Here is a 52,739-nt window from a genome sequence, read left to right as displayed (position 1 = left end):
GAATACATTACACACACCCGACCCAAAGACACAAAACCCCAGGTAGATAGATCTGATCTAGGGTTTTCCTGTGCAGTAGAGCGACTTGCCAGAAGCTGCCAGTCCTCTCCTTTGATGAAACCCAAGAAGAGCTACAGCTACTGTCCACGAAGTCTTCGGTGATAATCCTCGAAGGCTTCTCTGGAAGAATGTATTCGCTCCTTTCGCTGACTGTCCGTGGTTTTCCTGACAATGACTTCACGGTCGTAAAAATTCCGCTGGAATTCATCCTCCAGTCCGACCATGTCGGAAAGGCCACCGATGAAGGCATCATATTCACGGATAACGATTTCGTTTTGCCTATCTTCAACGGTGTAGAACACATTTGGGTTTTCAACCGTCAATCGGCCTGGCGTGCTCTGCGGGCTCACCCGCCGAGAAGCAACCTCACCCTGAAAATCGTGGGCTTGTTCGGAGCCCGTTTCTGACGCACGCTGAGACTTCTTCGAGAAACGCGCGATAATCCGACCCATCAACGAGCCTCCCCGTCCAGCACGGTTTTCATGTCTTGGACTCATCGCTACCACCTTTGCTTCGGCTTCTACGCTCCCTTTAAAACAACTAAGGCTCCAAGCTGACCAGGAGCAGATGATTCTGAAATCATCAATCCCCTAGCCTGCCCGGAGCCCTAGCCCAGCTACCTAAAAGGAATCAAGCTGCATAAACACCAATTAATCGAGAGATTAGCAGCGCGCCTACACAAAGACCAACCAGCACCTACACGAACTTCACACCAGCGAAGTTCTTCTTACCGCGGCGCAGCACGATCCACTTGCCGTGCAGCAGGTCCTCGGCAGCTGGCTCCCACGCTTCGTCCTCGATGCGCTGGTTATTAGCGTACGCGCCACCTTCCTTAATGGTGCGGCGTGCCTCGCCCTTCGACTTGGCAAGACCCGCAGCGACGAGAAGGTCGACAACAGTACGCGGCTCGCCCTCAGCGATCTCCGCAACCTCAGTCTCAGAGACGGCACCTGCCAGGGTGGCCTCGTCCAGCTCGGTCAGCTCAGCACGCCCAAACAGGGCCTGCGCTGCCAGCTCAACTGCCTTGGTGGCCTCTTCGCCGTGGACCAGGTTGGTCATCTCCTGCGCCAGACGACGCTGCGCCTCACGCTTGAATGGACGCTCCGCAACAGCGACCTCGTACTCCGCAATCTCCTCCTGAGACAGGAAGGTGAACCAACGCAGGTAGTCAATAACAACCGAATCACCGGCATTGAGGAAGTACTGGTACCAGGAGTACGGCGAGGTCTTCTCAGCGTCCAGCCACAACTTGCCGCCACCGGTGGACTTACCGAACTTTTGACCCTGCGCATCGGTCACCAGCGGCACCGTCAGGCCGTGCACCTTGGCACCGTCGATACGCCTGTTCAAATCGACGCCAGAGACGATGTTGCCCCACTGATCGCCGCCGCCAATCTGCAGCACGCAATCGTAGTTGCGGCGCAGCTGCACGTAGTCGTTGGACTGCAGCAGCATGTAGGAAAACTCGGTGTAGGAGATACCGTCAGACTCGAGGCGACGCTTCACAGTGTCGCGATCGAGCATGGTGTTGAGGGAGAAGTTCTTGCCGACATCGCGAAGGAAGTCAATGACGGACATGTTCATAGTCCAGTCCGCATTATTGACCATTGTCGCCGGGGCATCGCCCTCAAAGTCAATGAAACGACGCAGCTGGCCCTTGATGGCCTCCAGGTTGTGCTCAATGGCGTCTTGGCTGAGCATCGAACGCTCACCGACATCACGCGGATCGCCGATGAAGCCCGTGGCGCCACCGGCCAGCGCAATTGGGTGGTGACCGGCCAGCTGGAAACGACGCAGCATAATCATCGGAACCAGGTGGCCCGCGTGCAGCGAATCGCCAGTTGGGTCAAAACCGCAATACAGAGTAATGGGGTTTTCGCACGCCTCGCGCAGCGCTTCAACATCGGTGGACTGATTAATCAGGCCACGCCACTGTAGTTCGTCGATAATGTTCTGTTCAGTCACGTCCCCTATCGTAACGTCTCGCTTGCCGACGTTCACCGCGAGGGTGACCTAGAACTCCTCAACGGCCTTCTTGTGGCGACGATAGGCTGAGACGGAATCGTCCGGAAGCCACAGCCGCCACGGCCGATTCGCCGCTCGCCGAACGCCCACACGCGGGCCTGCGTGGACATCTTTATCCGGGTTGATGCTCTCTGGCTGCGCCACGAACACGCGTGACGACGGATCCAGCGCATCTACCCCATAGTCATTTAAGTCAAGGCCAAGCGCCTGACCAACATTGCCCGGACCACGTCCGAGACCCGCAACCGCAGGTTTTTCACCGCGGCGACGGCGCACCGCATCCAGGCCCTGCTCAATGCGTACGGAACGGACCAATACTCCCCCGCCCGTGCCGTCCGTAGCGCTGGTGATATTGGCACAAAAGTGGATGCCGTAGGAGCGGTAGATATACCAATGTCCCGCCGGGCCAAACATGGCGCGATTGCGTGCGGTTGGCCCCATGAAGCAGTGCGCGGCCGGGTCGGGATAGCGCTGGTCAACTGGGCCACCATAGGCCTCGACCTCCGTGATGGTGGCGATAACATGCTCAGTGGGGATGACAATTACGCAGCCGAGCAGTGTCTTCGCAGCCTCGATGGGAGCTCCCGACAGCACAGTGCGGTCGAGGGCGCTGTAGCCGTCGGGAAGCGGGAAAGGCAATTACTTGTCCCAGGCGATAGCTTCGTCGGAAAGCATGACCGGAATGCCTTCGTCGATGCGGTAGGCGATCTTTAGGCGAGGATTGACCAGCACCTGCTCGTCTTCGAGGTATTCAAGCGGCCCCTTGTCACGCGGGCAAGCGAGGATTTCAAGGAGTTTCGGATCAAGGCTCATAGTCCACTACCTTACCGAACTGAATTGCCAGGGTGTCACGCTGACCTTCCAAAGCAATCAGGTTGTCCTGGCCGATAGCATCCTGGATCTTCTGCACCGCGGAATGCAGCAGGTCGATGGATTCCCGAGCCGGATTCTCGGCTTTGTGACGCAATCGCTCCGGGACCGCGAGGTAGGAGTTGACTGTCTGCGGCAAGTACTCCTGGATAATGCCGCCGATGACCACCTTCTGCTCGGGATAATCTTTGAGGTACTTCCACTCGCTCAAGACGGATTCCAGCGTCGCACCCAGGTCATTTGCGGCGTTGCCAAGATCTTCGCCAGGCTGGGCATCGAAAAGCCTGCCCAATGCCCGGTGGAGATTCCTACGCAGCTCAGATGGATTGAGCGGGCGACGCTGTGGGACCTCAGGCTTCGGCGCCGAGCTAACGGACTTCTGAGCCCCTTTGCTCTGCCTCGGCAACAAAGCAACCGACGCGCCCCAGGCGGCAATCGCAACAACCGGCCACAGGAAACCAAGCCCCACGGTCAGGTGCAGCAGCACGACGGCGATGGCAAGGATGAGCCCGACAATGTTGGCGGGACTGTTGAGAAAGCCACCGCCAGAAGAAGTGCCGGAGGATTTACTGGTAGCCACGAATCTCCTTGAACACATCAGCAAGCTCGGTCTCACGGGATTCAAAGACCTTACCACCAGTCAGGTTCGCAAGTTCCTGCATTTCTCCCGGATCCGCCTCTCCATAGCGGATGACGAATACCGGCGGCAGATTCCCGCCCTTGGACTGGTAGAAATCACGGAATTCCGCAAAGCTCTTGCCCGACGTCACCTGACCATCGGTCAACACCACGATAGACGGGATGGAGTTCTTATCCGAGCTGCCGAGAAGGTCGAAGGCCTGAATCAGTGCGTCGTAAAGCGCCGTCTCGCCCTCTGCGTACAGACCATCGACGGCGGCGGTGAGCTGCGCGCGCGATTCCGGGCCGTCAATTGTCGTGGTCGTGGGCTCGCCGACGCTCGTACTGAACGGCAGGATCGTCGCGATCTCACGGTTTCGCAATCCCACGCTTCCCGTTTCGGTGCGTGCACTGCCGTCGACGATTGCGCGCATTGTCGCCTGTAGATCAGCGATGCGCTCACCGAACATTGAACCGGAGGTGTCGAGAACAAAGACTGACTCTCCGGGCACGCGCAGGTCATTGTCGTAGGCCTCGATGAGACGATCCGTGACTGCGCGATCACCCGGGAACGGCAGCTCGATGATCACGCTGTTGGTCATGCTTTCCGGCAGGTTGGCATCATCGGAGACCGGGCGAAGGAAGTGATCGGCGAGAACCTGCGAATTCGCTTCCAGCCACTGCCCGAGTGCCTCCGTCTGCCGCGCGGCAAGGTCGTTAGCCGGCTGAGCTAGTGGCGTCAGCGGGTAATCCGCACTAATGACGCCGTCGCTCGGAACAACAACTTCCAGGTCAGCGCCCTCTTTGTTCATCTGCTGCAACACAGCTTCATAGTTGATCAGCGCGTCGACGGAGTCCGGCTCATCCAGGAACTTGTCACGCAGCCACCCCGACGAACCCGAGGTCATCTTCTGCCCCTCGAAGAACTTCTGCAGTTCAGGCGTGATGCGATTGATATCCCCCGTAGTCAGCGCCGATCCGGTGTCGGCGAACGCGGTCGCAACCGACACCACGCCCGAGAAGCCCGAGTTCGATTCCGCGGGGTTGGTCATGCCGTAGGTCAATTTGCCTGACGACGCAGCCTCCGCGATCTCAGCCCACGTCGGCTGCTTGGTATCCCAACCGAGCTCCCGAGCCTTCGCCGAATGGATACCGAACGCTACGGGTGAGGTGGCAACTTTCTTGGCTTCGCCCAGCTTGTCAGCCCCACCGAGCAGATCAACGTACCGGTTGGTAGCAAACCAAGTGGCGTCAAATTGGTTGTCGAATTCGTCTGCGACAAGGGCGTGGCTGTTCTTCACGGTGCCGTCGACAAGCTCGAGGTTAATCGTAAAACCGAGGTCGCCGGAGGCCTTTTGCATCAGTGGCTGGAGCTCTGCAAGCTCCGTGGCCCCGGCGATACGCATGGTCGAGCCCTTGAGGTCAGAATCGACGTTAATCTTATTCGTCTTGTCATCGTCGGAGCCCAGCGGCAGATTCAGGCCACCGTCGGAACAGGCCACGACAGCGAAGATGCCGAGCACACCGACGAGGCCAAGAAGCATTTTGCGGAGGGCAGTTAGTGCCTTATCCATGTTCATTCGATCCATGTTCATTCGGCTTTACCCCTCTTCTGTTTCCGGTCTCGGAGGGCTCTGGTATCCACGGGAAACACCCTCAATAAGCTGCTCGAGGATGTCGAAACTCGGCGGATCAATGGAGTCCACAAAATCGGTGGAAACCTCCTGGCCCGTCTTCAACTGCGTCTGGAATTCCTCCATCGCCTCAGGATGGCTGGATCGGTAACCGTGCTTGGCCGCCAGCTTCTGAAGCTCAGGGTCTTCCGCGAGGAGCCGCGCGACCGCAGCGCCATTGTCGTTAAAGCCCAGCGCCACGTGAGTACTCAGAATCGTCGGCGATGGATACGCCAGGCGCATTTCCGGCTTCAACCGGCTGTTCGGGGCACTGTTCTCCCCCAGGAACTGCGACTCGTAGACCATCACCATTGGCTTTGAGCCGACACCCTGCGAGAGGTAGTCCGAAAATGGTCCAGCAGATGAGGACTCCGTGTATCCCTGGCCGGTGAACAGCGGGGTGAGCTCTGGCAAGACCGCATTGACCTGCCCATTGTCAGACACAATCCGGCCTTCATTGGTAATCCAAGACATGAGCGACAAGTACATTGCGGCCGAGTTCGACGAACGAATGTCCGTCGTGGACATCTGCACCGTGCGCGGCGACGGATAATCGTTCTCCGCGAAGTCACGCCAGCGGACATTGTCGTGCTGCATCGTGGCCAGCGCTGCCATATCTACCTGCCACGTAGTGCCCTGTTGGCGAGCAACATTTTCCCGCGCCAATGCCTGCAAGATGTTGTCGAAAGTAGCGATCGCCATCGGTGTGTAGAAGACGTCGTACCGCTCAGCGCCGCTCATTTTCTCGGCAATTTTCTCCGCTGCCGGTGCTGACGACGGAAATGCCAAGTCGAAGGAATCCAGATCCACATCCGTGGCCATCCGACGCGAACCCGCCGTCTTTACTTCTACCGTATAGCCGTGAGAGGCAAGAGCCTTCTGGACCTCTTTGTCTTCGAAGAAGGGCTTCTTCTCAGAGCCAACGATCGCCTTGACGACGGTCTTTTCACCACCGAAGAAATCACGGTTTCCTCCGGAGCTGCCACCAGAAAAACCTGGGATACTACCGCCGCGACCGACATAGACTGCAACAGCCGCGATGACAATCAAAATGACTGCAAGAATTGCCCCCGGGCCCATGCACCCTTTCTTGCTACCACTCTGATTTTTATTTTTATCTCGTGAGCTGCGATTTCCACCGCTCGACCGCGTACTTTCCGCCATGAAATTATGGTAAGAGACCCGGCCAAACCTGGCAACAGATATAGAAATAATCAGTAATCTGCGTCACTTCGGGGGCACCCTGGCATTACGGGGTTGCTGGCGGCGGCGGGTCGATTCGAGTTACTGACTACGTTTATGACTGGCGGCGGCGGGTCGATCCGAGTTACTGACTACGTTTATGACAGAAATGGCCCGAAAAATGGCCTGAAAGTGTCATAAACTTACACAGTTTCACATTTGCAGCCCGTATTCGCACGTGGAGCCCGCAATTTTTCGGGTTGCCAGTTGTCGGGTCATCAGTTGTCGGGTTGCTGGTTTTTCTACTTTCTCCCCGGGCTGTAAAAAATCGGCGTGAGGTCGATTGACCGCACACCGATTAATTAGCCGCGTTAGCTGAGCTAGCAGGTTGCCAGCTTTGCCAGTTTTAGCCGCGAACCGGCTTTTCAGCCCACTGCTTTAGCTCAGTGTTCTTCTCGTCGACACGAGCGAGCTGCTCTGCAACACGGACACCCGCAGTGCCGCCGCGAGTATCGCGGGAAGCGACAGCGCCGTCGATAGTAAGCACTTCACGGACCTTTGGAGTCAGTGCCGGGTGGACACCGGCGAGGTCCTCGTCGGAAAGCTCGTCCAGACCGATACCGCCCTTGGACTCCGCGATGCGGACGCACTGGCCGGATGCCTCGTGAGCGTCGCGGAACGGTACGCCCTCGCGGACCAGCCACTCGGCCAAGTCCGTGGCCAGGGTGTAGCCCGCCGGAGCGAGCTCGCGCAGACGGTCTTCATGGAAGGTCAGCGTTGCCACCAGGCCGGTCAGGGCCGGCAGCAGCAAGGTTAGCTGCTCAACCGAGTCCACCAAAGGCTCCTTGTCCTCCTGGAGGTCACGGTTGTAGGCCAGCGGCTGCGCTTTCAGCGTGGCCATAAGACCAGCGAGGTTACCGATCAGGCGACCGGTCTTACCGCGGGTCAGTTCTGCCACGTCCGGGTTCTTCTTCTGCGGCATGATGGAGGATCCAGTCGACCAGGCATCAGCCAGAGTGACGTAACCGTACTCCGGGGTGGCCCAGTAGATGATTTCCTCTGCCAGGCGAGACATGTCCACGGCAATCTGGGCGAAGACGAATGCCGCCTCAGAGGCGAAGTCACGCGAAGAAGTGCCGTCAATGGAGTTGTCCGTGGCAGAGTCGAAGCCGAGCTCTTCAGCAATGGCTTCCGGATCCAAGTGCAGCGAGGACCCTGCGAGCGCACCAGAACCGTACGGGGACACAGCCAGTCGACGGTCGAGATCGCGGATGCGGTCCAGATCGCGCAGCAGCGGATGCGCGTGAGCCAGCAACTGGTGTGCCAGCAATACCGGCTGCGCTGCCTGGGAGTGGGTCTTGCCCGGCATGATGGCATCCGGATGTGCCTTGGACTGAGCCACCAGGGCGGCAACCAGGTCAGTGACATCCAGTGCAACGCCGCGCACGGCATCGCGCAGCCACATGCGGAACAGAGTTGCCACCTGGTCATTACGGGAACGACCAGCGCGCAGGCGACCGCCGACCTCCGGGCCGACGCGATCAATCAGACCGCGCTCCATAGCACCGTGGACGTCCTCATCTGTCGGCTCTGGACCAAATTCGCCGGAGGCAACGTCGCGACCGAGCTGATCAAGGCCTTCGATCATGGTGTCAAAGTCGGCATCGCTGAGCAGCCCACGGGCATGCAGCACTCGGGCGTGGGCCTTGGACGCAAGAACGTCGTAAGGCGCGAGCACCCAGTCAAAATGGGTGGACTTGCTCAATGCGGCCATCGCCTCGGACGGGCCACCGGCAAAGCGGCCGCCCCACAGGGAGCCTTCGTTGGTACCGTGCTTTTCGACCATTGTCTTTTCCAATAGGCCTTTCGCTCTAGTCGCTCTGGAGAATCTTTACAGTTTGAAGTCGCGCTTTGCGGCCATCTTCGAGGACAGGCCGTGCAGCTCGACAAAACCGCGAGCCAGGGTCTGGTCGAAGGTGTCGCCCTCGTCGTAGGTAGCCAGGTTGAAGTCGTACAGCGAGGTGTTCGAACGACGACCGTTGACGTTGCAGTGACCTGCGTGCATGACCATGCGGATGTCACCGGAAACGCCCTTCTGGGACTCCTCGATGAAGGCATCCAGCGCGCGCTTCAGCGGCGAGAACCACAGGCCGTCGTAGACCAGGTTGGCCCACTCGCCCTCGACCTGACGCTTGTAACGGGCCAGCTCACGCTCAACGGTGACGTCCTCGAGCGCTGCGTGTGCGGTCATGATGGCAACTGCGCCCGGAGCCTCGTAAATCTCGCGGGACTTAATGCCGACCAGGCGGTCTTCAACCATGTCCAGACGACCGATGCCCTGAGCACCAGCGCGGCGGTTCATCTCTTCGATGGCCTCAAGCACGGAAACCTTCTTGCCGTCGATGGCAGTCGGCTTACCGTCCTCGAAGGAGATGATGACCTCGTCCGGGGAGCTGAAGTTCAGGGTCGGATCCTCGGTGTACGCGTAGACATCCTTGGTTGGTGCGTTCCACAGGTCCTCCAGGTAGCCGGTCTCAATGGCACGACCGAAGAGGTTCTGGTCAATGGAGAACGGAGAGGACTTGGACTGCTCAATTGGCAGACCCTTCTCCTCAGCGAAGGCAATAGCCTTGTCGCGGGTCCAAGCGAAGTCACGAGCCGGTGCAATAATCTTCAGATCCGGGGCGGTGTTGGCGAAACCGACCTCGAAACGGACCTGGTCATTGCCCTTACCGGTGCAACCGTGAGCAACGTGGGTGCCACCGAACTCCTCTGCAGCCTTCGCCATGTGCTTAACAATCAGCGGGCGCGACAGTGCAGAAACCAGCGGGTACTGCTTCATGTAAAGACCATTGGCCTTAATGGTCGGCAGGCAGTACTCCTCGGCGAACTCGTCCTTGGCGTCGACAACGACAGCTTCGACAGCGCCGGCGTCCAGAGCGCGCTGACGCACGGACTCCATGTCCTCGCCGCCCTGTCCGACATCGATAGAAACTGCGACGACCTCGCCGTCCGTCATTTCCTTGAGGTACGGAATAGCAACGGTGGTATCGAGGCCACCAGAGTAAGCAAGAATAACCCGGTTGGTCATAGGGTAAGCGCTCCTTTAATCGGTGCTTTAAAGCATTTCGTGAAATAGTTTACTGGTTCGTTCCGGCGGCTAGACGCTGGGCTAGGTCAGCGCCGGAAAGTGGTTCTCTAGCCAGGCACATTACGGTGTCATCTCCCGCAATTGTGCCAACGATTTCTTTGAGTCCCGCACGGTCAATCACACTGGCTAGATACTGTGCGGCTCCCGGTGGTGTACGCACAACCGCGATGGTGCCCGAATGATCAATGGAGACCAGCAGCTCGTCTAAAACGCGCCGCATCCTGGCCACTGCCCCGCTGGAGACAGCGAGTGCATCTTCGACGATGGAATAACGCGAACCGTTGGCTCCATCGCGAATCTTTCGGGCGCCCAGCTCATCGAGGTCTCTGGACAACGTCGCCTGCGCAATCTCAATGCCTTCGTCGGCAAGCAGCTCGACGAGCTGAACCTGACTGGACACGTGATGCTGCGCCAACAGGTCAGCGATGCGCGTCTGCCGAGCTGTGCGAGAACCTGGTTGTGCTGCGGTCATGACCTTACTGCCTCTCCACCAGCCAGGTCAGCAACGCCTTCTGAGCGTGCATGCGGTTTTCCGCCTCGTCAAAGACTACCGACTGCGGGCCATCGATGACCTCGGCAGTAACTTCGTTGCCGCGGTATGCCGGCAGGCAGTGCAGGAAGATGGCATCCTCATTTGCCTTCGCCATCAGCTCAGCGTTGATCTGGTACGGCAGAAACGGAGTGCGACGATCCAGGCCGTCGTTCTCCTGCCCCATGCTGACCCAGGTATCGGTGATGACAACGTCGGCACCGGCAATGGCCTCATCGACGTCTGCGGTCACGGCCACGGCCGCACCGGTCTGCTCCGCGACCTTCTTGGCGCGGTCGACGTAGACCTGCTCCGGCTGGAAGGTCTCCGGTGCACAGATGGTGACGTCCAGCCCTGCGGTGGCGAAGCCTACTAGGTAGGAGTTGGCCATGTTGTTGGCACCATCGCCGAAGTAGACAGCCTTCTTGCCACGCAGTCCCGCCTGGCCTTCTTCCGGGCACTTGTGCTCGATGATGGTCTGCAGGTCAGCGAGAATCTGGCACGGGTGGAACTCGTCGGAAAGTGCGTTGACAATCGGCACCGTCGCAGTTTCAGACATGGCCTCCAGCCCTGACTGTGCGTAGGTACGCCACACGATTGCCGAGACAAAACGGCTGAGCACAGCAGCGGTGTCCTGGTAGGTTTCGCCCTTGCCCATCTGCGAGTTTCCGGTTTCGACCACAATCGCGTTGCCGCCCAGAGCCGCAATACCAGCGTCGAAGGAGAAACGGGTACGAGTCGACGTCTTGTCGAACAGCACCGCAACCGACTGCGGCCCCTCAAACGGCCGGCGGGAGTACGGTGCTGCCTTTAGCTCTGCAGCCAACTGCAGCACCTCAGCCTGCTCCTGCGGAGTCAGGTCATCATCGGCGAGAAAATGACGGAGCATCAGTTCCTAATTCCTTCCATTGTTTGCGACAGCCTCAGCGGCGTCGTTCAGGCAGGTATCAATCAACTCGACGGCACGGTTGATTTCCTCATCGCTAAGATTCAGCGGCGGCACGATGCGCAGCACATTCGCCTGTGGTGCATTCAAAATGACTCCGTGCTCATAGCCGGCGTTAACCGCTTCCTTAGCCAGGTTCTCGCACAGCACCAGCCCAAGCATGAAGCCTCGACCACGCACGTGATCGACATGGCTTAACGACGCAAGCTTGCGAGCCAGAACCTTGCCCTTCTCGGTGACTCGATCGAGCAGCTTTTCTTCTTCCAGCGTCTCGATAACGGACAAACCAGCGGCGGCACAGACCGGGTTGCCACCGAAGGTGGTGCCGTGCGCACCTGGGGTGAACAGTTCTGCTGCGCGGCCGTTAGCGATGACAGCGCCCAACGGCAGTCCGCCGCCGAGCCCCTTAGCCAGGGTCATAACATCCGGCACGATGCCATCGTGCTGATGGGCAAACCACTGGCCGGTACGGCCAATGCCGGTCTGCACTTCGTCGACAATCATGAGGACGTCGAAGCGCTTGGTCAGTTCGCGGACGTCGGCGAGGTATCCCTCTGGCGGTGCGACCACGCCGGTCTCACCCTGAATTGGTTCCAGAATCACCGCTGCGACACCCAACGGATCGGATTCGATGGTCTTGGTAAGGAAGTCAATGTCACCGTAGGGCACGAACTCGACTCCACCCGGCATCGGTTCGAACGGGGTGCGCTTGTCCGGCTGACCGGTCATGGCAAGTGCTCCCATGGTGCGGCCGTGGAACCCGTGGTGGGTCGCGATAATACGGTTGCGCCCCGTCAAACGCGCCAGCTTGAATGCAGCCTCGTTGGCCTCGGTGCCGGAATTGCAGAACATAACCCGGGTGTCATCGGTGTCCCAGCCAGTGAGCTCAATGAGCTTCTCACCCAGTGCCAGTGGCGGCTCAGAGGCGAAGATGTTGGACACGTGCCCCAGCGTGGAAATCTGCTTGGACACGGCTTCCACGATCGCCGGATGCGCGTGACCCAACGCGTTGACTGCAATACCGGCGAGCAGGTCCAGGTATTCCTTGCCCTCGGAATCCGAGACAATAGCGCCCTTACCCTGCACAAGCTCAATGCGCGGCGTGCCGTAATTGTTCATCATCGTGTGTTGCCACTGCTGCTTGAAGTCGCTCATGTCGTCTTTCGACCTGCCTAACGTGTGTGTAGGTAAATTCTTGTCCGTCTTTTTCTGCCTTATCCGGGCTCTACCATTGTGCCGATACCGCCGGAAGTCATCAGCTCCAGCAGCACCGAGTGTGGCTGGCGGCCATCGATAACGTGGGCCGCAGGCACTCCCTGATCCACTGCGTTCAGGCAGGACTCCATCTTCGGAATCATGCCCGAGTCCAGCGTCGGAAGGATTTCTCGCAGGTGCGAAGTGGAAATCTTGGACACCAGCGAATCGCGGTTCGGCCAATCCGTGTAGAGACCCTCGACATTAGTCAGAATCACCAAACGGTTCGCGTTAATTGCCGATGCCAGTGCACCTGCTGCCGTGTCGGCGTTGATGTTGTAGACCTCTTTGCCATCAGCGGACGGCGCAATCGTAGAGACCACCGGAATACGTCCGGCATCAATCAGGTCCAATAGCGTTTCCGAGTGCACCTCGGTGATATTGCCGACCAGCCCGATATCTGTTTCCTTGCCGCCGACGTTTACCGTTCGTCGAGTACCAGTGAACAGGCCACCGTCCTCACCAGAGGTACCCACTGCATAGGGGCCGTAGGCGTTGATGAGGTTCACCAGTTCGCGGCCGACCTGCCCGAAGAGCACCATGCGGACAATTTCCATGACCTCCGGAGTCGTGACACGGAAACCGCCTCGGAACTCTCCCTCCAGCCCCAGGCGCTTGAGCATCGACGAAATCTGAGGGCCGCCACCGTGGACAACCACCGGCTTCACCCCCACGGTGCGCAGAAAAACCATGTCCTGCGCGAAGGCCTTCTTCAGTTTCAGGTCGGTCATCGCGTTACCGCCGTACTTGACCACCACAATCTTGTCGCGGTGGTGCTGCAGCCACGGCAGTGCTTCCGCCAGCACATGTGCCCGCTGTTCGAAGGACAGCCCTTCGGTCAACTGGTGAACCATTGCAGAGTCTCCTCAAAACCTTTACGACGAATATGCCGAGTTGATGTGAACGTAGTCGTGGGAAAGGTCAGTCGTACGAATCGTGGCCTCTTCCGGATTACCAGTACCGAGGTCAACCTCCACGGCAATGTCCTTGCCGGAGAGATCCACTTCACGAGCATCAGGCGTGCCACCGGTATCGCGACAGACTACATGACCGTTGAAGGAAACAGTGATGTGCTCCGGATCCATATCCACCGGTGCAGTGCCGACAGCCGCCAGCACACGACCCCAGTTCGGGTCCGAACCGAACATCGCACACTTGAAGAGGTTGTCGCGGCCGATGATTCGAGCAGCTACCAGGGCATCTTCCGCGCCACCGGTGCCACGCACGGTCACGGACACACGCTTGGTCACGCCTTCGGCGTCCGACTGCATCTGGCGTGCGATGGAATCACACACACTGAGCACTGCCTGGTCGAGCTCCTCCTGCGAGGGCTTCACACCAGAGGCACCGTTGGCCAAAATGATGACGGTGTCATTGGTGGATGTGGAGCCATCAATATCTAGGCGGTTAAACGTAACCTCGCTAGCTTTGACAATAGCCTCGTGCGCCATTTCTGCGCTTACCGACGCATCCGTCGTAATCACACCGAGCATCGTGGCCATCGACGGGCTAATCATGCCAACACCCTTGCCCATGGCACCGACAGTGAATCCGTCACCATGCGCAACGGCCTGCTTTGCCACCAAGTCAGTGGTCAAGATGGCTTCTGCTGCAGCCGTACCTGCGGCGGCATCGCTGCCCAGATTCTCACAAAGCTTCGGCACACCTGCCAGAACAATGTCCATCGGAAGCCGGTCACCAATCAAGCCGGTGGAGCAGGTACCAATCTCGGTAACATCGACGCCGAGCTCATCTGCGACCTTCTGGCAGACTTCGAGGGCGTCGGCAATACCCGGCTGACCATTGCAGGCATTGGCGTTGCCCGAGTTCAGCACCACAGCGGACAGCTTGCCGTCAGCGATGTGCTTCTTGGATACCGTCACCGGCGCAGCCTGGACACGGTTGGTAGTAAAGACAGCCGCGGCAGTCTTCTCCGGCCCCTGGTTTACGATGAGCGCCATGTCCGGGTTTCCGCTGACCTTGATGCCTGCAATGACACCACTGGCCACGAACCCCTGAGGTGCACATACGCCGCCTTCGTCACCAGCGACGTTGACGAGACCTTCTTTTTCTTCCTTCATCATGGGGCAACTCCTACCAATGGAAGTCCTGCAGTTTCATTCTGTCCAGTAACCAAATTCATGCACTGAACTGCGGCACCACCGGTGCCCTTTGTCAGATTGTCGATCGCCGAGGTCAGCACCAGACGCTTGGCGCGTTCATCTACCTCAACCTGAATCTGAACCAAGTTAGAGCCAATTACCGACTGCGTCTGCGGCTGCAGCCCTTCGGCCAACACCTGCACAAACGGCTCATCCTTGTAGAACTCGAGGTAGGCCTCCCGTGCGGCTGCCTCCGTCACCCCGTCGACAAGCGGGGCGGTAATGGTGGTGAGAATGCCGCGTGACGTTGGGGCGAGCACCGGCGTGAAGCTGACGGTGAGATCCTCTGCGTACGGCTTGAGGTTTTGTAGGAATTCTGCGGTGTGGCGGTGCTTGCCCGCAGTGTTGTAGGCACGGAGATTGCCCATAACCTCGGACCCGAGCAGGGACACAGCTGCCTTCTTGCCCGCACCGGAGGTACCGGTGACGGAAACAACGGACAGATCCGGCTTGACCAGACCCTTTGCAACTGCCGGCAGTGCCGTAATGGTACCGCCAGTGGGGAAACAACCCGGCACAGCAATACGCTTGGAAGCAGCCACTACTTCCCTGTTGCCCGGCAGCTCTGGAATACCGTAAGTCCAGGTACCGGCGTGCTCCGAGCCGTAGTAGTGCTCCCACTCATCGGCATCCTGCAGGCGGAAATCCGCGCCGCAGTCAATAATCACCGTGTCATCGCCCAACTGCTCTGCAATCGCAGCCGAATGACCGTGGGGCAGGCCGAGGAACACCACGTCATGCCCGGCAAGTGTGTCACCATTAGTCGGCTCAATACGACGGTCAGCCAAAGGTGCCACATGAGGCATAATGTCGCCCACACGGGCACCCGCGTTGGATGCTCCCGTTAGTGCGCCGATGGTCAGTTCGCCGGAAAGATACGCCGGGTGCGACAACAGGAGGCGGAGGATCTCTCCTCCTGCGTAACCGGTCGCACCAGCAATGGCAACGGAAATACTCATGCCAAACATTCAACACTTTTATTCACTGCGTTGCAAGATATTCATAGAATTCGTTGTCAAAGTGCTGGAATTATACCTATGTGACGTGAGTGAATTATGAATATAACTCCGTCGTCGGTACATACATCTCGTTCGCCGAGCCGGTCATTCAATCAGCACGCCGGATTACTCAACGCCGGACTATTCAACTACGACGCTTGGCTCCTGCCTCATCACGCCATCTGCCCACTGCGCCACCGATGACGTCGTGGTGTAGAGATAGTAACCCGACTCCTCCGGTGCCACGCTGCCATCAAAAGCCACCGCGCCCGAGAACACCGCCGCTAGCTGGCCGTCGATAAAGAGCGGTCCGCCCGAATCGCCTACCTGCAACGCCGCGGGTCGCTCCATGCGCGCCAACACCGAGTCTTCCCGCACGCACTGTTGATACTTCACCGGACACATCGAAGCGGTGACGGTCGCCGACGGCAGCGAGCCATCCGCAACATCGCCGAGCAGCGATCGCCCATAGACCGTGCCTGTCGTTTCTTGCTCCGAAAACGCTTGACGACGTTCCATTGCGGGATACCCCGGAAGAGCTGCGTCGCCCGCAAGGTGAACAAGCGCTACGTCACCGGTATGTGCAATTTCCCAGCTATCGATAGGAACACGGTGGGAATCCTGACCGAAACCGACCTCTACTTCCCCAGCCTGCTGCGGGACATCACGCACGCAGTGGGCGGCGGTCATTACCCACTGCGGGGCGATTGCAGTTCCCGTGCAAAAGTTTCCGGTATGGGGACTGGTCTGGACCATGATTGACACCACGGAGTCCGCCGCCACACTCGGCGCAGCAGCCTCCCCGCCAACCAGCGCAGCCGCACTCGGCACGCCGGTGAGCAACAGACCTGCCGTGACAGCAGCTGCCGCCACAGTCGTCGCAGGCTTCGCGCTGCTCACCGCGCACGCCCCAACGCGCTGCTCTCGCGCCTCTGCGCTATCCAGCCTGTTGTCGCGGTGCCGCAAGTTGCCAATCATGGGTATCTCTCCCTGTGGTCTCCCCTTTTAGCCGCGCAGCTGAGCGCCGTGACGGGTAGTGGCCAGCTCAATGGCCGCCTCGCGAGCCGCGGAAGCTTCCTCTTCCTTCAGCGTACGGTCCGGTGCGCGGAAACGCAGGGAGTACGCCAGTGAGCGAACGCCTTCGCCCATCTGCTCGGAACGGTAAACATCGAAGATACGAATGGATTCGAGGAGCTCACCGGCACCTTCCACCAGAGTCTTCTCCACCTCTGCGGCGGAGACCTCATCGCTGACAACAAGCGCGACGTCCTGGTGGACAGCCGGGAACGGGCTGAGTACCGGCGCCGGCAGGTGCTCCGTCACTGGCAGTGCATCGAGATTAATCTCCATCGCGCAGGTGCGCTCCGGCAGACCAACGTCCTTGCACACCTTCGGGTGCAGCTCACCGGCGTGGCCGACGACCTCGCCGTCGACAAGCAGCTCAGCGCAGCGGCCCGGGTGCCACGGCAGCACCTCAGCGTTACGGATCTCCAGCTCGACGTTGGCGGCGCGGGCAACAATGCGTGCAGCTTCGATGGCATCGGCGACGGTGTACGCGGCCTCATCGCCCCACGGGCTGTCCAGGCGGATCCGCCCACAGGCGACAGTGGCGACGTGCAGTGGCTGCTCCGGCAGCGAGTCCAGAAGCTCAGCGCGCTCGGCCTCGCTCGGCAAGCCAGCAGTCGACGGCATCGGCGAGACACCGTTACCGCGCTCGATGGATACCTGCTCCACACCGTAGAGCGACAGGTCGACCTGGCCGCGAGCAACATTGCGCTTCAGCGACTCCAGCATGGACGGCAGCAGAGTCGTGCCCAGCTGAGCGTGGTCGGACTCCAACGGGTTGATGACCTTGACGGTGTTACGACGCGGGTCATCAGCGTCCAGGCCCCAGACGTCGAAGACATCGTTGGCAATGAACGGTGTCGGCAGAATCTCCAGGTAGCCATTGTGGGCCAACGCGTGACCGACGAAGCGGCGGCGCAGCTGACGCTCGGTCAGACCGCGGCCGGCCGGAGCGATTGGAAGGATAACCGGAATGTCTTCCAGACCCTCCAGTCGCAAGATTTCCTCAACCAGGTCAGCGGACATGGTCAGGTCCGAGCGCCAGGTTGGCGGAGTGACAGCCAGGCGGTCACCGTTGTCAACGACCTCGCAACCGACCTCACGCAGGCGACCAATGACGGTTTCACGCGGGTAATCAACGCCCGCAACTTCGCTGGCGCGGTTGACGGCAAAGTCAATAGTCGGCATGGTGGCAACCTCGCCGAGCAGGGTGCGACCAGTGTCGATAGTGCCGCCGGCGATGTCAGCGAGCAGCTGGCAGGCCAAGTCCAGAGCCGGCTCGACAAGAGCGGTGTCCACGCCGCGCTCGAAACGTCGGGAAGCCTCGGAGCTCAGCTTGTGGCGGCGACCGCTGCGGAAGACGTGCAGCGGCGACCAGTTGGCGGCCTCGAAGACCACATCGGTGGTGTCGTCGGCAATCTCGGAGGTAAGTCCGCCCATGATGCCGGCCAGCGACTGAATACCGTTGTCGTCGCAGATGACGACGTCCGCCGGGTCGAGCTTGCGGTCCACGTGGTCGAGAGTCGTCAGAGTCTCGCCGGCCTTAGCGTTGCGGATGTGCAGGCCACCAGCGATCTTGGAGCCATCGAAGGCGTGCATCGGCTGACCGAGCAGCAGCATCACGTAGTTGGTGACGTCCGTGGCCACGTTGACCGGACGCTGACCAGCCAGCAGCAGGCGGCGGCGCATCCACCATGGGGTCTCGGCGTTCGGATTGATGCCGGTGACACGGCGCAGACCAAAGCGGCGGGTGTCGGTGTCCTCGTCGATGGTGACATCCAGGATCTCACCTTCGACCGGTAGCTCCTTGACCTTGGCTGGATCGGCGAAGTCGAGGTTGAATGCGGAGCAGATCTCGCGGCCAAGACCGCGGGCCGACAGCGCATAACCGCGGTCCGGAGTGATGTTGACCTCGAATTTCTCGTCATCGAGACCGATGAACTCCTTGGCGCACGAACCCAGCTCAGCCGGGGCCGACGGGAGCGTGAGAATACCGGCGGAGGAATCGGTCATGCCCAGCTCAGCTTCGGAGCAGAGCATGCCGTTGGAAACCTTGCCGTAGGTCTTCCGTGCGGAAATCTCGAAACCGCCCGGCAGTACGCAGCCCGGCAGTGCGACGACGACAATCGAGCCCTCTTCGAAGTTGCGGGCACCACAGATAATCTCCTGCAGTTCGCCGGTGCCATTGGCATCGCCGACGTTGACCTGACAGAAGCGAATTGGCTTCTTGAAGCCCTCGAGCTCCTCAATGTGGTCGACACGACCGAAAACCAGCGGACCTTCGATCTTCTCCAGCGGCTCGTGCCCCTCGGTTTCAAAACCAACGCGGACAAAGCCCTCATCCAGCTCGTCCGGGGTGACGGACCAGTCCGGGTTGATGGTGTTCTCTGGGCCGCGAACGATTTCAGTGACCCACGACTGTGGAATGAACATGTAAGTAAAACTCCTATCTGTAGGTCAGTGAATTAGCCGCGGATACCGAACGGCTGCGTGAAGCGAACGTCGCCTTCGACCATGTCGCGCATGTCGGTCAGACCGTTGCGGAACTGCAGGGTGCGCTCCAGGCCCATGCCGAACGCGAAGCCCGAGTACACCTCCGGGTCAATGCCGGAGGCCCGCAGCACGTTCGGGTTCACCATGCCGCAGCCGCCCCACTCGATCCAGCCGGCACCGCCCTTCTTGTTCGGGAACCAGACGTCAACCTCAGCCGACGGCTCGGTGAACGGGAAGTAGTTAGTGCGCATGCGGGTTTTGGTCTCCGGACCGAACAGGGCCTTAGCCATGTGATCCAGCGTGCCGCGCAGGTGCCCCATGGTCAGGCCCTTGTCCACAGCGAGCCCCTCGACCTGGTGGAAGACCGGGGTGTGGGTGGCGTCGAGCTCATCGGTACGGAAAGTACGGCCCGGGCAGATAACGTAAATCGGCAGTTCACGCGACTGCAGAGTACGAACCTGAACCGGCGAGGTGTGCGTACGCAGCACCTGCTTAGATCCTTCCGGCGCAATGTGGAAAGTATCCTGCAGCGTGCGAGCCGGGTGATCCGGCAGGAAGTTCAGTGCGTCAAAGTTGAAGTACTCGGCTTCGACCTCCGGGCCCTCGGCAACTTCCCAGCCCATGCCCACAAAGATGTCACCGATCTGCTCGGACAGAATGGTAATTGGGTGCATGCCGCCGCGCTGGCCCCGCGTGGTGTCCACCGACACGTCGATACGCTCCGCGACCAGGCGACGCGCGTTTTCCTCTTCCTCCAGCACTGCAAGACGCTCAGCATAGTGCTTTTCGACGGCTCCGCGAACAACATTTACGCGACGACCAGCATCCTTGCGCTCAGCCTTCGGAATGGAGCCCAGCGCGCGGCGCGCCTGCGGAATGTAGCCTTCATCCCCCAAGTGCTCACGGCGGGCGGCAGAAAGCTCATCCAGGTTGCCGGCAGCATCAAAGGCATCCGTGGCCTTCTGCGCAGCCGCCTGGAGGGCGTCCTCGGAAAGATCGATAGGATTTGGCGAATCGCTCACGTGTCAACCACTTCTATATAGGACTATCAGTTCTTGTGATGGAACAATCATAGTCGAGGATAACTGCACACGTGCACGCACCTCACCATCGAGGTTTCCTACTTACCCCGAACCGTCTCCCACAGGCACATGGCCGCTGCGGTGGCGAGGTTCAACGACTCCGCCTCGCCCTTAATCGGGATGGACACACTTGCCCCCGCCGAGGCCGTAATCTCCTCCGACAGGCCATGGGCTTCGTTGCCGAAAAGCCAGGCGACGGGACCGTCGGGAAGCGCATCAACGCCGAGCGTGAGAGCGCCATCCATCGCCGTGGCGAGGGTGGTAAAGCCCGCTTCCCTGACTTTCTCCATAACGACATCAATATCGCGCTCGCGTGCGACAGGGGTATGAAAAACAGAACCTGCCGAGGAACGCACAGCCTTAGAATTCAACGGGTCAACCGAATCGCCAGCAAGGATAACCGCACCAGCTCCGAGGGCGTCAGTCATACGCACAATCGTGCCGACATTACCCGGGTCATTGCACTCCACCGGAATCACCAAACAGCCGGACTGCTTTCCAACCTCAATGGTCTCTTCCAACGAAGTGGACACCGCATTAGTGTCACAGACGGCGAAGAGTCCGGTGGTGGTGACAGTTTCGCTCAAAGAGCGGGCGGCGGCGTCGTCGATAAGCGAAACAGACTTGCGCTGCGTCCCAGATTCGAGATACCCCGTGAGCAGCTCTCGGAACTGCTCGGCGGCGGCAGCGGTGACGAAGATTTCCACGACAGCCTCTGCGCGGATAGCTGCATCGACGGAATTGAAGCCTTCGATGAGGAAGCGACCGGCCTTCTTCCGCTTGGCCGCACGGTGGAGCTGAATAGCCGCCGAGACTCGCGGGGTGCGAGGAGTAAACGGCTCGTCGTTGAAGTACAGCGCAGAGTTCATAGTGATTAATCCTAGTGATGCGGCTCGGGATTCATAACCGCCAGCAGGCCAGTGCGAATACGAAAAACCACCGCCGAGGTTATTCATAAACCCAATCGACGGTGGTTTTTCAAAGATGTTGGCAGGCACACTGCCAGTCGCAGGCGCTTGCCGACGCTACGTACGAGTTACCTCGTAACTGCTTTACTTAGCAGCAGGAGCGTTGACGTCCTCCGGCAGAGCATCCTTAGCGACCTTGACCAGAGCAGCGAATGCCTGCGGGTCGTTGACAGCCATCTCAGCCAGGTTCTTACGGTCAACCTCAACGCCAGCCAGGTTCAGGCCCTGGACGAAGCGGTTGTAGGTGATGTCGTTAGCGCGGGCAGCAGCGTTGATGCGCTGAATCCACAGACGACGGAACTGACCCTTACGGTGGCGGCGATCGCGGAACTCGTAGGTCTTGGAGTGGAGCATCTGCTCCTTGGCCTTGCGGTACAGGCGGGAGCGCTGACCACGGTAGCCCTTTGCGGAATCGAGAACTTCGCGACGCTTCTTCTTAGCGTTAACAGACCGCTTCACACGTGCCACGGTGATACTTCCTTTTCGTTGTCTTTAAGAACTAGTGAAATTAAGAGGGCGATTGCCCTGGGACGAGGCTTGAAAAATTAAGCCTTGCCCAGCAGACGCTTGACGCGCTTGACGTCCGACTTAGCAACGTCCGTGGTGCCCTTCAGGCGACGGGTACGAGTGGACGGCTTGCCCTCCAGGAGGTGGCGGCGGTTAGCCTGCTCGCGGCGCAGCTTGCCGGAACCGGTAACCTTGATGCGCTTTGCGGTGCCCTTGTGGGTCTTCTGCTTCATGTTAAAACTCTCCCCTACCGATCTTTGACGCTCGTGGCGCAAAAATCTCGTTTACAACCATTTCTGGTCAGGTCGGTTACTTCTTACCCTTATTCCGAACCGGCCCCAGGACCATAGTCATGTTGCGACCGTCCTGCTTCGGGCGAGACTCGACAATGCCGTACTCTTCGACATCGGCGGCCAGACGCTCCAACAGGCGGAATCCCAGTTCTGGACGAGACTGTTCACGGCCACGGAACATAATCGTGACCTTGACCTTCGAACCCTTCTCCAAGAAACGAACAACGTTGTTCTTCTTGGTTTCGTAGTCGTGGTCATCAATCTTCGGACGGAACTTCTGCTCCTTGACCACAGTCTGCTGCTGGTTCTTTCGAGCCTCGCGTGCCTTCTGGGCTTGTTCGTACTTGAACTTGCCGTAGTCCATAATCTTGGCGACCGGCGGCTTTGCTCGCGGAGCAACCTCAACCAGGTCAAGGTCTGCTTCGTAAGCGAGCTTGAGTGCGTCACCGGTGCGGACAACGCCCACCTGCTCACCATTCGGTCCTACAAGGCGGACTTCCGGTACTCGAATATCCTCGTTAATACGAGCTTCAGCGCTGATGTGGCCTCCTAGGTTGAACCTGAACAATCTTCGTTTCAAACCGCGATAGCAAGCGGGAAAGGAAGAAAAGCCACGCGTCTACAGCGGATTACTACACACTGTATAAGGACGCCTTCCAATCGTGCGATGTGACATCACCGATTAGGGTGGACCCCGGCGCTACCGTAATTCTTTGGCGCACCTAGGGTGGGACTTAAATCCTCTTCGCTGCCGAATGCAACTAAATGCTCCCCGAAGGCAGCAAACATCGCATTCTGGCGGTCGTAGACGAGATGTTAACACAGCTGTTCTCGCACACCAAAACCGACGCTTATGCCAGGTTATTTACCACCAGCTCCCCGGCGCACTACCGAGCGCTTAAAAGTGCAATCCGAATTGTAATCAGATTGGTAGATTCTCTCCATAGTTTTTAGGCCAAACACGATTAAAGTCGTCACCATGAATACTGGCTCCAACGGCTTTGGCCCTAAAGCCGAGAACACCGATCCTAATCAGCATTCCGCCCGATACGACAAGCCTCCGACCGGCGATTTTGTCCTGACCGGCGACTCCGTCTCAGAGCTTTCCCATGCTCTGGCAGATCTCGAAGCTAGCTCGCTTCGGCTGGCTCAGCTGACTCATACTTGGCAGGTGCGCCTTTCTCAGGAAAGCGGGCAAGCGCCGACTGGACCGCACGCGCCTCAAGGTGCGACTCAAGCGCCGCCCCATGCTGCACCTCAAGGGACACCTCAACACAATCCGCAACCGCCGCCAGCGCCCAGTCCGCCACTAGAGCAGGCACCTCGTCCCCGTTGGGAACCGCAGGCTGAGCAGACGCTGGCCACACCGCAGTATCCCCAGCAGTCTCAGCAGATGCAGGTGCCACCACCGCCAACGCAAGCTGACTGGCGGAACCAACCAGCACCCCTGCCACAGAGCGACGCAACTGCGCAGCCGATGTTCGGCTTCCCCTCTGCCCACCAATGGCGGCGGGATTCGAAGTCGCCACAGTCTTCTCCCTCGCCACAGTCTTCTCCCACAGACTCCACCCCGCCACCGAAGCTGCCAGAGGCACCGCGCGAACCTCGCGAGCCCTGGTGGCGCAACGAGAAGGCAATCATCAGAATCATCGCCATCTTCGGTGGTCTCATCACCGCTGCCGGTATCGCGTTTTTCGTCGCGGTCGCAATCCAATCCGGCCTGATTGGACCGGCCGGTCGTGTGGTCCTGGCTTACTTGTTGGCCGCCGTGCTCGCGGTCGCGGCTGTGCGAGCGCACCGTCGTCAAGCACCGCCTGCTGGTGTGACGGCGTTGATTGCGACATCACTAGCCGCTGCGCACCTGACAACGATGTCGATGTCCTACCTCCTCGACTGGATTCCGGTGGCCGCGACGCTGGTCATCATGCTGCCTTTCGCCGCAGTCGGTCTATACGGCGCGCGGTGGACGAAGTCGAGTGCAACCGCGGCGTGGACAATCACAATCAACACCGGATTAATGCTGTGGGCGACGATCGGCCTCAACTTCCACGCCCGCCCGCTGAGCTCCTCGCTCGCGCAAATCACCCTTCAACTGATGGTCATCGCCGCTATCGTCGGCCTCCTGAACGTCCCCTTCCGGAAGTACGTAGTCGCATTCCTGCTCGGCGCAAACGTTCTCATCGGCGTAATCACGACCAACAATGCACTGGTGATGCCCGCAATCGCCGCACTCACCATTGCCCTTTTCGCGTTTGCCCAGTTCGGCCCGCTGGCGTTGGCTCGCCAACTCACTCCCGAGCTTGACGACGAGCCTTCGGAAACCAGCACCTGGGAAGACGATCTGGTCACCATCACGTCAGTAGTTGCCTTCTCGACTCCGGTTGTAGCTGCAGTCCCCACGGTCAACGCCGCACAGTCCACCTCCAGCCTCTGGTTGCTGCTCTACGGCGGATTCGTGCTGTTCATCGCAATTGCTGCAGTATTCCTTTGGAACCGTGCCATCTTCCGCTATCTCGCCCCAATGGCCTTAGCCACGGCAATTCTGCCCTGGCTAGCGCTCGCGGTGGCAGGCCCGGAAAGGAGCTCAGGAGCCGATACTGGACCCCACTCTTGGGGTCTCATCCCAATCTCTATCGGTGCCGCGCTCTTTGTCTGGGCGCTGGCCACAGCACCGAAGCACGGCGCGATTGGCGCACGACTACAGGCTCCTGAACCAACCCGGGATGCCGTCGCACCATATACAAAGATTGCGGCACTGACCTGGCTGCTCGGCGCAACGGTAGTACACCTCTACATCCTGCCCGCAGCATTGAATGCCGGTGCTGCGGACGACTACTCGGCAACGTGGGCAGAAATGCTTTCGCTGTTGTTCCTGCTGTGCGCCGACGTCGGCCTGGCCGTGACGGCAGCGAGGTCGCAGCTACCGCCAGCTTTTGCACTGATTGGCCTGGCTGCACTGGGTATGCCATTTATCATGCTGCTCACGACTATTGGCGTGAGCTTCAACGCTGCACACATGTTGTTGAGTATTTTCTGGGCCACGATTGCCGGCATGCTGGTGCTATCGAAGAGGTTCCACCACATTCCGGCGCGACTGGCAGCGGGTTTAACGATTGCGGCGCTGTCTATCGTCAAGCTGATCTTCTACGACATGGCAACGCTCGATGGCGTTATCCGCGCCTTGGCGTTCCTCGGCTGTGGTCTGATTCTGCTGGCCATGGCGGTCTCCGGGGCAAAGCAGAAGAGTGCCGAGGAGCCGGCGGCACCGGAGCGTGACGGCACCGCCAGCGATACTGACGCTGCCGCCGCTGCCGATGCCGACCCCGTTGCTGACAGACTGGAAGGCTTCACCCGCACCGACGGTCCTGGAATTTCCGACGGAAACGAGCCGACTACCTAAGCTACTTAAGCAGCGGCTTCAGGTACTGCCCGGTGTGGGAGCCGGAACAGTTCGCGACATCCTCCGGCGTGCCCTCTACAACCACGGTGCCACCGCCGGAGCCGCCTTCCGGCCCCATGTCGATGATCCAATCCGCAGACTTGATGACATCCAAATTGTGCTCAATGACAATGACGGTGTTGCCCTTGTCCACCAGGCCCTGCAACACCAACATGAGCTTGCGGATGTCCTCAAAATGCAGCCCCGTGGTCGGCTCATCCAAGATGTAGACCGTCCGGCCATTGGAGCGCTTCTGCAGCTCACTGGCCAGCTTTACACGCTGAGCCTCACCGCCCGAGAGTGTGGTTGCCGCCTGCCCGAGACGGACATAGCCCAGGCCGACGTCGACAAGCGTATTGAGATAACGCGCAATCGACTGAATCGGCTCGAAGAACTCCGCTGCCTCGGAGATGGGCATGTCCAGAACCTCAGCGATGGTCTTGCCCTTGTAACGAACCTCCAGCGTTTCGCGGTTGTAGCGCGCGCCGTGGCAAACCTCGCAAGGCACATAGACATCCGGCAGGAAGTTCATCTCAATCTTGATGGTGCCGTCGCCCTTACACGCCTCACAGCGGCCGCCCTTGACGTTGAAGCTGAATCGACCGGGCTTATAGCCACGAACCTTGGCCTCTTGTGTCTCGGCGAAGAGATTGCGGATCTTGTCGAACACACCGGTGTACGTCGCTGGGTTGGAACGCGGGGTGCGACCAATCGGCGACTGATCAACTTGCACCAGCTTGTCCAGCTGATCCAACCCCTCCACGCGGCTGTGTCGACCCGGCACCTGACGAGCACCGTTGAGCTCGTTGCTCATCACCTTGGCCAGGATTTCGTTGACCAAGGTGGACTTGCCGGACCCGGAAACACCCGTAACGCAGGTCAACACGCCGAGGGGGAACTTCACGTCAATCTTCTTCAGGTTGTTTTCGCGAGCGCCCTTGACCGTCACCATGCGCGACTTATCAATCGCACGACGGTTCTCCGGCACCGCCAATACCCGACGACCCGAGAGATACGCACCTGTCAGTGATTCCTCGCAGTCAACGATGCCAGACGGTTCACCCTGGTAGACGATCTGCCCACCGTATTCACCGGCCTTTGGCCCAATGTCGACCAGCCAATCGGCCTCGCGAATCGTGTCCTCATCATGCTCGACCACAATCAGGGTATTGCCCAGGTCGCGCAGGTTTTTCAGAGTCTTGATTAGACGGTTGTTATCACGCTGGTGAAGACCAATCGAGGGCTCATCCAAGACGTAGAGCACGCCAGCGAGCCCCGAACCAATCTGTGTGGCCAGACGAATTCGCTGCGCTTCACCACCGGACAGCGTGCCTGCCGAACGAGACAGGGACAGATAATCCAGGCCAACGTCAAGCAGGAACTTCAGACGAGCCTGCACCTCACGCAGAACACGCCCGGCAATCATTTCCTCGCGCTTGCCCAGAGTCAGCGAATTCAGGAATGCCGAGCCATCGTGAACCGATAGCTCTGTCAGCTCGGCAATATTCTTCTGCCCGAACTCCGCCGAATCCAACGTCACCGAAAGAATTTCCGGACGCAAACGAGTACCGCTACATGCCGGGCACGGCACCTCACGCATGTACCCCTGGAAACGCTCCTTCTGAGAGTCGCTCTCCGCCTGTGACAGCTTGCGGTGTAGGTATGGCATCACGCCTTCAAACGGTGCGGTGTACTGGCGAGTGCGGCCATACCGATTGCGGTAACGCACCGTGACCTTGTGGCTGGAACCATGCAGCAGGGCCTTGCGCTGCGGCGCTGTAAGTTCCTCAAAAGGCGTGGTCGGGTCGAAGCTCATCTCGGTGGCGAGCCCCTCGACCAGTTTTTCAAAGTACTTCTTGTTCAGCGTCTGCCGCCACGGCGCAATCGCCTCAATCGTCGGCAGCGACGGATCTGGAATCACCAGGTCCGTGTCCACCTCCAGCTTGGTACCGATACCGTCACACTCCGGGCACGCACCATACGGCGAGTTAAAGGAAAACGACCGTGGCTCCAACTCATCGATAGCAATACGGTGCCCATTCGGGCAGGCCATCTTCTCCGAGAACCGCTGAGTTCGACGCGGGTCGTCCGCCTCTAGCCCGACGGCGTCGATGACCACGACGCCGTCGGCAAGCAGAAGCGCCGTTTCGACGGAATCGGTGAGCCTGCGCTGCTGCGACTCCTTCACCTGGAGACGGTCAATGACCACGTCAATATCGTGCTTGACCTGCTTCTTCAGCTTCGGCGGATCCGTCAGACGGTGCATTTCACCATCGACGATGACACGCGCGTAGCCCTCGGATGCGAGGCGTTCAAATAGGTCGACGAATTCACCCTTGCGCGTGCGCACGACGGGTGCGAGGACCTGGAATTTGGTGCCCTCCGGCATTTCCATGACCTGATCGACGATCTGCTGTGGAGTCTGTGAGGAGATCACTTCCCCACAGGTCGGACAGTGTGGAGTACCGGTGCGCGCGTAGAGAAGACGCAGGTAGTCATACACTTCAGTGATGGTTCCGACGGTCGAGCGCGGGTTGCGGTTCGTCGACTTCTGGTCGATCGACACCGCCGGCGAGAGCCCCTCAATCATCTCTACATCGGGCTTTTCCATCTGCCCCAGGAACATGCGCGCATAGGAGCTCAGCGACTCCACGTAACGGCGCTGGCCCTCGGCGAAAATTGTGTCAAATGCCAGTGACGATTTACCCGACCCCGACAGACCGGTGAAAACCACCATCTTGTCTCTGGGCAAATCGATGTCAACACCCTGCAGGTTATGCTCGCGGGCGCCTCTGACCACTAGACGTTCAGCCACAGTGGGAAACCTCAATTCGTCGACGATTCACTGCCGACTAGTCTACAGCCCATAACCAATTTTTCGCACATGTGTTCAGAGACTCGTGGTTACGTTGCGCTCCTAGCGCGCCGACAGACACCTCATTACCCTGGGGCGCATGAACGACGACATTACAATCAGCCCCTACTCCAACTCGCCGAGCACGCGCGGCGTTGAGCGCATTGACTACGGCAATGTCACTATTTATAAGACCTCCGTCGGACCGATGGACAACAACGTCTACCTTTTGGTCGACTCCCGCGAGCCCGACAGTTCTCTACTTATCGACGCCGCCACCGACGCCGAGCACCTAATCCGCCTGGTTGAGCACGTCGGCGCGCAGGTGCGCACGATTGTCACCACGCACTCCCACGGCGATCACGTCCAGGCGCTCGGCGAACTTCTACAGGCATTCCCGGCCCGCCACATCACGTCCAGCCTCGACGCTGCCGACATTCCCGAGCCCGCCGACCAGCAGCTCGACGGCGGCGAGACCATCACGTTCGGCCAGGGCATCACGCTGCCCACGTTCATCCTGCGCGGACACACCAAGGGCGGTCTCTGCCTCGACCTGTCCGCCAAGGAGGCCGGCGCGCTTTCCGACGACACCCCGTCACACCACCTCTTCGTCGGTGACAGCATCTTCCCAGGCGGTGTCGGCAAAACGTACTCGCCCGAGGATTTCACGCAGCTTATCGACGATGTCGAGAGCCGCCTCTTTCACGTCTACCCCGCCGACTCGGTGATTCACCCCGGCCACGGCAAAGACACCACAGTTGGTGTCGAGAGCCCCGAGGTCGAGAACTGGCGCCAGCGTGGTTGGTAGCGCTGGATGAGCGTGGTCGGTAGTGCTGGATGAGTGTGGTTGGCAGCGCTGGATGCAGCCGGAGCTTCTGAAAAACTCGTCATTCCCGCGACATAAATAGGCCGGGCTGCGTAGGATTAATAGTGAATTACAGCGACCAGATGGCCAAAAACACGGTTTCACCTGGACGACAAAGGAGATGGAATTTAGATGATTCGCAAGTTTGCCCGACCAATGCTGGCCTCGGTTTTCGTTGCCGACGGTGTCGACACGCTGATGAACCAAAAGGATCATGAAGAGGGCGCACGCGACCTAATTGCCCGCGTCCGCTCCGTAACCCCGAACCAGTACAACAAGTACGTGCCAAATAGTGAGAAGCTGGTTGTCCAGGTCGTCGCTGGTACCAAGGTTGCTGCGGGTTCCCTCTACGCTCTGGGTAAGGCTCCACGCCTGTCCGCCACCGCTCTGGTCGCTGCACAGGTTCCGACGATGCTGGCTCGCCACGCATTCTGGGAGACCCAGGATTCGAAGGAGAAGGCAGCTCGCCGCACTGGTTTCCTGACCGACATCGGTCTGCTGGGTGGCCTCTTCCTGGCTACCGCTGACACCGACGGCAAGCCGGGTGTCGCTTGGCGCGCTGAGAAGGCAGGCAAGCAGCTGAACAAGAAGGTTCAGGCTGCCCTGCCGACCAAGTCTGAAACCGAGCAGCGCACTGAGGAAATCAGCGCAGCCTTCGCTTCCGCCGGCGAGAACGTCCGCGAAAAGGCTGGCCTGCTCCGTGACCGCGCTTCTGAGGCCACCGATGGGGCTCGTGAATACGTCGAGGACAACAAGGACGGCTGGCGCGAGCAGCTCACCGACGCCTTCGACACCGCTAAGAGCTACGTCGAGGACAACAAGGACGACTGGATTGCCAAGGCTACCGAGCTCGCTGAGGACGCTCGCGACTACGCCGAGGACCTGGGCAAGGATCTCAAGAAGGACACTCGCAAGCAGCGCAAGGAACTGCGCAAGCGCGCAGCCAAGGCTTCCAAGGAGGCCAAGAAGTCCGCAAAGAAGGCGCAGAAGCGCCTGCAGTAAGTTTGCTGCCGCAGTTAAGGCGGTATACTTAAACGCTCCCCACGCCACTACGCGTGCGGGAGCGTTTTCATATTTTTATATTCATTCAGCACATCAGTTAGCACTAATTCAGCGATTCGTTGAGGAGACCAGGTTGGCGTCGCGCGCATCCGAGCCCGGGCAGGACCAGACAGGCCGCATTGGCCACACTGGCCAGGCAGGTCTGCCGGACCAAGCAAGTTCAGCACCACAGCGAGAAGAAGAGAGTACCCTCGCTGCCGAACAGGCCTACGTCGACCGTGCGTTCAGCTTCCTCGACCGGGCACGCGAGCGCGACCAAGAGTACCTGCGCCAGGTCATGCTCATCGACGACCCAGACCCGCAAGCCCGCGTTGAACGCGAGGTGGAATACCACCGACTACAGGCTAATCTGGACCGCTACCGCTCAGCCGAGATTGGCCTGGTCTTTGGTCGAATCGATATCGATGACACAGACCCCGACAATCCTTTGTCAGAGGAAGGGCCGGGGGCGACCGTCGATAAGCGATACATCGGGCGAATCGGCCTGTCCGATGAAGACGACGACTACCGCACGGTCATCATGGATTGGCGTGCCGACGGCGCGCGCCCGTTTTACCTGGCCACGACCGCGCATTCCGAGGGAGTCAGCCTGCGTCGACACCTGCGCACGCACGGCCGGAAGGTCCGCAGCATTGACGACGAATGGCTCTCCGGCGAGGAAGCCGACAGCGCACACGAAACCGAAGTCGAGGCTGGTGTCGGTGGCGAATCGGTGCTGCGCGAGGTCATGAATCAAGCGCGCACCGGCCATATGCGCGGCATTGTGGAGACCATTCAGCGCGAGCAGGACCTCATCATCCGCGACTCCACCCGCGGCACCCTGGTCGTCCAGGGCGGTCCCGGCACGGGCAAGACGGCGGTGGCGCTGCATCGCGTCGCGTGGCTTCTCTACACCTACCGCGATCAGCTGGCGAAAACCGGTGTCCTCATCATCGGCCCGAACACGACCTTCCTCGACTATATCTCGCGCGTGCTGCCGAGCCTCGGCGAAACAGGCGTGGTGCTGACCACCATCGCCGATCTCTACCCCGGCGTGCACGCTTCCGACGCGCTTATCGACGGGCACAACCCCGAACCCCTGGTTGCGCAGGAAGTTAAGGGCTCGATTGAGATGCTCACTATCCTGCGCGAAGCCGTGCGGGCCTACCAGGAGCTCCCCGCGGAGTCGCTTGAAGTCCATAACGACAACATCATCCTGACCATCACGCCAGAGATGGTGAAAGCCGCGCGAACGCGTGCGCGGCGGACTCGTAAACCACACAATCTGGCACGTCCGATTTTCCGGGATCACGTGGTGGAACTCCTGGCCGCACAGATGGCCGAGGTCATTGGCGCCGACCCGCTGGGCGGCGAAAACCTGCTGTCCGTGACCGACGTTGCCGACCTGCGCGACGAAATTGACGAATCCGGAGCAGTCGCTGACATCCTCGACGAGCTGTGGCCCGCACTCACACCCGAGCAGGTGCTGTCGGAACTGCTGAGTTCCCGCGAGGCCATCGACTACGCCGCCAGCGATTACGACGAGCTGACGCGCGAGGCTCTCTACCGGCCGGAAGGCACCGACTGGATGCCTTCCGACGCCCCGCTTCTCGACGAGCTGGCGGAGCTCCTCGGTCCGGTTGGTGAAGCGGAGACCGATGACGAGAATTGGCAGGCCCGCGTCGAGGAGGCGCAGGGCGCGTTGGATACCCTGTCCAGTTCTGCGTCCCAGGATCTTGACGACGGCTTTGAGGCCGAAATTTTGTCAGCGTATGACGTCATCGATGCCGAGGCACTGGCCGAACGCCACCGTGAGCGCGACCTGCGATCCACCGCCGAGCGGGCGGCGGCGGATCGCCTGTGGGCCTACGGCCATGTCATCGTCGACGAGGCTCAGGAACTCTCCGCGATGGCCTGGCGAATGCTGCGCCGCCGCAGCCCCAACGGCTGGATGACTCTCGTCGGTGACGTGGCCCAGACGGGCTCCCCCGCAGGTGCCGCGACCTGGGATGATGTGCTGGAACCCATCATCGGCTCGAGGTGGCATCTCCACGAGCTGACCGTCAACTACCGCACCCCAGCTGAGGTGATGGAGGTCGCCGCCAGCGTCCTGGCCGAGATTGATCCGGAGCTGGAGGCACCGCAGTCGATCCGCGCGACCGGCCGCAAGCCTGTCCAGGCTCGCACCGTGACGGAGGCTCTGGCGCATGTGGAGCAGGTTGCGCAGCCGGACCGCCTGGCCGCTGTAATCGCGCCCGCCGAATTGCTCGAAGCCACGCGCGCGGAGGTGCGGGAGTTCCTCGGTGGTGGAGCTGATGGAGATGGTGACCCTGATGGTGCTGGCGGGGCTAGTGCCGCCGATGACGCACCTGCTACTCGCCCCAGCAAGCTCACCAACTGCGCGGTCTACGACATTACGACCTCAAAAGGCCTGGAATTCGACGAGGTTATCGTCGTTGCGCCCGACCAGATTGTGGCACAGTCTCCGCAGGGGCTACAGGACCTGTATGTTGCACTGACTCGTGCGACCCAGGGGCTAATTGTTGTGGCGCCTCAGCAGTCAGGCGTTTTGCCGGAGCTGCAGTGGTTAGAATGACGAGGATAGTGCCGTACAGAATGAGTGAGACATAATGTCCCAAAACTATCTACCTCAGCTAGCTGAACTTCGCGCACGCCGTCTCATTGCCCAGGGGTTAGCTGCAAGTCAAGCACGCAGCGATTGGAATACAAACCTCAAGTCGCCTGCATTATCAGCAACGCATGGCATGGTTGCTCTGCAAGGACAGAATTATTCGAACGGTGTTGATGCCATCGCCTTGCGCAGTGGCAGCACCACCGACGATGTTTTAGCAGCCATTTCTTCTTACGACATCGTTCGCTGTTGGTCGCAACGAGGCACCCTGCACTTTGTTTCAGCGCAAGACGCGGGAGCAATTATGAGGTTGACGAATCCGCGCATCGAAAAGGCAGCAGCAAGACGTCGTACGACACTCGGGCTTTCTCAAGATGATGTGCAGACCGCAAGGGCAGCATTTCATTCCGAATTGCGCTCACGTGGCCTGTCCGACCCGCTGACTCGGACTGAAGCCTATGAGGTTTTCGCAGATCATGGAATAGACCCCACGGAACAAAGAGGTCCTCACCTACTGCGCACATTCGGCGGCGAAGGCGCTGTCGTCCAAGGGCCACGAAGAGGATCCGAAGATACCTTCGTCCTGCTTGCCGACGTAACGTCCAAAGACGGCCTCTCAGCAAATACCACAGAGGGCTCCAGCACAGAACACTCAGCTGAATCCACGCTGGCCGACATTGCCTGGCGCTATGTTAATTCCCGCGGACCTATCTGTGTAGCTGACTTCGCGTGGTGGCTGGGGCTGACGAAAACTCAAGCGAAAAAGGCCCTTAAGCTTATCGATCACTTAATAGTTCCTTTCTCCCTCGATTCCTCTGCCTCTCCGGACGCGCCAACTGACACAGAATTCATCGGTGAAAATCTCGCGCAAAATGAGTACTTCATGCCGACATGGCAGCAGAACGTAACTGAAGCCGAGCTTGAAGCCGCGCTTTCACTGACGCTTCGACTGCCCGCTTTTGACGAGTACCTCATGGGCTACGGCAGCCGCACCGAAACTCTTCCTGAATCCCTTCGCAACCAGGTCTTAACCAGAAACGGAATTAGCTGGCCTTTTGTAGTTGAAGAAGGGATTATCACCGGCCGGCAATAGAAAAACCGGCACCTCATCTAAGAGGTGCCGGTTTAAAGCGAAGGCTAAATTGTTAGCTGACGGTCTTACTAGCTCACCGTTTTGTTAGCTCACAGTGTGAACGATCATAACGTCACAGTCCGACTGACGAGCAACATCAGCCGGCACGGAGCCCAGCAGACGACCAGTCAGCGAGTTAATGCCGCGGTTACCAACCACCAGCAGGTCAGCGCGACGGTCAGTGACCAGAGACATCAGAGCCTCAACCGGGGAGCCGGAACGAACCTCGGTCTCAACCTTGGTAGCGCCGACGGCCTCTGCGGCCTCCTTAGCAGCAGCCAGGTTCTTCTGAGCCGGATCATCACCGAGGACCTGAACTGAATCCTGGCGCAGGGTCTTGGACGCATCCTCTGCAGTCTCGTAGTAAGCGCAGCCGATAACCAGGGTGGCATCGAAAGCAGCAGCAATCGAGGCAGCGCGCTCTACTGCGAGCAGCGACGACTTAGAACCATCCGTGCCGACAACAATGGTCTTGTAATCACTCATGAAAACTATCCCTCACTGTGGAAGTTGCATTAAAACAGTTCATCGTGCGTAACGCCGTCGTTGCCCCGAACCCACTGGCCAGAGGCACTTTCGCGAATACACTGTTTTACTTCCCACAACAGTAGCAAAAAACTACTCGACACCGGCCTCAATCATCCCCTTAAGTTCCTTCTTGAGGTCGAAAATCTCATCGCGCAAGCGCCCCGCGAGCTCGAACTTCAACTCTCGCGCAGCCGCGGCCATCTGCTCCGACAAATCCGCGATGAGCGCCTCGAGCTCCGCCCTCGGCATCTGCTTACCGCTAGCACCATCGGCCGCGCCCGAGCCGTCGGCACGCGAGAGCAGCGCATCAGCGGCCGCACCGGTCTTGCCTTCGTAATCGGTGTCAGCGTTGTCGTAGACCTGATCCAGAATGTCCGCGATCTTCTTGCGCAGCGGCTGCGGATCGATGCCATGCTCAGTGTTGTAAGCAATCTGCTTTTCGCGGCGGCGCTCCGTCTCGTCGATGGCGAACCGCATGGAATCGGTGATCTTGTCGGCGTACATGTGCACCTCGCCGGAGACGTTTCGCGCGGCACGGCCAATCGTCTGAATCAACGAGCGCTCCGAACGCAGGAACCCCTCCTTGTCGGCGTCGAGAATTGCCACCAGCGAAACCTCGGGCAAGTCCAGCCCCTCGCGCAGCAGGTTAATACCGACCAGCACGTCGTACTCGCCGAGACGCAACTGCCGCAGCAGCTCAACGCGTTTGAGCGTATCCACATCCGAATGCATGTACCGCACCTGCACGCCATTTTCGAGCAGGTAGTCGGTCAGATCCTCCGCCATCTTCTTCGTCAGGGTTGTGACGAGAACGCGCTCGTCACGCTCGGTGCGCTTTCGGATCTCGCCGATCAAATCATCGATCTGCCCCTCAGTAGGCTTAACGACGATCTTGGGGTCCACCAGCCCAGTCGGACGAATAACCTGCTCCACATACTCGCCACCGGTCTTTTCGAGCTCATAGTCACCCGGCGTTGCGGACATGAACACGACCTGGCCCACGCGGGCATCGAATTCGTCGAACGTCAGCGGGCGGTTATCCAACGCCGATGGGAGGCGGAAACCGAAGTCGACGAGGTTGCGCTTACGGGAGGCATCGCCCTCGAACATGCCGCCAATCTGCGGCACGGTGACGTGCGACTCATCGATGATGGTGAGGAAGTCCTCCGGGAAATAGTCAATGAGCGTCGCGGGGGCCGAGCCCGGCGCGCGACCATCGATGTGGCGCGAGTAGTTCTCAATGCCGGAGCAGAAGCCGACCTGTTCAATCATTTCGAGGTCGTACTCCGTGCGCATGCGCAGACGCTGTGCTTCCAGCAACTTGCCCCGGTTTTCCAGATCCGCCAGGCGTTCGGCGAGTTCGGCCTTGATGTCCGCGACGGCCCGTTCCATCCGCTCCGGGCCTGCGACATAGTGCGTAGCTGGGAAGATGCGCAGCTCAGGGACTTGGTCGATGACGTCGCCCGTGACTGGATTGAGGTAGTACAGCGAATCAATCTCGTCGCCGAAGAACTCCACCCGCACGGCCTTTTCTTCGTAGGCCGGGATGATGTCGACCACGTCACCTTTTACTCGGAAGGTGCCGCGGGTAAAGGCAATGTCATTGCGGGCGTACTGAATGTCCACCAAAAGGCGCAGGAACTGGTCGCGGTCGACTTCCTCGCCCTCCTTCAGCCACACCGAACGGTCGAGGTATGACTGCGGGGTACCCAGGCCATAGATGCAAGAAACAGAGCTGACGACGACTACGTCGCGACGCGACAGCAGCGCTGAAGTAGCCGAGTGGCGCAGGCGCTCCACGTCCTCGTTGATGGAGGAATCCTTTTCAATATAGGTATCGGTCTGCGCGATGTAGGCCTCGGGTTGGTAGTAGTCGTAGTACGAAACGAAGTACTCGACCGCGTTGTTTGGCAGCAGGCTGCGGAGCTCATTGGCCAGCTGGGCCGCAAGCGTCTTGTTCGGTGCCATGACGAGGGTTGGCCGCTGCACCTTTTCGATCAACCACGCTGCGGTGGCTGACTTACCGGTGCCCGTGGCACCCATCAGGACTACCTCGCGCTCGCCTCTATCTAGGCGCTCCGACAGTTCCGCGATTGCCTGCGGCTGGTCGCCCGACGGTTCGAATTCACTGATGACCTCGAAGTTTCCCTCAGCGCGCTCGACTTCACCGACGGGCCGGAACTCCGAGTGTGCGAGGACGGGTTGCTCTGCTGCAAATGCCATAGTTCCCAGCGTAGCGAAGGCTGTCTTGAAAGCGGCTGGTTACGTTACTTCCTGGGGCTTTGGGCTATCCAGGGCTGGGGCCCAGGGGCCTAGGGTCGGCTGTCGAGTTCCGAGCCAACATTAAGATCGGCACAGATTTGGACAAGGCTGGCATAAAGTCGGTGCCAGGCCAGCAAAGGCGGGTTCCGCTTCACCAGCTGGCCCTTAGTGCGCAGCGGCTGGCTCGTGGTGAAGCGCAAGCCGTCTTATCGATGGTCCACGGCTGCGAGGCTGCGAGGCTGCAAGGCTGCGAGGCTGCGGGAGGCCTGGGTTATCCACACCCTGAAAGTTGTCCACAGATTGGACACGGAGCCTCTCTCACAGAAAATCCCCTGGGCCGCAAGAGCTTAGAGTCCCGACCATGGGAAGTTTCACCACGGCCGAGTTGCGTGCACTCGGCATCGGAGAGAAAAAGACCAGAGCCCTCCTACAACAAGGCAGGCTAACTAAATTGGTACGAGGCCTCTACATTGACGACCACTCTCCCGCCTCAGTCGCCCGAGCAATCACGGGGCATTACAAAAGCATTGCGCTAAGCGGTAAAAGCGCAGCTCAAATCCACTTGAGACTTCCCCTGACACTTCCTATCCAGGCAGAGGGCGCGGGATCAGTTCAGGCCGAGACCTTCTCCATTAGGCACAGTCGTCTGCCGGCCTACACCGACATCAATGGCCTCCCAGTTGTCGAAGCACTCTGGGCAGCACGAGCTTCAAAAGACTATGCACGCAGAATCCTGGAAACACACTACGCCGGCCGGGGCGGCGAGAAGCGACTCAACCACGACCTCAGCCGGATGCGGAAAGTCCCCGCATGGCTGCGTGAAACCATCACCACCACGCCGATTGGCTCATGCAGCGAACTCGAGCGCAAGCTGGCCCGTCCACTAATCAAGCGCGGGTACCGCATCCGAATGAACCAGTACATCGGCCCCTACTGCTTCGACATCCTGCTTGACCAGTGGAAAATAGCCATCGAAGTTGACTCAGAGAAGTACCACGCCAACGAGGACTCGTTCATCACAGATCGCTGGAAGACCAACTCCGGCACGCTGCACGGCTGGATAATCCTAAGGTTCACAGACTCATGCATCAATTGGAATCTCGACAGCGTCCTCGACGAAATCGAGCAGGCAATCCGATGGGTACAAAAGCGCCGTCCCCGCGTGGACTATAAACCAGGATGGCCTGCCTGCCAGAAAGTCTGGGAGTGGAATCCAACGGTTGGCTACGCCAACAAGCAATGACACCTGTCATGGGCAATTCGTGACACCACCTATACGTCCATACCTCTAATCCGCGCTGAACTTGGAACTATGAATCCGGACGTAATTCTCGAGTTCTCCAATATCACCAAGCAATTCAGCAAAGGCCAGGTAACCGCACTCGATGATGTCAGCGCCACCGTCCGCCGCGGTGAGGTCGTCGCCATCCTCGGTGAAAACGGCGCAGGCAAAACCACACTTATCGATCTCATCCTCGGCCTGACCACACCCACCGCCGGCCGCATCGAAGTCAACGGCCAATCATCCAGGAACGCGGTCAATGCTCAGCAGGTCGGCGCTATCTTGCAGACGGGCGGTTTGCTTCCCGACGTAACGGTCGAGGACACACTCAAGATGATTGCCAGTGGCTATTCGGAGCATGTGGCGTTGGCGGACGTCGTAAAGCAAGCGCGGCTGGAACCCTTGCTGAAGCGGAAAGTCGGTAAGTGCTCGGGCGGTGAGCAGCAGCGATTGAAGTTTGCGTTGGCCCTGCTCGGTGATCCGGAGTTGATTGTGTTGGATGAGCCGACAGCGGGGATGGATCCGAGTGCGCGGCGCAATTTTTGGGCGGATATTCATGCCCGGGCGGAGCGTGGCACGACGGTGTTGTTCACCACGCATTACATGGATGAGGCGGAGGATTTTTCGAAGCGAATCATCATGCTGCACAAAGGGCGTATCATGGCGGACTTGGATACGCCGAGCATGCTTGCGCTGAGTAAATCAGTGCTGGTTGAGGCTAATTTTCCGGGTGCGGCACCGGAGCTTTCAGAGCGCACTGAGGTCGATGAGGTCACCTGGTTGAGTAGCGCTGCTGGGGAACCGGCCGGGACCAGTAGGCGCGTGCGGCTGCGGACACGGGATTCGGACTCACTGCTTCGTCACTTGGTAACGGAGACGGATGCGACCGACTTCACGGTCCAGCGCGCGAAGCTTGATGACATTTTCATTTCTATGCAGCGTGACGCAGATGTTGCAGCTGATGCCACGCCCGATGTCGCCGTGGCTGCTGGGAACTAAAGGAAATAACTGGAAAGGATTGCCATGACGTACACCGCGACTGAAACTTCGTCCGACATACCCGGCGCGACTGCTGGTACCAGCGCAACAAAGCTAACCGAATCCCACGGCCTGTCGACATACATCGCCATTCAGATCAAACGCTATCTGTCCGACTGGTCGAACCTGTTCTTCTCCATCGGCCTGCCCATCTTGTTCTTTCTGGTGTTCGGTGCCTCGCTCGACCGCGGCGGCGATGCCTTCCCTCACGGCAATGTCACCGCCTACGTGATGATTGGCATGGCTATTTACGGCGGCGTCACAGCAGCGGTGGCCAGCGCCGGACAAACGATTATGGAGCAAACCACGGGATGGGGTCGCCAGCTTGCGCTGACACCAATGTCGACGTCGCGTATTGTACTAAGCCAGGCAATTCTGGTGCTCTTCGCCGCAGTGTTGCCGATTGCGGCAATGTATCTTCTCGGCCTCGTCATCGGCACCGAGATGGAGCCACGGGCCTGGATTGTCAGCTTCATTCTCTGTGTTGTAACCTGTCTGCCGTTTGGTTTCTACGGCTATGCCTGGGCACTGCTGCTGCCGAAGCCGTCAGCGCTCAGTATCGCGTCGGGCTCGATTGTCGTGCTGTCTTACCTCGGCAACCTCTTTATCCCGATGCAGGGCGCGTTGCTGGCAATCAGCCGCTTCACGCCGCTGTTCGGTTCTGTGACTCTGTCGAGGTATCCGCTGACCGCAGGTCTTACTCCCAGCACGGATACTGGTGCAGGACTCTACACCGAGCCACTGTGGGTGCCCATTGTCAATGTTGCAGTTTGGAGCATCCTGCTAATCGGCTTCTGCATATATCTGAACAAGCGCGAGAAGTCGCGGCTGTAAATAACGCGGCGAAACACGGCTAGATAGCAAACCCAAGCGATAGCCATCGCCTCCATCTAACCTGTGACTAACGAGACCAACTTCCCTCTGCCACCGACCGAGACCGCCTAGGCATCTATGACAACCACTTTGCGACGCAGCTTCAGCCATCCTTTCCAGGGATTCCATGTCTACTCCGCACTGTCGGCTGGCATCTGGATTGTGGTTTTACCCTTCGTCTTCTTCGGTTTCGGCGCCGAAAAGGTCGCTCAGATAACTGCGCTGATTGTCAGCTTTGCGCTGGTGTACATCTTCATCTGGGGCTCACTTCACTACTATCCTCGCGGCTGGTTGCAACGAGCTCGCAACATACTTGCCCTGTGCATAGTCGCAGCGTTCGGCCTGCTCTCCATCCCGCTTGTGGGAAACGGCGCCAGCGCATTCCTGCCATTTGTCGCAGCATTGCTCAGTTGGATGCTGCCCATCATCCCCGCCATCCTCAGCATTGGCGTGCTCGGCGCAACAATCGTTACCATTAGTCATTTCTTGGCTCCGGAAAGCGGTCTCATCTTACCCATCGATGCCCTGTTTTGGGCCGTCGTTGTCTGCTGCGTTGTTCAACTCAGCAGGTTCTCCCAGGAACGAGCCCAGCTCAACCAGGAAATTGAGCTCAGCCAGCAGCGCGACTCCATCGCCCGCGATGTCCACGACGTGCTGGGCCATTCGCTGACGGTCATCTCGCTCAAATCTGAAGTCGCGCGGCGTTTGGTCCACACCAACCCCGATGCCGCCGCTGCCGAACTCGAGGCCATCACCGCTCTGTCGCGCACATCGCTTGCCGAAGTCCGCTCAACAGTCACACGCATGCGCCAGCCGGATCTCGCAGGCGAGCTCGCCGCCGCCGCGCGGGCATTCCACACCGCACACATTGAGGCTTCACTTCCCGACGATTCCAGCGGTGTAACCACCAATGCGAAACTCTTCTCCTGGGTGATTCGCGAGGCCACCACCAATATCATTCGGCATTCTGAGGCGAAGAATGTCTCAATCGAACTCACACCATCCAGCGTGGAAATCATCGACGATGGCATCGGCTTCGACATTTCCGACCTAGGCTGCGATTCCTCCGCGGCTACCACGGGCGAAGGCCAAACTGTCGCCGCTGGTGGATTGGCTGGGCTGAAGCAGCGTGTCCAGGATGCTGGCGGTGACCTCATTATCGAGTCCGCACCAGGTCGCGGCACTCGCCTTGTGGCCACGATGACGCAGTCACGCTTGCAGCGCTCGCACCGCTCCCACCACGCGGGCCGTTCATCCACCACAAGCTCCAAAAACCACCTCACTGACACAACCGTCACCGAATATGCGCGGGAGAATAGATGATTCGCGTTCTCATAGCTGATGATCAGCACCTAGTTCGAGGGGCTTTAAAGGCTCTACTGGAAACCGAACCGGACTTGGACATCGTGGCTGAAGCCGCCGACGGCATTGAAACAACGCAAAAAGTCACCGAGCAGGACGTCGATGTCGCGCTTATTGACATCGAAATGCCGCGCCTCAACGGCATTGACACCATCGCGAAAATTTCTGACCACTGCCGCTGCCTCGTCGTCACTACTTTTGCTCGCCCCGGCTACCTCAAACGCGCACTTCAGGCCGGTGCCAGCGGATTCCTGGCAAAGGACACGCCTCCTGAGCAGCTCGCAGAAGCTATTCGACGCGTCCACTCCGACCTCCGAGTCATCGATCCGGCCTTGGCCGAGGCCTCACTTTTCACGGCCGACTCTCCCCTGACCGACCGCGAAGTCGAGATCGCTCGACTGATTCTCCAAGGCGCTGATACGGGCACAATCGCCGGCCAGCTCTTCATTGCCAAGGGCACGGTGCGCAATCAGGTGTCGTCAATTATCACGAAGACGAATACCTCAAACCGCGTCGAGGCCGCGAAAACTGCTCGCGACAATGGTTGGCTCTAGAAAACAGGTCGAAATACCGCCCTGATTCTCATCGAATCGTTATTACTTTCATAGTGCGAAAACTCCCTACTGCCCACTGCGTGACGCCTACGAACACCCACCACACCTTTGCTTCACGACGTGCACTCATCGCCGGTATCCTCGCCACAACCGCATTGACCTTCACCGCCTGCTCTCAAAACGACGGCGCAGTAACTAGCCAATCGGCAGCTGACACCGCCACCATGACTCAGACTGACGGCAACGCATCAAACGCAAACTCAGAGAATAGGCCGAACCCAACCGGCTCAAACTCTGATGCTGGCGGCAGCAATAACGGTGGCGCTGCCGGAAACTCCGACGACACCTCCGACGATGCAAATTCTTCCGAGACGGCCCCATCACAAAATGGTGGACAAACCAATGGGGATACCGAAACCACGTCTTCGTCGTCAAGCGAAAATGCAGACATCGGCCAGGCGATGAGGGACATCATTTACAGCAACTCGTCGCCGGGGACCACGTTTACCGGGGGCGAGGAGATGACTGTTTACGTGTATGGCGATGGTTACCGCACGAATCTGGTCGTTGCCGGGCCGAATACCAGCTGTGAGTTTACCACCGAGGTCTTCCATCAGCAGACCGACGGTCTCAACGCCACCGCTGATAACATTCGCGATAATTTGAAGCCGAATATTCAGGCAACGAGCCCTGCGACCGGCCAGACCTACGATGTCAGCTGCGGCACGCAGGGCGATGGTGTCGTGGCGTGCAGCGGCGGAAACGACGCACGGATTTATATCAATTAGCGTTGATTGCCATTTCGGGAGCAGGCATTTCGTCTTCACTCGTTGACAGCGCAATTGCTGAATACTGCCCTGGCCGATTGATCAGTTTCGACAGACTTGCGGTAATGGCAGGCAACGATTTCACATCGGTGTAGGTCAAGTATCGAGACTTCCATACAGGCTTGAACTTTTCCTTGTAATTACGCAGCCCGCGGAAGTTATAAATCCGGCCTCCGTAGTTGTACACCAAATAGATGGTTTTTTCGCTGAGCCTGGAATGCGGCCGCGCACCGGTATTCGACATTGGTGCCATACCAAAGTTGAACTCGGTATATCCACGGTCTTTTGCCCATTCCATCAGATTCACGAAAATGCCATCCATCACTCCATCTGGAGCATCAGGTCGAATGCGCATCAAATCCACTGACGCAACCCTTTGCCCTTGCGGCATTATCGAAGCAAATCCTTCGACACGGTCTGAATCCGCCGATCGAACAACTGCAATCGGTGCACGTGACAGATAATTCTCATCAAAGAAACCGAGCGAGAAGCTCATTTCCGTGCGTTTTCCGAGCCACTCCTGCGATGCGTCTCGCAATTCCATAATGAATTCTGGGCTGTACGGTGCCTCGGCAATTTCAAAAGTACAACCAGAGCTTTCTAACTTGTTGTACATACGTCGGAACGTCTTGCCCTTATTACCGACTCGGGTGAAACCCGAAATATCAACCGTCGCATCTTCACCGAGTTTGACCAGGCTCATGCCCTCATTTACACATCGAGCCAAATGGTCTTCGCCCACTTCATAGAATGCGACCGAGCACTGAAAGGTATCCGCATAGTCAATAAAGTCCGCGAACAGTTGATTGAAGGCATCCGGGTCGCCGAATGGATCACCGAGTGCAATCAAGGTCGTGCCATGGGGGCGGTACAGCAACGCTGCACGGTCCGCACCATTTCGCTTATCGACGGTAAAGAAAACCTGCTTATCGCCTAGGTAATACAGATGCGAAAAAGCATTCCCGCCCCATTTTTCAATCAGGGCCTCGAATCGACGTGTCTGCTCTTCGTTTGGGGCTTCGAACTCCGGAGCGCGACAGCGAGAAAACAATACTGCAATTGCCACAGCACATGCGAGCATTACGTAGAAAAGAACCATTGGCCAGTGAGTATTGGCATGCGGGGATGGTGCGGGTACATTGACCACCTTATTTACCCGAAGCGCATGCCAACTCGAAAGAACGATTGGAATAGCAATCGCCAGAGCTGCCGTTGGTACGAAACTACTCCACTTTAATGGGAGTGGATCTCGATCAAACGCACTGCGAGACGCGAATAGTGCAAGTGCAAAGACCCCAAGATAAATAGCCTCTTCGTAGTCGATTCCGCGCACTAGACACGCAACCGCTGCCACCCCAAGCAGCACTAAAACCAGCTGGTAGCAGCGTCTGACTCGTTGGTTAATTCCGCGAGCCAAGATAAGCAACATGACGGCGATAAACAGCACTGTCAAATGCGATGCACGCCGGACAGTGCTCGGCAAAACTTCTTCGATAATCCGAATACGTGAAGCAATTTCAGGTGTCAGCGCCGAAACAAAGAGCAAAAGACTAGAGAAAACGGTGATAACTGCGAGTATCCGAGCCATGACACGGTGCGGAAAATCGGACTCGAGTTCTTTCACGCTGTCGGAGACCCAAAAGACCGCCGCCAGCAGCCACGGAACGATGTAATAGAAAACGCGGTACAGTACAAGGCCAAGCAGAATATGGTTAGTGTCGAGGCCAACTTTGGCGCACAGCGCAAACACTGTGAGGTCGAAGCTACCAGCTCCTGCAGGCAGGAAAGATAGCAATCCGGCCAGAGTGGCGGTTGCAAAAATAAAGATAGCAATCGGGAGTGAAAACTCCGGTGTGAACACCCGAACGCATACCCAGAAGAACAGCCCAGCTGCTGCCCAATCAACGACTGAGGTGCCGAGAAGATACCACTTTTCCCGCTTTCCTATCTGCGCAAAAGTCGTTTTTCTTAAATCAATTACGCCAAGTTTAAATCTATCCGCTAAGAAAAACAGCGGCAGATAAAAACATGAGATTATGGCGACGACAATTAACCAGCCATCGAAATGCACTGCGTACGGCAACGTTATTGCCAACATTACGAATAACCCGAGTAGGTTGGCAGCCCACACACTTGCCGAAACACCAATGGACTTACCTCGGTCCGCACCCGCCCAGGTATAGTATTTCGCACGGATTGTACCTCCGGTGAGCCCACCGAATCCGGCGAAATTATTAAAGGCCTGCGCAATCCAGCCAATCTTCAATGCTTCGCGTGGCGACACCTCCACACCGGCATATTTGGAGGCGACCAAGTCGTAGAGTCCCGTCGCACTGAACGCAATCAGACCTAACACCATGATGATTGCGTTTACGTGCATCGACGTATCAGCAAAAATTTCTCGAAGTTGGCTTCCTGAAATGGCGGCAAACTGGCCACGAGCCACAAGCACGATAATGGAGATTATCGCGATATAGAAAACAATCTTTAAGATTTTTCCGTGCGCCTTAAGCCACTGGTACAAGGATTGCATCGTCATACCTTTAACTCCGATCTTTAATTTCGCAGATGATCTAAACCAGACAGCCATACTTTTGATGGCCGCATCGAGAAAAATAGTGTTCTTGTGTTCTAGTGGCTTTGCGCCCGGATAAGATTCATTTTCTCCGCAAGCCAGGGGAGCTCGTCGTCAAGCGCGCGATCCCACACTTTCCATTCGTGCGTACCGGAATAGGTGCGCTCTTGGACGTCCATTCCCTGTTCCCGTCCGGCTCGGCAGACTTTCCACAGCCCTTCGATGACATCTTTAGATTCCTCATCGCCTATGGAACAGAATGCGGAATAACCTGTGAAGTCTTCGCCAGAAGCGAAAATCGATAACGGATTATTTGCCTCAAACGTGGCCTTGTCGCCACCAAAGCCCTTCTCGATTGTCGTCTCAAGGTTGTGCAGATTTGGGAACTCCTCGCCTGACATGTCCAGCACGGTACGATACGGGCCTCCCTTACGGCTGAGAACTTGCATCGCGCAGGTACCACCATTGGACAATCCACCTACTGCCCACGACTGCGGTCGAGTATCTACTTGGAAATGTTGCTCCAACCACGCCGGTACGTCATGTTCCAAATAGGTTGCGACCGCCCCATTTTCAGTGTCGGAGCAGAGCGGATTCTTGAAGCTCGAAGATAGCTGATCAACTATCGCCACAATCGGCGCCAAACCATTGTGTTGCTCAGCAAAGCGATCCATAGTATTTTTCAGGTCGCCGTTTACCAGCCAATCCTTCGACGTACCCGGCTGTCCTGGCATCAGTACAAGCACAGGCAGCAGAGGACGAGGTCGAGCGAAATAGGCAGCTGGAACATAGATAATGGAGGAGCGCGGAGAAAAGTCAGTAGCAGGGATATCTGCTTGCACGAGAACGCTGCTATCAGAGCTCAGTTTTTCGACTTGGCGTGGCCGCCACCGTTGTTCCAAGGATGTTTGTTTTGCCGACTCACTGTCACCGGGACGATAAACATCCGCGACCGGCGCGAGCCCATCTACCTCGCCAAAAGCCTGCACTTTGCCTGGTCCGCGTAGCACCTGGGCCAAGTTTGCATACGTGCCATAGTGAATATTGGGAACGGCATAGGCGCCGAGTACTGATAATGAGCAGACGAGAAGACCCGCAATGATGCGCCTAGGCTTCTTGGAAAACGCAATTACAACTAGAGCAACGATGCCGGACAAGCCAGATGCGAATGGTCCGAAAACTTCAATACCGATGTAGTCCGGGATCGGTCGCCACACCTTATTAAGCACATACCAGCCGATGGTGCTCACCACAGAGACAGCCACTACAATCGCGCAAACTTGAATTAGTCCCGATTTTCTAGAGCTGTTCCCCTTTGCAACCAGCCAAAGGAGAAACCCGAGAGTCAGCAGCATTAGTATAACTGCGATAATTTCTGGAACTCTGCCACGCAGCTGTACCAATTTGGCAGCCTCAAGGGCGTACCACGACCAATCTTGCATGCGGTAAAGACTATTTTTTAAAAGGAAGAGAATGCACAGAATATCTGAAGCTCTTATCTAGAATTGTCGCTTCGATTTGTAGCGCTCAGAGATGGCACGCCAAAGCTGGTGTACACAGCTTCGCGGACTGACGACCATCACATCCTGCAGCTTCATGCTTCGAACTCATGAGATTCCACCTACAGTGAAACCATGACTGTTTCCCGCTTGCGCCCCTTCGGCGAGACCATCTTCGCCACCATGTCCCGCCTCGCTACCGAGCACGAGGCAATCAATCTTGGGCAGGGCTTCCCCGATTGGGATGGGCCGGCGGAGGTGCTCGCGGAGGCGCGACATCAGATAGCTGGAGGAAACAACCAGTACGGCCCCGGCCGCGGCATGAAGGTGCTCCGCGAGGCTATCGTCGCCGATCGCGCCCGCCGCACGGGGCAGGTCTACGATGCCGACACCGAATGCCTCGTCACGGTCGGTGCCACGGAGGCGATTGCCGCCACCACCTTGGGGCATCTCGAACCCGGCAGCCACGTCATCGTCATCGAGCCGTACTACGACTCGTACAAAGCCGCCATCGCACTGGCTAACTGCACATATACCGCGGTGCCGCTCATCCCCGCAGCTTCCGGCAGGGCACGCTCCTGGTCGCTCGACCGCAGCGCGCTTGCCGATGCCGTCACCGCTAAAACGGCCATGATCATCATCAATTCTCCGCACAACCCCACCGGCACCGTCCTCACGGACGAGGATTTGCAGGCCATCGCCGATGCCGCCATCGGAAACAATCTGCTCGTGCTTGCCGACGAAGTCTACGAACGCCTGTACTTCAACGGATTGTCACACTCTTCCATCAGCGCTCTGCCCGGCATGCGCGAGCGAACCATTGTCGTGTCCAGCGCCGCAAAAACCTTCAACGTCACTGGCTGGAAGATTGGCTGGGCGCTCGCCCCGACTGAGCTACTCGATGGTGTCGTCAAGGCCAAGCAGTTCTTGAGCTATGTCGGCGCCACTCCCCTTCAGCCCGCAGTCGCCCGTGGCCTGCAGGAATGTGCCCCTTGGGTGGACGAGCTGGCGGGTCAGCTCGAGGACAACATGCGGCTCCTCGCCGATGGGTTGGAAGGCCTGGGCGCTGACGTCTTCACGCCGCAGGCAGGGTATTTTGTCGTCGCCGATGTCTCGAGCTGGGGGCTTGGCGACGCCCTGGAGACCTGCACCCGCCTGGTCAAGGAATGCCGCGTCGCAGCCATCCCCGTCACCGCTTTTGTGGATGACCCAGAGTCAGAAAAGTACCGCTACCTGGTGCGGTTCGCTTTCTGCAAGCGCGCCGAGGTGATTGAGAAGGCTATCACCCGGCTGCGGAATTATCTTGCTGCCCGGCCTGCAGCTGACGAATCTGATTCAGCGGCTGAATAATCCGCTCCCAAATCCGGTCGACCTGGCGCACGAGGTCCTCCTCGGTGCCTGAGTTTTCCAGAACTACGTCGGCGAACTGCAGGCGCTTATCATCGCTGATTTGCTTAGCGATGCGCTGCTTCGCATCCTCTCGGTCTACACCGCGGCTTTCCACCAGACGGTCGAGACGGACCTCCACCGGGGTATGCACAACTACGACGAGGTCCTGTGCTTCCGACTGCCCCATTTCAATCAACAGCGGAGAGTCAAAAACAATGATGGCGTCACCTGCCGCGTTGAACTGCTCTTCGGTGCGCTGCTCAATACGCGGATGGGTGATGGAGTTCAGCAGCTCCGTCTTCTCCGCGGATACGAAGGCGCGCTTCGCAAGCTCGCCGCGGTTGAGGGAGCCGTCGTCAAGCAAAATGCCCTCGCCGAAAGCTTCGGCGAGTTCGGCAAGCGTCGGTTCCCCGGGTTCGACGACGTCGCGAGCGATCTGATCAGCGTCGATGATGACGGCACCGAGCTCGGCAAACCTACGGGCGACCGTAGATTTCCCACTGCCCATGCCGCCGGTTAATCCTACTTTGAGCATGTCTCTAAGGGTACGTGGACACGCCCCCGCACGTTAGTGCTTTACGACGAGATCCTCGATGCGGTGACCCTCTTCAACGGGATCTGGGTTGACTGGGACCGGGGCGGTGCCGTTACCGAATGGGCTGCTACCAAGGGCCTCACGGCCGTGCGGCTGGAGCAGGTCAGAGAGCTCCGGCCCCTTCGGGACAATCCCTAAAGGATTGAGGTCGCGATGGACCTCGTAGTAATGGCGCTTGATATCGACGAGGTCAGTGGTGTCGCCGAAGCCCGGAGTCTGGAAGAGATCACGCAGGTAGTTGTATAGAACCGGCATCTCGGAAATCTTGCTCCGGTTGCACTTGAAGTGGCCGTGGTAGACGGCATCGAAGCGGATCAGGGTCGTGTAAAGGCGAATGTCGGCCTCAGTGATGTGGTCGCCCATGAGGTAACGGCGGGTCTCTAAGCGCTCAGAAACCTTGTCTAGGGCATCGAACAGCCGGTCGTAAGCCTTGTCGTAGGAGTCCTGCGAGCCTGCGAAACCACAGCGGTAGACGCCGTTGTTGATCTCGGTGTAGATGAACTGCATAAGCTCATCCATTTCCTCGCGCATCTCCACCGGGTAAAGATCCGGGGCGCCTTCGCGGTGGAACTCGGTCCACTCGGTAATGAAGTCCAAGGTGATCCAGGGAAAGTCATTGGTCACGACCTCGCCCGACTCGATCTCGACGATGGCCGGAACAGTAATGCCACGCTGGTAGTCCGGGAAACGCTTGAGGAATGCCTCCTGCAGGCGCTCGTAGCCGAGTACTTCATCGCGGCCACCTGGGCCTTTGTCGAATGTCCAGGAGCGGGCATCGTGCACTGGCCCTGGAATTCCGACTGAAATTGCATCTTCCAAGCCGAGCAACCTGCGAACAATAAGCGTGCGGTGTGCCCATGGGCACGCGCGAGCTGCGATGAGGCGGTAGTGACCGGCTTCAACGGGCCACGTCTTAATTCCGTCGCCTACCTCGCGACCGTTCTTAACAATGCGGTCGTTGATATAGCGGGTGTCGCGGTTAAAGTCCTTACCCTCCTGCGAGTACACACCGCCTGTGGAGTGGGAGGAATCCTCTACGTGATTAGCCTGATTCTTTGTTGTCATGTCACCAATCATATGGGCAGAAAGATAGGCTGTCAACGGCAGTAAAGACCGCCAGAGCCACCAAAATCGACAGGACCACCGGGGCATTAGAGTCATTAGGGCCATTAGGACGGCTTGCGCTTCGCCAGTAGCCGGTTACTGTGCAGCAAACTACTTCTGGTGAAGCGTAAGCCCGCCCTAGGCAACAGCGGTGCCCCCTTCATGGCCCAAAGCCCCACCACCCGGACCAAAGATGCAGCAAGCACCCAAGCCGCCGCTATAAGAACAAGGCCGAGCAGGTGCCCGTCGTAAAGCAAAGAAGGCACGAAAAAGCCCCAGCGAGGAAAACCTCGCCGGGGCGATTTCTCAAAGGGACGTGTAAGCCCCTTAGAGGCCTAGCTTAGTTGCCAGCCAGCTTCTCGCGCAGAGCAGCGAGCTGCTCGTCGGAAGCCAGGGTGCCGCCTGCGTTGTCTGCAGCCGGTGCGGCCGGAGCAGCCGGAGCTGCCTCGCCGGACTCGGAGGAGTAGTTCGAAGCGGTCTCTGCAGCCTCGGCAGCTGCAGCGCGGTGACGCTCGATCTGGGCAGCGTGCAGCTGGTGGTGACGCTCTGCCTCCGCGTAGCGAGCCTCCCACTCTGCGCGCTGAGTCTCGAAGCCTTCCATCCACTCGTTGGTCTCCGGGTCGAAGCCCTCCGGGAAGATGTAGTTGCCCTGCTCGTCGTAGGAGTCGCCCATGCCGTACTTGGTCGGGTCGAACTCTTCGGTGAAGTCCTCGTCAGCCTGCTTGAGGGACAGGGAGATACGACGACGCTCGAGGTCGATGTCGATGACCTTGACCATGACCTGCTCGTCGACGGAGACAATCTGGTCCGGAACATCGATGTGGCGGGAAGCCAGCTCGGAGATGTGAACCAGGCCCTCGATGCCCTCCTCGACGCGGACGAACGCGCCGAACGGAACCAGCTTGGTGACCTTGCCCGGAACAATCTGGCCGATTGCGTGAGTGCGGGCGAAGACGCGCCACGGATCTTCCTGAGTAGCCTTCAGGGACAGGGAAACGCGCTCGCGGTTCAGGTCGACCTCGAGAACCTCGACGGTGACCTCGTCGCCAACCTGGACAACCTCGGACGGGTGGTCGATGTGCTTCCAGGACAGCTCGGAAACGTGAACCAGGCCGTCAACACCGCCGAGATCGACGAATGCGCCGAAGTTGACGATGGAGGAAACGACACCCTTGCGGACCTGGCCCTTCTGCAGCTGGTGCAGGAACTCAGAGCGGACCTCAGACTGGGTCTGCTCGAGCCATGCACGGCGGGACAGAACGACGTTGTTGCGGTTCTTGTCGAGCTCGATGATCTTGGCCTCAATCTCCTGGCCGATGTACGGCTGGAGGTCGCGGACACGACGCATCTCGACGAGGGAAGCCGGCAGGAAGCCGCGCAGGCCGATGTCGAGGATCAGGCCGCCCTTGACGACCTCGATGACGGTACCGGTAACCGGCTCGTCGTTCTCCTTGAGCTGCTCGATGGTGCCCCAAGCACGCTCGTACTGAGCGCGCTTCTTGGACAGGATGAGGCGGCCTTCCTTGTCTTCCTTGGTCAGGACCAGCGCGTCGATCTCATCGCCAACTTCGACCACTTCGTCAGGGTCGACATCGTGCTTGATGGACAGTTCGCGGGAAGGAATGACACCTTCAGTCTTGTAGCCGATGTCGAGAAGAACCTCGTCGCGGTCAACCTTAACGACGGTGCCCTCAACGATGTCACCATCGTTGAAGTACTTCATCGTCGAGTCGACAGCGGCCAGGAAATCCTCAGCGGTGCCAATGTCGTTGATGGCAACCTGAGGGACGTTAGAAGTGGACATATAAGATGTGCTCCGAAGCGGATAGAAATCGAAAAACGGACAATTTCGGCCTTGCCCCTCAAAGAAACACCTGGACAACCGGGCCAAATCCGCTTTCGGCGAATCTCGCCATTGGCAATTAGTTAACCCGATGTCCCTGGAGCTCGAGGCTGCAAAGTCGGCACGCTAATGCATACCTAGCGAACAATACCGATTTGAGCTGCGACATTCAAGTCCGCAACACATCCACGGCAAGCCCGCGACAAGTCCACCTACCAGCACTACGGCCCGACCTTCGCACCACTAATGTGCAGCAGTATCCCAATTCACACCAGCACCGATCGAAACATCCAACGGCACCAACAATTCAGCTGCCGAGTCCATCTCGCGATGCAACAGCTCCTTGATGGCTCCCTCTTCCCCATCTGCAACTTCCACAACCAGTTCGTCATGAACCTGCAGGAGGACACGCGAGCGCAGCCCGCCCCGTCGTAAAGCATCGTCGACCCGGAGCATCGCAATCTTAATAATGTCTGCCGCCGAGCCCTGGATCGGCGAGTTCAAAGCCGCACGTTCCGCGTTATCGCGAGCGATGCGGTTGTCGGCGTTGAGTTCCGGCAGGTAGCGACGACGATCGAACATCGTGGCCGTAAAGCCGTCCTTACGCGCCTGCTCAACAACCTTGTGCAGATAATCGCGCACGCCGCCGAAGCGCTCGAAGTAGTCCTCCATGAGCTTCTTCGCCTCGCGCTGCGGAATGTCGAGCTGCTGCGCCAGACCAAAAGCACTCAGACCATAAGCCAGTCCGTAGCTCATCGCCTTCACACGACGACGCAGCTCGGGCGTGACCTCATCAATGCCGACGCCGAAGACCTTCGAGCCGACGTAATTGTGCAGGTCCTCGCCCTGGCGGTAGGCCTCAATCAACCCCGGATCCTGCGACAGGTGCGCCATCACGCGCATCTCAATCTGCGAGTAGTCCGCGGTGATTAGCTTCGCATAGCCATCGCCCACCACAAACGCCTCACGAATCCGTCGCCCGAACTCCGTGCGCACCGGGATGTTCTGCAGATTCGGCTCCGTCGACGACAGACGCCCCGTCGCCGCAACCGTCTGATTAAAAGTCGTATGAATACGGCCATCATCAGCGACAGCCTTAATCAGTCCCTCCACGGTCGACTTCATCTTCTGCGACTCGCGGAATTTCAGCAGGTAATCCAGGAACGGAT

43 protein-coding genes (1 of these 43 running past the window's edge) are annotated in these 52,739 nt (G+C 58.7%); 12 read left to right on the top strand and 31 right to left on the bottom strand.

The genetic code is table 11. The features are described from left to right. Nucleotides 1–137 precede the first annotated feature (137 nt). From QKE19_RS02530 to infC, 22 genes are all read right to left on the bottom strand, one after another. A complete protein-coding gene (locus tag QKE19_RS02530) occupies nt 138–512 on the bottom strand; it encodes a hypothetical protein (RefSeq protein WP_126108062.1) in 375 nt (124 codons plus the stop codon). Between the two features lie 244 nt (nt 513–756). Continuing rightward, complete coding sequence (gene tyrS, locus QKE19_RS02525) at nt 757–2,025, bottom strand: tyrosine--tRNA ligase (protein WP_347890308.1); 1,269 nt, start codon at nt 2,023–2,025, stop codon at nt 757–759. Between the two features lie 48 nt (nt 2,026–2,073). Next, nucleotides 2,074–2,724: a DNA-3-methyladenine glycosylase gene (locus QKE19_RS02520; protein ID WP_347890307.1), complete on the bottom strand. Its 651-nt coding sequence runs from the start codon at nt 2,722–2,724 to the stop codon at nt 2,074–2,076. Further along, a complete protein-coding gene (locus tag QKE19_RS02515) occupies nt 2,725–2,898 on the bottom strand; it encodes a Trm112 family protein (protein WP_016422889.1) in 174 nt (57 codons plus the stop codon). Beyond that, nucleotides 2,888–3,535: a hypothetical protein gene (locus tag QKE19_RS02510; protein ID WP_347890306.1), complete on the bottom strand. Its 648-nt coding sequence runs from the start codon at nt 3,533–3,535 to the stop codon at nt 2,888–2,890. The genes QKE19_RS02515 and QKE19_RS02510 overlap by 11 nt, the downstream gene beginning before the upstream one ends. Further along, complete coding sequence (locus tag QKE19_RS02505) at nt 3,522–5,168, bottom strand: VWA domain-containing protein (protein WP_347890304.1); 1,647 nt, start codon at nt 5,166–5,168, stop codon at nt 3,522–3,524. The genes QKE19_RS02510 and QKE19_RS02505 overlap by 14 nt, the downstream gene beginning before the upstream one ends. Nucleotides 5,169–5,174: 6 nt before the next feature. Further along, nucleotides 5,175–6,326 (bottom strand): hypothetical protein, encoded by a 1,152-nt coding sequence (locus tag QKE19_RS02500; RefSeq protein WP_284857895.1) that lies wholly within the window; start codon nt 6,324–6,326, stop codon nt 5,175–5,177. Nucleotides 6,327–6,834: 508 nt separating this feature from the next. Further along, nucleotides 6,835–8,274 (bottom strand): argininosuccinate lyase, encoded by a 1,440-nt coding sequence (gene argH, locus QKE19_RS02495; RefSeq protein ID WP_016422893.1) that lies wholly within the window; start codon nt 8,272–8,274, stop codon nt 6,835–6,837. A gap of 45 nt (nt 8,275–8,319) precedes the next feature. Continuing rightward, the gene (locus QKE19_RS02490; RefSeq protein ID WP_070652652.1) at nt 8,320–9,519 is read right to left on the bottom strand and encodes an argininosuccinate synthase; all 1,200 of its coding nucleotides are present in this window, start codon (nt 9,517–9,519) and stop codon (nt 8,320–8,322) included. Nucleotides 9,520–9,568: 49 nt separating this feature from the next. Next, a complete protein-coding gene (locus tag QKE19_RS02485; protein ID WP_005511719.1) occupies nt 9,569–10,051 on the bottom strand; it encodes an arginine repressor in 483 nt (160 codons plus the stop codon). A 4-nt stretch (nt 10,052–10,055) separates the two neighbouring features. Continuing rightward, complete coding sequence (argF, locus tag QKE19_RS02480) at nt 10,056–10,997, bottom strand: ornithine carbamoyltransferase (RefSeq protein WP_070560044.1); 942 nt, start codon at nt 10,995–10,997, stop codon at nt 10,056–10,058. Nucleotides 10,998–11,003: 6 nt separating this feature from the next. After that, a complete protein-coding gene (locus QKE19_RS02475) occupies nt 11,004–12,209 on the bottom strand; it encodes an acetylornithine transaminase (RefSeq protein ID WP_347890302.1) in 1,206 nt (401 codons plus the stop codon). Between the two features lie 59 nt (nt 12,210–12,268). Beyond that, the gene (argB, locus tag QKE19_RS02470; protein WP_005511727.1) at nt 12,269–13,162 is read right to left on the bottom strand and encodes an acetylglutamate kinase; all 894 of its coding nucleotides are present in this window, start codon (nt 13,160–13,162) and stop codon (nt 12,269–12,271) included. 21 nt (nt 13,163–13,183) lie between these two features. Next, nucleotides 13,184–14,392 (bottom strand): bifunctional glutamate N-acetyltransferase/amino-acid acetyltransferase ArgJ, encoded by a 1,209-nt coding sequence (gene argJ, locus QKE19_RS02465; protein ID WP_070858862.1) that lies wholly within the window; start codon nt 14,390–14,392, stop codon nt 13,184–13,186. Then, entirely contained in the window at nt 14,389–15,429 is a 1,041-nt protein-coding gene (gene argC, locus QKE19_RS02460; protein ID WP_210401203.1) for an N-acetyl-gamma-glutamyl-phosphate reductase, read from the bottom strand. The genes argJ and argC overlap by 4 nt, the downstream gene beginning before the upstream one ends. 180 nt (nt 15,430–15,609) lie before the next feature. Continuing rightward, nucleotides 15,610–16,446 (bottom strand): trypsin-like serine protease, encoded by an 837-nt coding sequence (locus QKE19_RS02455; RefSeq protein WP_347890301.1) that lies wholly within the window; start codon nt 16,444–16,446, stop codon nt 15,610–15,612. Nucleotides 16,447–16,473: 27 nt separating this feature from the next. Next, nucleotides 16,474–18,966, bottom strand: a complete 2,493-nt coding sequence (gene pheT / locus QKE19_RS02450) for a phenylalanine--tRNA ligase subunit beta (RefSeq protein WP_347890300.1) — start codon at nt 18,964–18,966, stop codon at nt 16,474–16,476. A gap of 32 nt (nt 18,967–18,998) precedes the next feature. Further along, entirely contained in the window at nt 18,999–20,048 is a 1,050-nt protein-coding gene (pheS, locus tag QKE19_RS02445) for a phenylalanine--tRNA ligase subunit alpha (protein WP_347890299.1), read from the bottom strand. Between the two features lie 98 nt (nt 20,049–20,146). Further along, nucleotides 20,147–20,977, bottom strand: a complete 831-nt coding sequence (locus tag QKE19_RS02440) for an RNA methyltransferase (protein WP_347890298.1) — start codon at nt 20,975–20,977, stop codon at nt 20,147–20,149. A 183-nt stretch (nt 20,978–21,160) separates the two neighbouring features. Further along, a complete protein-coding gene (gene rplT / locus QKE19_RS02435; protein ID WP_016422904.1) occupies nt 21,161–21,544 on the bottom strand; it encodes a 50S ribosomal protein L20 in 384 nt (127 codons plus the stop codon). A gap of 77 nt (nt 21,545–21,621) precedes the next feature. Continuing rightward, entirely contained in the window at nt 21,622–21,816 is a 195-nt protein-coding gene (gene rpmI / locus QKE19_RS02430) for a 50S ribosomal protein L35 (protein WP_005511726.1), read from the bottom strand. 76 nt (nt 21,817–21,892) lie between these two features. Next, nucleotides 21,893–22,444, bottom strand: a complete 552-nt coding sequence (gene infC, locus QKE19_RS02425; RefSeq protein ID WP_172954614.1) for a translation initiation factor IF-3 — start codon at nt 22,442–22,444, stop codon at nt 21,893–21,895. Nucleotides 22,445–22,855: 411 nt separating this feature from the next. Between infC and QKE19_RS02420 the strand changes: the two genes are divergently transcribed. Further along, on the top strand, nt 22,856–25,276 hold the full coding sequence (locus tag QKE19_RS02420) for a DUF2339 domain-containing protein (protein WP_070603170.1): 2,421 nt from the start codon (nt 22,856–22,858) through the stop codon (nt 25,274–25,276). A 1-nt stretch (nt 25,277) separates the two neighbouring features. Here QKE19_RS02420 and uvrA read toward each other — a convergent pair whose 3' ends face one another. Next, nucleotides 25,278–28,130, bottom strand: coding sequence for an excinuclease ABC subunit UvrA (uvrA, locus tag QKE19_RS02415; RefSeq protein WP_016422907.1), 2,853 nt, complete (start codon nt 28,128–28,130; stop codon nt 25,278–25,280). Between the two features lie 139 nt (nt 28,131–28,269). On the opposite strand from uvrA, the gene QKE19_RS02410 reads away from it, so the two are divergent. The 4 genes from QKE19_RS02410 (at nt 28,270) to QKE19_RS02395 (ending at nt 33,800) form a co-directional block, all read left to right on the top strand. Then, the gene (locus QKE19_RS02410) at nt 28,270–28,977 is read left to right on the top strand and encodes an MBL fold metallo-hydrolase (protein ID WP_083295677.1); all 708 of its coding nucleotides are present in this window, start codon (nt 28,270–28,272) and stop codon (nt 28,975–28,977) included. 189 nt (nt 28,978–29,166) lie between these two features. Then, a complete protein-coding gene (locus tag QKE19_RS02405; RefSeq protein WP_016422909.1) occupies nt 29,167–30,036 on the top strand; it encodes a DoxX family protein in 870 nt (289 codons plus the stop codon). A 133-nt stretch (nt 30,037–30,169) separates the two neighbouring features. Next, nucleotides 30,170–32,671: an AAA family ATPase gene (locus QKE19_RS02400; RefSeq protein ID WP_347890297.1), complete on the top strand. Its 2,502-nt coding sequence runs from the start codon at nt 30,170–30,172 to the stop codon at nt 32,669–32,671. Between the two features lie 34 nt (nt 32,672–32,705). Then, nucleotides 32,706–33,800, top strand: coding sequence for a crosslink repair DNA glycosylase YcaQ family protein (locus tag QKE19_RS02395; RefSeq protein ID WP_347890295.1), 1,095 nt, complete (start codon nt 32,706–32,708; stop codon nt 33,798–33,800). 84 nt (nt 33,801–33,884) lie between these two features. Here QKE19_RS02395 and QKE19_RS02390 read toward each other — a convergent pair whose 3' ends face one another. Together QKE19_RS02390 and uvrB are read right to left on the bottom strand one after the other, a co-directional pair. Next, nucleotides 33,885–34,325, bottom strand: coding sequence for a universal stress protein (locus QKE19_RS02390; RefSeq protein WP_005511992.1), 441 nt, complete (start codon nt 34,323–34,325; stop codon nt 33,885–33,887). A 132-nt stretch (nt 34,326–34,457) separates the two neighbouring features. Further along, nucleotides 34,458–36,590: an excinuclease ABC subunit UvrB gene (gene uvrB / locus QKE19_RS02385; RefSeq protein WP_016422912.1), complete on the bottom strand. Its 2,133-nt coding sequence runs from the start codon at nt 36,588–36,590 to the stop codon at nt 34,458–34,460. 400 nt (nt 36,591–36,990) lie between these two features. Between uvrB and QKE19_RS02380 the strand changes: the two genes are divergently transcribed. The 6 genes from QKE19_RS02380 to QKE19_RS02355 all read left to right on the top strand — a co-directional run bounded on the left by QKE19_RS02380 (nt 36,991) and on the right by QKE19_RS02355 (nt 42,526). After that, nucleotides 36,991–37,872 carry a type IV toxin-antitoxin system AbiEi family antitoxin domain-containing protein gene (locus QKE19_RS02380; RefSeq protein ID WP_069359792.1) on the top strand — a complete coding sequence of 294 codons (882 nt, stop codon included), beginning with the start codon at nt 36,991–36,993 and terminating at the stop codon, nt 37,870–37,872. A 69-nt stretch (nt 37,873–37,941) separates the two neighbouring features. After that, nucleotides 37,942–38,910 carry an ABC transporter ATP-binding protein gene (locus QKE19_RS02375; RefSeq protein ID WP_005511996.1) on the top strand — a complete coding sequence of 323 codons (969 nt, stop codon included), beginning with the start codon at nt 37,942–37,944 and terminating at the stop codon, nt 38,908–38,910. A 24-nt stretch (nt 38,911–38,934) separates the two neighbouring features. Continuing rightward, nucleotides 38,935–39,783 carry a hypothetical protein gene (locus QKE19_RS02370; RefSeq protein ID WP_048732182.1) on the top strand — a complete coding sequence of 283 codons (849 nt, stop codon included), beginning with the start codon at nt 38,935–38,937 and terminating at the stop codon, nt 39,781–39,783. A gap of 117 nt (nt 39,784–39,900) precedes the next feature. Then, a complete protein-coding gene (locus QKE19_RS02365) occupies nt 39,901–41,145 on the top strand; it encodes a sensor histidine kinase (protein WP_070858870.1) in 1,245 nt (414 codons plus the stop codon). Beyond that, nucleotides 41,142–41,738: a response regulator transcription factor gene (locus QKE19_RS02360; protein WP_048732178.1), complete on the top strand. Its 597-nt coding sequence runs from the start codon at nt 41,142–41,144 to the stop codon at nt 41,736–41,738. The genes QKE19_RS02365 and QKE19_RS02360 overlap by 4 nt, the downstream gene beginning before the upstream one ends. An 80-nt stretch (nt 41,739–41,818) precedes the next feature. Further along, a complete protein-coding gene (locus QKE19_RS02355; RefSeq protein WP_016422918.1) occupies nt 41,819–42,526 on the top strand; it encodes a hypothetical protein in 708 nt (235 codons plus the stop codon). On the opposite strand, the gene mprF is transcribed toward QKE19_RS02355, so the two are convergent. After that, nucleotides 42,519–45,104: a bifunctional lysylphosphatidylglycerol flippase/synthetase MprF gene (mprF, locus tag QKE19_RS02350; RefSeq protein ID WP_048732175.1), complete on the bottom strand. Its 2,586-nt coding sequence runs from the start codon at nt 45,102–45,104 to the stop codon at nt 42,519–42,521. The two genes, QKE19_RS02355 and mprF, sit on opposite strands and share 8 nt — an antisense overlap. A 92-nt stretch (nt 45,105–45,196) precedes the next feature. Beyond that, nucleotides 45,197–46,582 carry an alpha/beta hydrolase-fold protein gene (locus QKE19_RS02345; protein ID WP_016422920.1) on the bottom strand — a complete coding sequence of 462 codons (1,386 nt, stop codon included), beginning with the start codon at nt 46,580–46,582 and terminating at the stop codon, nt 45,197–45,199. 192 nt (nt 46,583–46,774) lie between these two features. Between QKE19_RS02345 and QKE19_RS02340 the strand changes: the two genes are divergently transcribed. Then, on the top strand, nt 46,775–47,989 hold the full coding sequence (locus QKE19_RS02340) for an aminotransferase class I/II-fold pyridoxal phosphate-dependent enzyme (protein WP_347890291.1): 1,215 nt from the start codon (nt 46,775–46,777) through the stop codon (nt 47,987–47,989). Here the strand turns inward: QKE19_RS02340 and coaE are convergent. From coaE to polA, 4 genes are all read right to left on the bottom strand, one after another. Beyond that, nucleotides 47,922–48,563 carry a dephospho-CoA kinase gene (gene coaE / locus QKE19_RS02335; protein WP_070437647.1) on the bottom strand — a complete coding sequence of 214 codons (642 nt, stop codon included), beginning with the start codon at nt 48,561–48,563 and terminating at the stop codon, nt 47,922–47,924. The two genes, QKE19_RS02340 and coaE, sit on opposite strands and share 68 nt — an antisense overlap. A gap of 33 nt (nt 48,564–48,596) precedes the next feature. After that, nucleotides 48,597–49,688: a glutathione S-transferase C-terminal domain-containing protein gene (locus QKE19_RS02330; protein WP_347890289.1), complete on the bottom strand. Its 1,092-nt coding sequence runs from the start codon at nt 49,686–49,688 to the stop codon at nt 48,597–48,599. Nucleotides 49,689–50,067: 379 nt separating this feature from the next. Then, nucleotides 50,068–51,531 (bottom strand): 30S ribosomal protein S1, encoded by a 1,464-nt coding sequence (rpsA, locus tag QKE19_RS02325; protein WP_005510285.1) that lies wholly within the window; start codon nt 51,529–51,531, stop codon nt 50,068–50,070. A 282-nt stretch (nt 51,532–51,813) separates the two neighbouring features. Continuing rightward, nucleotides 51,814–52,739: the final stretch of a DNA polymerase I gene (gene polA / locus QKE19_RS02320; protein ID WP_347890287.1), read on the bottom strand. 1,720 nt of this gene lie beyond the right edge of the window; the window shows 926 of its 2,646 coding nt (coding positions 1,721–2,646); its start codon lies beyond the right edge, outside the window — the gene reads right to left on this strand; its stop codon occupies nt 51,814–51,816.

Origin of the sequence: Corynebacterium sp. c8Ua_99, assembly GCF_039907185.1 — a bacterium.
Lineage (GTDB): Bacteria > Actinomycetota > Actinomycetes > Mycobacteriales > Mycobacteriaceae > Corynebacterium > Corynebacterium jeikeium_D.
This window is presented reverse-complemented; position numbering and strand designations above follow the sequence as displayed.

Coding starts and splice junctions, on each gene's coding strand:
- QKE19_RS02530 (WP_126108062.1), bottom strand. CDS start 512: ATGGGTCGGATTATCGCGCGTTTCTCGAAGAAGTCTCAGCGTGCGTCA.
- QKE19_RS02515 (WP_016422889.1), bottom strand. CDS start 2,898: ATGAGCCTTGATCCGAAACTCCTTGAAATCCTCGCTTGCCCGCGTGAC.
- QKE19_RS02505 (WP_347890304.1), bottom strand. CDS start 5,168: ATGAACATGGATCGAATGAACATGGATAAGGCACTAACTGCCCTCCGC.
- QKE19_RS02500 (WP_284857895.1), bottom strand. CDS start 6,326: ATGGGCCCGGGGGCAATTCTTGCAGTCATTTTGATTGTCATCGCGGCT.
- argH (WP_016422893.1), bottom strand. CDS start 8,274: ATGGTCGAAAAGCACGGTACCAACGAAGGCTCCCTGTGGGGCGGCCGC.
- QKE19_RS02490 (WP_070652652.1), bottom strand. CDS start 9,519: ATGACCAACCGGGTTATTCTTGCTTACTCTGGTGGCCTCGATACCACC.
- QKE19_RS02485 (WP_005511719.1), bottom strand. CDS start 10,051: ATGACCGCAGCACAACCAGGTTCTCGCACAGCTCGGCAGACGCGCATC.
- argF (WP_070560044.1), bottom strand. CDS start 10,997: ATGCTCCGTCATTTTCTCGCCGATGATGACCTGACTCCGCAGGAGCAG.
- QKE19_RS02475 (WP_347890302.1), bottom strand. CDS start 12,209: ATGAGCGACTTCAAGCAGCAGTGGCAACACACGATGATGAACAATTAC.
- argB (WP_005511727.1), bottom strand. CDS start 13,162: ATGGTTCACCAGTTGACCGAAGGGCTGTCCTTCGAACAGCGGGCACAT.
- argJ (WP_070858862.1), bottom strand. CDS start 14,392: ATGATGAAGGAAGAAAAAGAAGGTCTCGTCAACGTCGCTGGTGACGAA.
- argC (WP_210401203.1), bottom strand. CDS start 15,429: ATGAGTATTTCCGTTGCCATTGCTGGTGCGACCGGTTACGCAGGAGGA.
- QKE19_RS02455 (WP_347890301.1), bottom strand. CDS start 16,446: ATGATTGGCAACTTGCGGCACCGCGACAACAGGCTGGATAGCGCAGAG.
- pheT (WP_347890300.1), bottom strand. CDS start 18,966: ATGTTCATTCCACAGTCGTGGGTCACTGAAATCGTTCGCGGCCCAGAG.
- QKE19_RS02440 (WP_347890298.1), bottom strand. CDS start 20,977: ATGAACTCTGCGCTGTACTTCAACGACGAGCCGTTTACTCCTCGCACC.
- rpmI (WP_005511726.1), bottom strand. CDS start 21,816: ATGAAGCAGAAGACCCACAAGGGCACCGCAAAGCGCATCAAGGTTACC.
- QKE19_RS02420 (WP_070603170.1), top strand. CDS start 22,856: ATGAATACTGGCTCCAACGGCTTTGGCCCTAAAGCCGAGAACACCGAT.
- QKE19_RS02410 (WP_083295677.1), top strand. CDS start 28,270: ATGAACGACGACATTACAATCAGCCCCTACTCCAACTCGCCGAGCACG.
- QKE19_RS02405 (WP_016422909.1), top strand. CDS start 29,167: ATGATTCGCAAGTTTGCCCGACCAATGCTGGCCTCGGTTTTCGTTGCC.
- QKE19_RS02395 (WP_347890295.1), top strand. CDS start 32,706: ATGTCCCAAAACTATCTACCTCAGCTAGCTGAACTTCGCGCACGCCGT.
- QKE19_RS02390 (WP_005511992.1), bottom strand. CDS start 34,325: ATGAGTGATTACAAGACCATTGTTGTCGGCACGGATGGTTCTAAGTCG.
- uvrB (WP_016422912.1), bottom strand. CDS start 36,590: ATGGCATTTGCAGCAGAGCAACCCGTCCTCGCACACTCGGAGTTCCGG.
- QKE19_RS02380 (WP_069359792.1), top strand. CDS start 36,991: ATGGGAAGTTTCACCACGGCCGAGTTGCGTGCACTCGGCATCGGAGAG.
- QKE19_RS02375 (WP_005511996.1), top strand. CDS start 37,942: ATGAATCCGGACGTAATTCTCGAGTTCTCCAATATCACCAAGCAATTC.
- QKE19_RS02370 (WP_048732182.1), top strand. CDS start 38,935: ATGACGTACACCGCGACTGAAACTTCGTCCGACATACCCGGCGCGACT.
- QKE19_RS02365 (WP_070858870.1), top strand. CDS start 39,901: ATGACAACCACTTTGCGACGCAGCTTCAGCCATCCTTTCCAGGGATTC.
- QKE19_RS02360 (WP_048732178.1), top strand. CDS start 41,142: ATGATTCGCGTTCTCATAGCTGATGATCAGCACCTAGTTCGAGGGGCT.
- mprF (WP_048732175.1), bottom strand. CDS start 45,104: ATGACGATGCAATCCTTGTACCAGTGGCTTAAGGCGCACGGAAAAATC.
- QKE19_RS02345 (WP_016422920.1), bottom strand. CDS start 46,582: ATGCAAGATTGGTCGTGGTACGCCCTTGAGGCTGCCAAATTGGTACAG.
- QKE19_RS02340 (WP_347890291.1), top strand. CDS start 46,775: ATGACTGTTTCCCGCTTGCGCCCCTTCGGCGAGACCATCTTCGCCACC.
- coaE (WP_070437647.1), bottom strand. CDS start 48,563: ATGCTCAAAGTAGGATTAACCGGCGGCATGGGCAGTGGGAAATCTACG.
- QKE19_RS02330 (WP_347890289.1), bottom strand. CDS start 49,688: ATGACAACAAAGAATCAGGCTAATCACGTAGAGGATTCCTCCCACTCC.
- rpsA (WP_005510285.1), bottom strand. CDS start 51,531: ATGTCCACTTCTAACGTCCCTCAGGTTGCCATCAACGACATTGGCACC.